This is a genomic window from Sagittula salina, assembly GCF_017813235.1.
Classification (GTDB): Bacteria; Pseudomonadota; Alphaproteobacteria; order Rhodobacterales; family Rhodobacteraceae; genus Sagittula; species Sagittula salina.
Genome location: NZ_JAGISH010000008.1, coordinates 1 through 53,644 on the forward strand (window position 1 = coordinate 1; position 53,644 = coordinate 53,644).

At 65.5% G+C, this 53,644-nt stretch carries 63 protein-coding genes (1 of these 63 cut by a window edge); 32 read left to right on the top strand and 31 right to left on the bottom strand.

Features of this window, described 5'->3' with window-relative positions; translation table 11 throughout:
• Positions 1 to 35: 35 nt before the first annotated feature.
• Positions 36 to 218: a transposase gene (locus tag J5474_RS23150; protein ID WP_342454043.1), complete on the top strand. Its 183-nt coding sequence runs from the start codon at positions 36 to 38 to the stop codon at positions 216 to 218.
• 217 nt (positions 219 to 435) lie between these two features.
• Here J5474_RS23150 and map read toward each other — a convergent pair whose 3' ends face one another.
• The gene (gene map, locus J5474_RS14350; protein WP_209361614.1) at positions 436 to 1,245 is read right to left on the bottom strand and encodes a type I methionyl aminopeptidase; all 810 of its coding nucleotides are present in this window, start codon (positions 1,243 to 1,245) and stop codon (positions 436 to 438) included.
• 155 nt (positions 1,246 to 1,400) lie between these two features.
• On the opposite strand from map, the gene J5474_RS14355 reads away from it, so the two are divergent.
• From J5474_RS14355 to J5474_RS14365, 3 genes are all read left to right on the top strand, one after another.
• Positions 1,401 to 2,090, top strand: coding sequence for a hypothetical protein (locus J5474_RS14355; RefSeq protein WP_209361615.1), 690 nt, complete (start codon positions 1,401 to 1,403; stop codon positions 2,088 to 2,090).
• A gap of 78 nt (positions 2,091 to 2,168) precedes the next feature.
• Complete coding sequence (locus tag J5474_RS14360) at positions 2,169 to 2,828, top strand: histidine phosphatase family protein (protein ID WP_209361616.1); 660 nt, start codon at positions 2,169 to 2,171, stop codon at positions 2,826 to 2,828.
• A gap of 311 nt (positions 2,829 to 3,139) precedes the next feature.
• Positions 3,140 to 3,595 (top strand): hypothetical protein, encoded by a 456-nt coding sequence (locus J5474_RS14365; RefSeq protein WP_209361617.1) that lies wholly within the window; start codon positions 3,140 to 3,142, stop codon positions 3,593 to 3,595.
• A 216-nt stretch (positions 3,596 to 3,811) separates the two neighbouring features.
• Here J5474_RS14365 and J5474_RS14370 read toward each other — a convergent pair whose 3' ends face one another.
• The gene (locus J5474_RS14370) at positions 3,812 to 5,998 is read right to left on the bottom strand and encodes a transglycosylase domain-containing protein (RefSeq protein WP_209361618.1); all 2,187 of its coding nucleotides are present in this window, start codon (positions 5,996 to 5,998) and stop codon (positions 3,812 to 3,814) included.
• Between the two features lie 286 nt (positions 5,999 to 6,284).
• Here J5474_RS14370 and J5474_RS14375 point away from each other — a divergent pair, with 286 nt between their 5' ends.
• The 4 genes from J5474_RS14375 to bfr all read left to right on the top strand — a co-directional run bounded on the left by J5474_RS14375 (position 6,285) and on the right by bfr (position 9,095).
• A complete protein-coding gene (locus tag J5474_RS14375) occupies positions 6,285 to 6,623 on the top strand; it encodes a P-II family nitrogen regulator (RefSeq protein ID WP_209361619.1) in 339 nt (112 codons plus the stop codon).
• A 23-nt stretch (positions 6,624 to 6,646) separates the two neighbouring features.
• Positions 6,647 to 7,987 carry an ammonium transporter gene (locus tag J5474_RS14380; RefSeq protein ID WP_209361620.1) on the top strand — a complete coding sequence of 447 codons (1,341 nt, stop codon included), beginning with the start codon at positions 6,647 to 6,649 and terminating at the stop codon, positions 7,985 to 7,987.
• 205 nt (positions 7,988 to 8,192) lie between these two features.
• Positions 8,193 to 8,435 (top strand): (2Fe-2S)-binding protein, encoded by a 243-nt coding sequence (locus J5474_RS14385; RefSeq protein ID WP_209361621.1) that lies wholly within the window; start codon positions 8,193 to 8,195, stop codon positions 8,433 to 8,435.
• A gap of 177 nt (positions 8,436 to 8,612) precedes the next feature.
• On the top strand, positions 8,613 to 9,095 hold the full coding sequence (bfr, locus tag J5474_RS14390) for a bacterioferritin (protein WP_209361622.1): 483 nt from the start codon (positions 8,613 to 8,615) through the stop codon (positions 9,093 to 9,095).
• A gap of 399 nt (positions 9,096 to 9,494) precedes the next feature.
• On the opposite strand, the gene J5474_RS14395 is transcribed toward bfr, so the two are convergent.
• From J5474_RS14395 to recO, 6 genes are all read right to left on the bottom strand, one after another.
• The gene (locus tag J5474_RS14395; protein ID WP_209361623.1) at positions 9,495 to 10,262 is read right to left on the bottom strand and encodes a FadR/GntR family transcriptional regulator; all 768 of its coding nucleotides are present in this window, start codon (positions 10,260 to 10,262) and stop codon (positions 9,495 to 9,497) included.
• Positions 10,263 to 10,349: 87 nt separating this feature from the next.
• On the bottom strand, positions 10,350 to 10,790 hold the full coding sequence (locus J5474_RS14400) for a molybdenum cofactor biosynthesis protein MoaE (RefSeq protein ID WP_209361624.1): 441 nt from the start codon (positions 10,788 to 10,790) through the stop codon (positions 10,350 to 10,352).
• Between the two features lie 27 nt (positions 10,791 to 10,817).
• The gene (gene moaD, locus J5474_RS14405; RefSeq protein ID WP_209361625.1) at positions 10,818 to 11,063 is read right to left on the bottom strand and encodes a molybdopterin converting factor subunit 1; all 246 of its coding nucleotides are present in this window, start codon (positions 11,061 to 11,063) and stop codon (positions 10,818 to 10,820) included.
• The gene (pgsA, locus tag J5474_RS14410) at positions 11,063 to 11,728 is read right to left on the bottom strand and encodes a CDP-diacylglycerol--glycerol-3-phosphate 3-phosphatidyltransferase (protein WP_209361626.1); all 666 of its coding nucleotides are present in this window, start codon (positions 11,726 to 11,728) and stop codon (positions 11,063 to 11,065) included. Before pgsA ends, moaD begins: the two co-directional genes overlap by 1 nt.
• A gap of 216 nt (positions 11,729 to 11,944) precedes the next feature.
• Positions 11,945 to 12,781 carry a DUF305 domain-containing protein gene (locus J5474_RS14415; protein ID WP_209361627.1) on the bottom strand — a complete coding sequence of 279 codons (837 nt, stop codon included), beginning with the start codon at positions 12,779 to 12,781 and terminating at the stop codon, positions 11,945 to 11,947.
• Positions 12,782 to 12,836: 55 nt separating this feature from the next.
• Entirely contained in the window at positions 12,837 to 13,577 is a 741-nt protein-coding gene (recO, locus tag J5474_RS14420) for a DNA repair protein RecO (RefSeq protein ID WP_209361628.1), read from the bottom strand.
• Between the two features lie 474 nt (positions 13,578 to 14,051).
• Between recO and J5474_RS23295 the strand changes: the two genes are divergently transcribed.
• The gene (locus J5474_RS23295) at positions 14,052 to 14,552 is read left to right on the top strand and encodes a hypothetical protein (RefSeq protein WP_425342891.1); all 501 of its coding nucleotides are present in this window, start codon (positions 14,052 to 14,054) and stop codon (positions 14,550 to 14,552) included.
• 53 nt (positions 14,553 to 14,605) lie between these two features.
• Here J5474_RS23295 and J5474_RS14430 read toward each other — a convergent pair whose 3' ends face one another.
• The 14 genes from J5474_RS14430 to folK all read right to left on the bottom strand — a co-directional run bounded on the left by J5474_RS14430 (position 14,606) and on the right by folK (position 26,610).
• A complete protein-coding gene (locus J5474_RS14430) occupies positions 14,606 to 14,938 on the bottom strand; it encodes a DUF1491 family protein (protein WP_209361839.1) in 333 nt (110 codons plus the stop codon).
• A gap of 175 nt (positions 14,939 to 15,113) precedes the next feature.
• Entirely contained in the window at positions 15,114 to 16,022 is a 909-nt protein-coding gene (era, locus tag J5474_RS14435; protein WP_209361630.1) for a GTPase Era, read from the bottom strand.
• A gap of 298 nt (positions 16,023 to 16,320) precedes the next feature.
• Entirely contained in the window at positions 16,321 to 17,214 is an 894-nt protein-coding gene (locus tag J5474_RS14440) for a DMT family transporter (protein ID WP_209361631.1), read from the bottom strand.
• Positions 17,215 to 17,419: 205 nt separating this feature from the next.
• Positions 17,420 to 18,097, bottom strand: a complete 678-nt coding sequence (gene rnc, locus J5474_RS14445) for a ribonuclease III (RefSeq protein WP_209361632.1) — start codon at positions 18,095 to 18,097, stop codon at positions 17,420 to 17,422.
• On the bottom strand, positions 18,094 to 19,056 hold the full coding sequence (lepB, locus tag J5474_RS14450) for a signal peptidase I (protein WP_209361633.1): 963 nt from the start codon (positions 19,054 to 19,056) through the stop codon (positions 18,094 to 18,096). Before lepB (J5474_RS14450) ends, rnc begins: the two co-directional genes overlap by 4 nt.
• A gap of 4 nt (positions 19,057 to 19,060) precedes the next feature.
• Positions 19,061 to 19,894, bottom strand: a complete 834-nt coding sequence (lepB, locus tag J5474_RS14455; RefSeq protein ID WP_209361634.1) for a signal peptidase I — start codon at positions 19,892 to 19,894, stop codon at positions 19,061 to 19,063.
• Positions 19,895 to 20,041: 147 nt separating this feature from the next.
• Entirely contained in the window at positions 20,042 to 20,446 is a 405-nt protein-coding gene (gene acpS / locus J5474_RS14460) for a holo-ACP synthase (RefSeq protein ID WP_209361635.1), read from the bottom strand.
• 43 nt (positions 20,447 to 20,489) lie between these two features.
• Entirely contained in the window at positions 20,490 to 20,945 is a 456-nt protein-coding gene (locus J5474_RS14465; RefSeq protein WP_209361636.1) for a hypothetical protein, read from the bottom strand.
• Positions 20,946 to 20,979: 34 nt separating this feature from the next.
• Positions 20,980 to 21,450 (bottom strand): nucleoside deaminase, encoded by a 471-nt coding sequence (locus tag J5474_RS14470; RefSeq protein WP_209361637.1) that lies wholly within the window; start codon positions 21,448 to 21,450, stop codon positions 20,980 to 20,982.
• Between the two features lie 204 nt (positions 21,451 to 21,654).
• On the bottom strand, positions 21,655 to 22,407 hold the full coding sequence (locus J5474_RS14475; RefSeq protein WP_209361638.1) for a pyridoxine 5'-phosphate synthase: 753 nt from the start codon (positions 22,405 to 22,407) through the stop codon (positions 21,655 to 21,657).
• Between the two features lie 232 nt (positions 22,408 to 22,639).
• Positions 22,640 to 23,296, bottom strand: coding sequence for a DUF2062 domain-containing protein (locus J5474_RS14480; protein ID WP_209361639.1), 657 nt, complete (start codon positions 23,294 to 23,296; stop codon positions 22,640 to 22,642).
• Positions 23,297 to 23,323: 27 nt separating this feature from the next.
• A complete protein-coding gene (locus J5474_RS14485) occupies positions 23,324 to 25,459 on the bottom strand; it encodes a RelA/SpoT family protein (protein WP_209361640.1) in 2,136 nt (711 codons plus the stop codon).
• Between the two features lie 31 nt (positions 25,460 to 25,490).
• Positions 25,491 to 25,844 carry a DNA-directed RNA polymerase subunit omega gene (gene rpoZ, locus J5474_RS14490; protein WP_209361641.1) on the bottom strand — a complete coding sequence of 118 codons (354 nt, stop codon included), beginning with the start codon at positions 25,842 to 25,844 and terminating at the stop codon, positions 25,491 to 25,493.
• An 82-nt stretch (positions 25,845 to 25,926) separates the two neighbouring features.
• Positions 25,927 to 26,610 carry a 2-amino-4-hydroxy-6-hydroxymethyldihydropteridine diphosphokinase gene (gene folK / locus J5474_RS14495; protein WP_342454045.1) on the bottom strand — a complete coding sequence of 228 codons (684 nt, stop codon included), beginning with the start codon at positions 26,608 to 26,610 and terminating at the stop codon, positions 25,927 to 25,929.
• 39 nt (positions 26,611 to 26,649) lie between these two features.
• Between folK and J5474_RS14500 the strand changes: the two genes are divergently transcribed.
• Positions 26,650 to 27,222, top strand: a complete 573-nt coding sequence (locus tag J5474_RS14500; RefSeq protein WP_209361642.1) for a LabA-like NYN domain-containing protein — start codon at positions 26,650 to 26,652, stop codon at positions 27,220 to 27,222.
• Between the two features lie 69 nt (positions 27,223 to 27,291).
• Entirely contained in the window at positions 27,292 to 27,738 is a 447-nt protein-coding gene (locus tag J5474_RS14505) for a YqaA family protein (protein ID WP_209361643.1), read from the top strand.
• Between the two features lie 93 nt (positions 27,739 to 27,831).
• On the opposite strand, the gene J5474_RS14510 is transcribed toward J5474_RS14505, so the two are convergent.
• Positions 27,832 to 29,526, bottom strand: a complete 1,695-nt coding sequence (locus J5474_RS14510; protein ID WP_209361644.1) for an O-linked N-acetylglucosamine transferase, SPINDLY family protein — start codon at positions 29,524 to 29,526, stop codon at positions 27,832 to 27,834.
• 141 nt (positions 29,527 to 29,667) lie between these two features.
• Between J5474_RS14510 and ispH the strand changes: the two genes are divergently transcribed.
• The 8 genes from ispH (at position 29,668) to J5474_RS14550 (ending at position 34,456) form a co-directional block, all read left to right on the top strand.
• Positions 29,668 to 30,639, top strand: coding sequence for a 4-hydroxy-3-methylbut-2-enyl diphosphate reductase (ispH, locus tag J5474_RS14515; RefSeq protein WP_209361645.1), 972 nt, complete (start codon positions 29,668 to 29,670; stop codon positions 30,637 to 30,639).
• On the top strand, positions 30,639 to 31,109 hold the full coding sequence (locus J5474_RS14520) for a pyridoxamine 5'-phosphate oxidase family protein (protein ID WP_209361646.1): 471 nt from the start codon (positions 30,639 to 30,641) through the stop codon (positions 31,107 to 31,109). Before ispH ends, J5474_RS14520 begins: the two co-directional genes overlap by 1 nt.
• Before the next feature lie 217 nt (positions 31,110 to 31,326).
• The gene (locus J5474_RS14525) at positions 31,327 to 31,767 is read left to right on the top strand and encodes a c-type cytochrome (protein WP_209361647.1); all 441 of its coding nucleotides are present in this window, start codon (positions 31,327 to 31,329) and stop codon (positions 31,765 to 31,767) included.
• A gap of 7 nt (positions 31,768 to 31,774) precedes the next feature.
• Complete coding sequence (locus tag J5474_RS14530; protein ID WP_342454046.1) at positions 31,775 to 32,227, top strand: c-type cytochrome; 453 nt, start codon at positions 31,775 to 31,777, stop codon at positions 32,225 to 32,227.
• Positions 32,228 to 32,351: 124 nt separating this feature from the next.
• Positions 32,352 to 32,615, top strand: coding sequence for a hypothetical protein (locus J5474_RS14535; protein ID WP_209361648.1), 264 nt, complete (start codon positions 32,352 to 32,354; stop codon positions 32,613 to 32,615).
• The gene (locus tag J5474_RS14540; protein ID WP_209361649.1) at positions 32,612 to 33,211 is read left to right on the top strand and encodes a class I SAM-dependent methyltransferase; all 600 of its coding nucleotides are present in this window, start codon (positions 32,612 to 32,614) and stop codon (positions 33,209 to 33,211) included. The genes J5474_RS14535 and J5474_RS14540 overlap by 4 nt, the downstream gene beginning before the upstream one ends.
• Before the next feature lie 46 nt (positions 33,212 to 33,257).
• Positions 33,258 to 33,707, top strand: a complete 450-nt coding sequence (gene rnhA, locus J5474_RS14545) for a ribonuclease HI (protein WP_209361650.1) — start codon at positions 33,258 to 33,260, stop codon at positions 33,705 to 33,707.
• A 125-nt stretch (positions 33,708 to 33,832) separates the two neighbouring features.
• Complete coding sequence (locus tag J5474_RS14550) at positions 33,833 to 34,456, top strand: trimeric intracellular cation channel family protein (protein WP_209361651.1); 624 nt, start codon at positions 33,833 to 33,835, stop codon at positions 34,454 to 34,456.
• A 16-nt stretch (positions 34,457 to 34,472) separates the two neighbouring features.
• On the opposite strand, the gene J5474_RS14555 is transcribed toward J5474_RS14550, so the two are convergent.
• Together J5474_RS14555 and J5474_RS14560 are read right to left on the bottom strand one after the other, a co-directional pair.
• Positions 34,473 to 34,724, bottom strand: coding sequence for a hypothetical protein (locus J5474_RS14555; protein WP_209361652.1), 252 nt, complete (start codon positions 34,722 to 34,724; stop codon positions 34,473 to 34,475).
• Positions 34,721 to 35,905, bottom strand: coding sequence for a MalY/PatB family protein (locus J5474_RS14560; protein WP_209361653.1), 1,185 nt, complete (start codon positions 35,903 to 35,905; stop codon positions 34,721 to 34,723). The genes J5474_RS14555 and J5474_RS14560 overlap by 4 nt, the downstream gene beginning before the upstream one ends.
• 132 nt (positions 35,906 to 36,037) lie before the next feature.
• Between J5474_RS14560 and def (J5474_RS14565) the strand changes: the two genes are divergently transcribed.
• The 7 genes from def (J5474_RS14565) to J5474_RS14595 all read left to right on the top strand — a co-directional run bounded on the left by def (J5474_RS14565) (position 36,038) and on the right by J5474_RS14595 (position 40,491).
• A complete protein-coding gene (def, locus tag J5474_RS14565; protein WP_209361654.1) occupies positions 36,038 to 36,565 on the top strand; it encodes a peptide deformylase in 528 nt (175 codons plus the stop codon).
• Positions 36,562 to 37,059, top strand: a complete 498-nt coding sequence (def, locus tag J5474_RS14570; protein ID WP_342454047.1) for a peptide deformylase — start codon at positions 36,562 to 36,564, stop codon at positions 37,057 to 37,059. Before def (J5474_RS14565) ends, def (J5474_RS14570) begins: the two co-directional genes overlap by 4 nt.
• Positions 37,056 to 37,547 carry a peptide deformylase gene (def, locus tag J5474_RS14575; protein WP_209361655.1) on the top strand — a complete coding sequence of 164 codons (492 nt, stop codon included), beginning with the start codon at positions 37,056 to 37,058 and terminating at the stop codon, positions 37,545 to 37,547. Before def (J5474_RS14570) ends, def (J5474_RS14575) begins: the two co-directional genes overlap by 4 nt.
• 269 nt (positions 37,548 to 37,816) lie before the next feature.
• Positions 37,817 to 38,725, top strand: a complete 909-nt coding sequence (gene fmt / locus J5474_RS14580; RefSeq protein ID WP_209361656.1) for a methionyl-tRNA formyltransferase — start codon at positions 37,817 to 37,819, stop codon at positions 38,723 to 38,725.
• 79 nt (positions 38,726 to 38,804) lie between these two features.
• Positions 38,805 to 39,074 carry a hypothetical protein gene (locus tag J5474_RS14585; RefSeq protein ID WP_209361657.1) on the top strand — a complete coding sequence of 90 codons (270 nt, stop codon included), beginning with the start codon at positions 38,805 to 38,807 and terminating at the stop codon, positions 39,072 to 39,074.
• A 4-nt stretch (positions 39,075 to 39,078) separates the two neighbouring features.
• A complete protein-coding gene (locus J5474_RS14590) occupies positions 39,079 to 39,315 on the top strand; it encodes a GlsB/YeaQ/YmgE family stress response membrane protein (RefSeq protein WP_209361658.1) in 237 nt (78 codons plus the stop codon).
• Positions 39,316 to 39,510: 195 nt separating this feature from the next.
• Positions 39,511 to 40,491, top strand: coding sequence for a glutathione S-transferase family protein (locus J5474_RS14595; protein ID WP_209361659.1), 981 nt, complete (start codon positions 39,511 to 39,513; stop codon positions 40,489 to 40,491).
• A 4-nt stretch (positions 40,492 to 40,495) separates the two neighbouring features.
• Here the strand turns inward: J5474_RS14595 and J5474_RS14600 are convergent, their stop codons facing one another.
• Positions 40,496 to 40,864 (bottom strand): response regulator, encoded by a 369-nt coding sequence (locus J5474_RS14600; RefSeq protein WP_209361660.1) that lies wholly within the window; start codon positions 40,862 to 40,864, stop codon positions 40,496 to 40,498.
• Between the two features lie 252 nt (positions 40,865 to 41,116).
• Here J5474_RS14600 and J5474_RS14605 point away from each other — a divergent pair, with 252 nt between their 5' ends.
• The 3 genes from J5474_RS14605 to J5474_RS14615 all read left to right on the top strand — a co-directional run bounded on the left by J5474_RS14605 (position 41,117) and on the right by J5474_RS14615 (position 43,451).
• The gene (locus tag J5474_RS14605) at positions 41,117 to 42,364 is read left to right on the top strand and encodes a lytic murein transglycosylase (RefSeq protein WP_209361661.1); all 1,248 of its coding nucleotides are present in this window, start codon (positions 41,117 to 41,119) and stop codon (positions 42,362 to 42,364) included.
• A 51-nt stretch (positions 42,365 to 42,415) separates the two neighbouring features.
• Positions 42,416 to 42,808, top strand: coding sequence for a hypothetical protein (locus tag J5474_RS14610; protein WP_245216486.1), 393 nt, complete (start codon positions 42,416 to 42,418; stop codon positions 42,806 to 42,808).
• Positions 42,809 to 42,941: 133 nt separating this feature from the next.
• Entirely contained in the window at positions 42,942 to 43,451 is a 510-nt protein-coding gene (locus J5474_RS14615) for a cupin domain-containing protein (RefSeq protein ID WP_342454048.1), read from the top strand.
• 4 nt (positions 43,452 to 43,455) lie between these two features.
• Here the strand turns inward: J5474_RS14615 and ade are convergent, their stop codons facing one another.
• From ade to J5474_RS14630, 3 genes are all read right to left on the bottom strand, one after another.
• Complete coding sequence (ade, locus tag J5474_RS14620) at positions 43,456 to 45,150, bottom strand: adenine deaminase (protein WP_209361662.1); 1,695 nt, start codon at positions 45,148 to 45,150, stop codon at positions 43,456 to 43,458.
• 300 nt (positions 45,151 to 45,450) lie between these two features.
• Positions 45,451 to 46,053 carry an enoyl-CoA hydratase/isomerase family protein gene (locus J5474_RS14625; RefSeq protein WP_209361663.1) on the bottom strand — a complete coding sequence of 201 codons (603 nt, stop codon included), beginning with the start codon at positions 46,051 to 46,053 and terminating at the stop codon, positions 45,451 to 45,453.
• Positions 46,050 to 46,811, bottom strand: coding sequence for an SDR family oxidoreductase (locus J5474_RS14630; protein ID WP_209361664.1), 762 nt, complete (start codon positions 46,809 to 46,811; stop codon positions 46,050 to 46,052). The genes J5474_RS14625 and J5474_RS14630 overlap by 4 nt, the downstream gene beginning before the upstream one ends.
• A 129-nt stretch (positions 46,812 to 46,940) precedes the next feature.
• Here J5474_RS14630 and J5474_RS14635 point away from each other — a divergent pair, with 129 nt between their 5' ends.
• Positions 46,941 to 48,467, top strand: a complete 1,527-nt coding sequence (locus J5474_RS14635) for a DUF2125 domain-containing protein (protein WP_209361665.1) — start codon at positions 46,941 to 46,943, stop codon at positions 48,465 to 48,467.
• Positions 48,468 to 48,767: 300 nt separating this feature from the next.
• Here the strand turns inward: J5474_RS14635 and J5474_RS14640 are convergent, their stop codons facing one another.
• Positions 48,768 to 49,526, bottom strand: coding sequence for an SDR family NAD(P)-dependent oxidoreductase (locus tag J5474_RS14640; protein WP_209361666.1), 759 nt, complete (start codon positions 49,524 to 49,526; stop codon positions 48,768 to 48,770).
• Positions 49,527 to 49,740: 214 nt separating this feature from the next.
• Complete coding sequence (locus J5474_RS14645) at positions 49,741 to 50,988, bottom strand: UbiH/UbiF/VisC/COQ6 family ubiquinone biosynthesis hydroxylase (RefSeq protein WP_209361667.1); 1,248 nt, start codon at positions 50,986 to 50,988, stop codon at positions 49,741 to 49,743.
• A gap of 51 nt (positions 50,989 to 51,039) precedes the next feature.
• Between J5474_RS14645 and J5474_RS14650 the strand changes: the two genes are divergently transcribed.
• Positions 51,040 to 52,371 carry an amidase gene (locus J5474_RS14650; protein WP_209361668.1) on the top strand — a complete coding sequence of 444 codons (1,332 nt, stop codon included), beginning with the start codon at positions 51,040 to 51,042 and terminating at the stop codon, positions 52,369 to 52,371.
• A 188-nt stretch (positions 52,372 to 52,559) separates the two neighbouring features.
• Positions 52,560 to 53,644: the 5' portion of an aminotransferase class I/II-fold pyridoxal phosphate-dependent enzyme gene (locus tag J5474_RS14655; protein ID WP_209361669.1), read on the top strand. It continues 94 nt past the right edge of the window; the window shows 1,085 of its 1,179 coding nt (coding positions 1–1,085); its start codon is at positions 52,560 to 52,562; its stop codon lies beyond the right edge, outside the window.

Consider the following 53,644-nt stretch of genomic DNA (forward strand, 5'->3'; position numbering starts at 1 on the left):
CGGCGCAACCGCCGCTTTCGTGACATTGCTGCGCAATGCACTGCCGGGCAGTGATCGAGATCATGTTCGGCAGGCTCAAGGATTGGCGGCGCGTGGCCACCCGATACGACCGCTGTCCCACGGTCTTCCTCTCAGCCATCGCTCTCGCGGCCATCGTCGTTTATTGGGTTATGAGTCCAGACCCCAGGGCAGTCCCTGGGCAGGCCCAAGGCGATTGAATTTCTCTTCATTGCCGAGGACGCTTTACTCGCAAGCCCTTAACCTTGCGTAATTAATTACACGAACCGGAACGGCTAGGGGCCAGTCACCGGACCCCCGGAGTATTCGGACCACGAAGAAGCAGGGGCGTCCACCGAAGCGGGGCGCCTCTTCGCTGTTTCTCTGCTTTGACAAATATTCCCGCCGGAGGCTCCCGCAGGTGCGGCCGGCGCGGCGTCAGTAGGTGGGGTGGAACCGGCCAGCGGGCGAGAGGGTGAATATCTCGGAGCCGTCCGCTGTCACGCCGATGGAGTGCTCGAACTGCGCCGACAGCGATTTGTCCCGCGTCACCGCCGTCCAGTCGTCGCCAAGCACCTTCGTCTCCGGGCGGCCGAGGTTCACCATGGGTTCGATGGTGAAGAACATGCCTTCCTCCAGGATCGGCCCGGTGCCGGGGCGGCCATAGTGCAGCACGTTCGGCGGTGCATGAAAGACGCGACCCAGCCCGTGACCGCAGAAGTCGCGCACCACGGACATCCGGTGGCCTTCGACGTAGGCCTGAATGGCGGCGCCAATATCGCCGAAGGTATTGCCGGGGCGCACCGCCTCGATGCCCTTCATCAGGCTGTCGTGGGTGACCTGAATCAATCGCTCAGCCTTGCGCGACAGTTTTCCAGCCACGTACATTCGCGAGCTGTCGCCGTACCAGCCGTCGTTGATCACAGTCACATCGATGTTCAGGATGTCGCCGTCCTTCAGCACCTTGTCGCCGGGAATGCCGTGGCAGACGACATGGTTCACGCTGATGCAGGACGCGTGCTGGTAACCCTTGTAACCAATGGTGGCGGAGACCGTGCCAAGCTCCGTCACGCGCCGGGTGATGAAGTCGTCCAGTTCGCCGGTGGTCCGGCCCACGTCCACCAGAGCCGCCACTTCGTCGAGAATCTGCGCCGCCATCTTGCCGGCGGCGTGCATGCCTGCGAAATCCGCCGCTTCGTGAATGCGGATGCCTTCCCGGGTGATGCGTCCTGCGTGGTCCTGGTTCAAGGGCTCGGTCCTTCGGATCGTGGTCGGTACGTGGGTGCCCCCGTCATCTAGGGGGTTTTATCGCCGGATGCCAGAGCGGGGCGCTTGGCAGATGGAGCAGGGCGTGCAACTCTGGCTGGTGTGACGCAACGGAAAGCTGGCGGGAGGTGAGCGGGATGCGGCGGACTTCGGGAACTGCGGCCTTTGATGCGGGTGTGAGGGCGGCGCTGACGATGATCCCGGTGACGATTCTGACGGCGGTCCTTCCGGGTGCGGCTATGGCGGAGGACTGCCGCGACCGGATCGCGGCACTGTTTGAAGATGGCGGCGCGCTCGACCCCTTTTCGCGGCCGCCGCACAGCTATGTGGCCACCACCTATGACGCCGGTGGAGCGGTGAAGTGGATCTACCAGGCCCGGTACGAGACCGCGCTGAGGATGATCGGCGGTACGGAGGGTGGTAATCGCATCCTGATGATCGGGCCGGACACATGGACCGGGCCGAGTCCGGAGGGGCCATGGACCGCCGCGCCGAACCAGAACCCGCCGGACATGGAGGCCTTCTTTCGCGCGCATATGGCGGCGAGCGTGAAGAACCTCGACCGAACGGATTGCGCGGGCGTCGTTGAAATCGACGGGTTGCGTCTGGTGAAATTTACCTATGTCACACGGACCGACCCGGCACCGGAGGCGGGCGGCGCCTGGTTCGGTGCGCTCTATACTGCCTATATCGACCCCGATACCGGGCGCCTGATGCGGCAGGACACGGCGGAAAGTGTGGCGCATTATGCCTCCGAGCCTTCCACCGACCTTCAGGTCACCCTTTATACCTACGACCCCACAATCACGATCCCTACGCCCGAGTGACGCCGCGCGGGGCCTTCCCCTCGGGCACGGGGCGGCGTAAGTCGCGACCGACGCCCCGGAAAGAAGGACCTCAGCCCCATGTCGCACGTCACCCTCGTCCGCCACGGTCAGGCCAACACGCAGGCGCGTGACGAAATCGCGTACGACCGGCTCAGCGATATGGGGTGGCAGCAGGCGCGCTGGCTGGGCGAGCATTTGCGCGCCACCGGCGAACGCTTTGCCCGCGTCTACAGTGGCACCCTGCGCCGCCATGTCGAGACCGCAGAGGCTATCGCCGCCGACTGCGCCGCGGCCCCTGTACGCGACGCGCGGCTGAATGAAATGGCCTATTTTGACCTCGCCAAGCTGGTCGAGGCGCAGCATGGGTTGACCGTGCCGGACGACCGCGAAGGTTTCGTCGCACATCTGCCGAAGGTTTTCGATCTCTGGCAGACTGGCCGGGTGGAGGCGCCGCCCGAACCGTTCGAGACATTCGAGGCCCGCACCCGCGCCGCTTTGCAGGAGATCGCGGAGGGCGAGGGCCGCGCGCTGGTCGTCACATCCGGTGGGGTGATCGGAATGGTGCTGCGGCACGTCCTGCGGCTCGACCTGCGGGCAACCGCGCATGCCTGTCTCGCGATCGAGAATACATCCCTTCATCGAGTGCAGCCGCTGAAGGACGGGCTGTTGATGACGCAGTTCAACGCCCTGCCGCATCTGGAGGCCCCGGAGCGCCAGTTCGCGCGCTCACACCTCTGATCATCGCTTCGGCGCCCCCGCGCGCCACATCATGCCCCGTTTTCCCACTACGCGCTCGTCCACGGCGCGCCCTTCGGCATCGCTTCCGCTTTGCGCCAGAGATGCGCACGCTCGCGCGCCCGCGCGGCCGATCCCCCTGCGGCGTACGCGCTGATTTCCGACTGCTGGGGCAAGCCGGACTTTGACTGACGCCACGCCCAGGCCTTCCGCCGGAGGCCGGACCGGTATGTTGCCGGACCGGGGCGACTCACAGGGGTTGCAGAGTTCCGCATGGCGGTGGATCACCTGTCGCAAAACGGAGGAAGTTACCTATGACACAGGCTATGGCACGCTATCTGGCCCTGATCTTGCTGGCGCTGCCCGGCACGGTTCGGGCAGGGGACGTCTGCCGCGAGATCGACGCCACACAGGGATGGCAGCGGGCAGATTACCCGGCAGGCATGGTCGGGGACGTACAGGTGACGGGCACATGGACAGCCTCGGACGGCACGCATGCGCCCGTCGGCGCCCCAGGCCATCTGGAGGCGGAGGCCGATCGCATCGAAGACTCCGCCGCCCTCGGCGCGCTGCTGTTTGAAATCACGCTGGGCGAGGCGTCCCACCGTGGCAGCTGGGCGTTGTTCAAGACCATGCTGGACGAGGCTGGCGCCTTCCGGATGGACAGCTCGGAGTCGGGTGCCCGCCTGCGATTCCGCATCAATGAATCCGATGACGGTCTGTCGGACAACGCGGGCGCGCTTACTGTCTGCATGCACTACCTCGACTGAGGTCGGGCCGGGGCGGTCGCTTTCGGTCGCGTCCCTTGGAAACGTCCCACGCCGCGCCACGCCACGCCAGCGTCGCGGCCCCCATGTGCTTGTGCCGCAATAACTGCTGCCGGGGTGCGCGTCTCATGCGCGCGCCGAGCCGGAAAGCAAAACGGCGCGAGGGGCTGACCCTCGCGCCCTCGCGCCGCTTCTTTTCCGTCAAAGGCAGTCTGCTTCTCAGTTGCCGCCAAAGATGCTGCGCAGCACGTCGTCCAGCGTGGAGTTGCCCACCCGCGGCTGCTGGCTGGGCGCGGGTTGCGGCGCCGGTTGAGCCTGCATCTGCGGTTCCGGTTCCGGCGGCGGTAGCGGCGCGGCGGGCCCGACCATCGGCAAGGGGCGTGGCGTCAGCCCTTCTTGTACATGCGTCATGACCTCGGCCCAGATCTCTGCCGGGAGGCCGCCGCCCGTCACGCCCTTCAGCGGCGTGTTGTCGTCATAGCCCATCCAGACGCCGGTGACGTAATCGGCGGTGAAGCCTACGAACCACGCGTCGCGCGCCTCCTGACTGGTGCCCGTCTTGCCCGCCACCTGCCAACCATCCAGCCGCGCCCGCGTGCCGGTGCCCTCTGCGACGACCTTTTCCATCATCCAGACCAGTTGCTGCGCGGCTTCCTCCTGGATCACCCGGTCGCCCATGCCGCCGCCCGATCCCATTAGTGGCTCGCTCTCGCCTCTCAGCCGCAGCTCCCGCAGGCCGTATGGCGTCACCGAAGAGCCGCCGTTCAGGATGCCCGCGTAGGCGCCGGTCATCTCCAGCAACGTTGCCTCCGACGTGCCGAGCGCCATGGCGGGGGTATCGTGCAGGTCGCGGTAGATGCCGAAGTCGCGCGCCACCTTGATCACGAGGTCGCGGCCCACCGATTCGGAAACCTTGATCGCGGGGATGTTCAGAGACCGCTTCAACGCCTCGGTCAGGGTCACGCGGCCCGCGTAGTTGTGGGTGTAGTTCTCCGGGCACCACTCGCCGGAGCCGGGGATATTCATGCAGTAGGGTTCGTCCGTGACCGTGTCGTAGGGCGAATAACCCAGTTCCAGCGCGGTGGCGTAGATGAAGGGTTTGAACGCCGATCCAGTTTGCCGCACGGCCTGAGAAGCGCGGTTGAACAGGCCGGTTGCGTCCACGTCGCGCCCGCCCACCATGCCGCGCACCGCGCCGTCGGCGGACATGACGACCACGGCGACCTCCGCTTTCGACCCCTCCTTGACCTTTTCATTGAAGATTTTCAGCACCGCGTCCGAAGTCGCCTTCTGGATGCGCGGGTCCAGCGTGGTCGAGATGATGACGTCGTCGGAGGCGTCGGAGGTGAACATCTCCGGTCCCGATTGCATCACCCAATCGGCAAAGTAGCCGCCGCCCAGCGATTCGGCCCCGTCCGAAAGGGTCGCGGGGTTGTCCTGGTAGTGCTGCGCCTCTCCGGCGGAGAGGTATCCCTGCTCCTCCATCAGCCGCAGGACCGTGGCCGCGCGGGCCTGGCTGCGCTTGAGGTTCGAGGTGGGGGCGAGTGTGGAGGGGGCCGTCAGCAGCCCCGCCATCATCGCGGCCTCTGCCGGATTCAGATCGGCGGCATGCTTGCCGAAATAGCGCTGGGCCGCCGCCTCCGCCCCGTAGGCGCCGCCGCCCATGTAGGCACGGTTGAGGTAGATCGAAAGGATGTCGTCCTTCGAATATTTCACCTCCATCGCCATGGCAAAGATCGCTTCCTTCGCCTTCCGCTCGAGCGAGGACTGGCGACAGTCGTCGACAAAGGCCGCCTCGTTCTTCCATTCCTTCGGGTCGTAGGTCCGGCCAAGGCACAAAAGCTTCGCCGTCTGCTGCGTGATGGTCGAGCCGCCGTGCCCGGACAACGGGCCGCGGCCCTCGCTCAGGTTGATGCGGATGGCCGAGGCGATGCCGCGCGGGCTGAGGCCGAAGTGCTTGAAGAACCGCTTGTCCTCCGTAGCGATCACTGCGTTCCTCAGGTGGGGGCTGATCGTGTCGGCGTGCACCACACCGCCGAACTGGTCGCCGCGCAGGGCAAACACCCGATCGTCGCGGTCCAGCAGTGTCACTGATCCGCGCGCGCGCCCGTCCATGAAGGCGCTCACCTCGGGCAGCGTCGATTCGACGTACAGCACCCAGGATCCGATCCCCAGCGCCACCAGAACGGCAATCGTCACCGCGACTTTCATCACCGTCCGGACGATCCAGCCAAACAGACCGAGAATCAGCCCGACGGGCCCCCGCCGTCTGCGCGGGGCAGGGGGGCGGCGTTTCTTCGGGCTCTTCTTGCCGGGAGTGGGTTTCGGCGTAGATTTCGGCGTGGCCGTCCGGGAGCCGTAGCGGCGATCCGCTACCAGCTTGCCGGGCTTGCGCGTGGAACTCATGTGGGCCTGCTCTGCTTCTGTACCGGGCGCGGCGCGCGCGGGCGTGGCTGTCTTGCGCGCGACTCTACCCCGCCCGGCGGGGAATGTTGACCACCTCCGATGGCTGACTCACGTTTTTGTTTTGCTTAAATACTATGCGATACTGGAATGAAGCGCAAAAATTGTGCGACGCGGCTTCTAAAAATGCCCGCAAATTCGCCAAAGCCTTCATTTTCGAAGGGTCTCGCCCCTTTGCTTCAAGGGCCAACAGCGGGGCCCGCCCCCGCCAAGACCGAAGGGGAACAAGGTGAAACTGATCATTGCAACGATCAAGCCGTTCAAGCTCGAGGAAGTGCGCGAAGCGCTGACGGGCATCGGCGTGCGCGGCATGATGGTGACGGAAATCAAGGGCTTCGGCTCTCAGTCCGGCCATACCGAAATCTACCGCGGCGCGGAATACGCCGTGAACTTCGTGCCGAAGATCAAACTGGAGATCGTCGTCTCCGCCGCCATGGCGGATCAGGTGGTGGAAACCATCAAGACGACCGCGCAGACCGGCAAGATCGGCGATGGCAAGATCTTCGTTCTCGACGTGCAGCAGGCGGTCCGCGTGCGCACCGGCGAAATCGACGCAGACGCGCTCTGAGACAGCTCAAGGGGAAAACTGGAATGAAACTCTTCAACACGGTTGCCGCGGCTGCGGTGCTGGTGGCCCTGCCCACCCTGGGGCTGGCCCAGGAAGACGCGGCAGAGGTTCTGCCGCTCTCGGGCGAGATCGGCTATATTTTCACCACCTTCATGTTCCTCGTCACCGGTTTCCTGGTGATGTGGATGGCCGCGGGCTTCTCGATGCTCGAATGCGGCCTTGTGCGGTCGAAGAACGTCACGATGCAGGCGCTGAAGAACGTCTCGCTCTTCGCCATCGCCGCGCTGATGTACTACCTTGTCGGCTATAACCTGATGTACCCCGGCGACGCGTGGACCATGTCGGGCGTAATCGGCGCCTTCACCCCGGCGGTGATGGAAGCGGTCGGCGGTTCGCCGGAAACCGATCTGACCTACGCTTCGGTCGGTTCGGATTTCTTCTTCCAGCTGATGTTCTGCGCCACCACCGCGTCCATCGTGTCGGGAACCCTGGCGGAGCGTATCAAGCTTTGGCCGTTCCTGATCTTCACCGTTGTCCTGACGGGCCTGATCTATCCGATCCAGGCGTCCTGGAAGTGGGGCGGCGGTTTCCTCGCGCCGGGTGACGGCAGCGTGACCGACTTCCTCGATTTCGCGGGCTCGACCGTGGTGCACTCCGTTGGTGGCTGGGCGGCCCTGACCGGCGCGCTGATCCTCGGCCCGCGTATCGGCAAGTACAAGGACGGCCGCACGGTTCCGATGCCGGGTTCCAACCTGACGCTGGCCACGCTGGGTACGTTCATCCTGTGGCTTGGCTGGTTCGGTTTCAATGGCGGTTCGCAGCTCTACATGAACACTGCAGGCAACGTGGCCGACATCTCCCGCATCTTCGCCAATACCAATGCAGCAGCAGCCGGTGGCGCGATCGCGGCACTGATCCTGACGCAGATCCTCTACAAGAAGCCGGACCTCACCATGGTGCTGAACGGCGCGCTGGCCGGTCTTGTGTCGATCACCGCAGAGCCGCTGACCCCCGGCCTTGGTTCGGCGACCCTGATTGGTGGCTTCGGCGGGGTGCTTTGCGTGCTTGCGGTTCCGATGCTGGACAAGCTGAAGATCGACGACGTCGTCGGCGCCATCCCGGTGCACCTGATCTGTGGCATCTACGGCACCATCGCGGTGGTCTTCACCAACGGTGACGCCTCGCTTGCCACGCAGCTCTACTCCATCCTCGTGGTCGGTATCTTCGTGGTCGTGACCTCGGGCGTGGTGTGGTTCGTGCTGAAGATGGTCATGGGAATCCGCGTCGCCGAAGAAGACGAGATCAACGGCCTTGATATGGCTGAACTGGGCATGGAAGCATACCCGGAATTCTCCAAGGGTTGAGGCCCGGAGCATCCGAACGATGACCGGGGCAGGATCTCCTCCCTCTGCCTCCGGTCTCTGGTCCCACCCCGGGCGCAGTGATGCGCCCGGGGTCTTGTATTCGCGGCTGCGGTGTTCGGGGGGGGGGCGTGAATAAAGCGAAACAGTCGGGCTTGATAATTCTGACTATTTCAGTCATGAAAAGGCAGTCACAGGAGAGTCTCTCATGATGGTCTGCCACTGCCACGCGATTTCCGACCGCGACATCCATGCCGCCATGGACTGGATGCGCGCCGCCGACCCGGACACGATCATCACTCCGGGCAAGCTCTACCGTGCGCTGGGCAAGAAGGCCGATTGCGGCGGCTGCCTGCCGCTGTTTCTTGAAACCATGGCGCAGAACGACAGTCTCGGCGTGCCGGTGCTCACCCCCGCCGCCGCGCGCCGCCTGCAGAAGCGCGCACGCTGACTGCTCCGGGGCTTATGACCGCTCCAGCCCCGTTCCGGCCTTTTGGTCCTGTGCGCGACGCCTCTGGCCTTTTCACCGTCCTCGCGTCATTCTGGCAGGACCGAACCCAGCCAGGGGCTGCGGCCGGATGGCCGCGTGGCCTCAGCCAGGTCCCCGTACACCACCAGAGAGGGCACCATGAGGGGCGACGAAAAGGTCATCGACTATCTTAACTCGGCACTGCGCAGCGAACTGACGGCTGTCAGCCAATACTGGCTGCACTATCGGTTGCAGGAAGACTGGGGCTTTGGCCGCGTCGCCGCGAAATCGCGCGAAGAAAGCATCGAGGAAATGAACCACGCCGATCGTCTGATCGAGCGGATCATCTTTCTTGGTGGGCACCCGAACCTGCAAAAGCTTGATTCGCTGCGTATCGGCGAGACGCTGCGCGAGACGCTCGAATCCGATCTGGCCGCCGAACACGACGCGCGCACCCTGTATATCGAGGCGCGCCAGCACTGCGAGGCCGTGGGGGATTACGTGACGAAGAACCTCTTCGAAGAGCTGATCGCCGATGAGGAAGGCCACATCGACTTCCTCGAAACCCAGCTGGAGCTGGAGGCTACGATCGGCGCCTCCGCTTACGGCCAGCTGCAGGCGAAGCCGACAGACGAGGCCTGACGATCCCGGACCCGGTTTTGCGGCCATGTCTGGTTCTGGGTGTTCCGCTGACTGTATCAGCCTCCCGCGCGCGCCTTTGGCGCGCGCGATGGGGGGTCCGCCCGGCCGCGCCCCCGGAGGTATTTGGACCAATGAGAAGGAGGACCGAGCATTTCTCCGAGGCATCACGAGGGGCGCGGCGAGAGGTCGGTGCGATGCGGCTGACTTGCCGTTGACAAGGGTTGCGGCGGGTTGACGACTGGCAGGTATGAGTCACTCGACCGGTGAGGATATACCTTGAACACGATCGCGATCATGTGAATGGGGCGCGTCCAGAGTTGCCAGCTCGGAGGGCCGCCTGCCGGGACCGGGGTTGGAAGCCCATGGTCCGGAAACCCGGGCTTAACCCGACAGCCGCAGTCAGCGGGCCGCTTCGCGTTCGAGCCGCTGACGAGCGATGGCCTCGTTTCGGGCAGCCTTGCGGTCGGCGGACAGGGCGGCCTCGACGTAGCCCAGATGCGCCTCCACCGCCGCGCGTGCGCCTGCCGAATCGCGAGCCTGAAGGGCAGCATTGATCGCGCGGTGCTGTTCCAGGAGTTGCTCCCGCGTGGCGCGCTGTTTGAACATGATTTGCCGGTTGTAAAACACGCCTTCGCGCAGAAGCTGGTACATCGACCGCATCATGTGCAGCATGATGACGTTGTGGCTGGCCTCGATGATGGCGAGGTGGAAGTCCGCGTCGAGTTGGCTCTCCTCTGCCGGGTTGCGCTTGCCATGCGCGGCTTCCATCTTGGCCATCAGTTCGTCGATGACCTTAAGATCGGTTTCCGTGCCGTGGCGGGCGGCGCGTTCTGCGGCCAGTCCCTCCATGTCGCGGCGGAAGGACAGGTAGTCGAAAACCGCCTCGTCATGGTTGGCAAACAGCCCGATCAGCGCCGTGGAAAAGGCCGAACCCAGCACGTCGGTGACGAAAATCCCTGCGCCAGCACGGGTTTCCAGCAGTCCGCGTGTCTGAAGTTCTGCTACCGCCTCACGCAGGCTGGGCCGCGAAACACCGAGCTTGTCGGACAACTCGCGTTCCGAGGGCAGGCGTTCGCCGGGGCGCAGGATGCCCCGCAGGATGAGCTTTTCGATCTGGCGCACGACGGCGGCCGACAGCTTCTCCGGGTGCACTTTCTCGAACGGCATGGCGGGCTCCTGTGGTCCGGTTCTTTTACCAAAACCAGCAGGGCTCTGGCTAGTCCGTGCTGCGCGGCCGGTCGGAGCACGTGGATCCTACCAGCGGTCCAGCGCGGCCTCGTCCTCGTCCTTTGCCGCGACCCAGCCAGCGCCATCGCGCAGGTGCTCCTTCTTCCAGAAGGGCGCGCGGCTCTTGAGGTAGTCCATCAGGAATTCGGCCGCCTCGAAGGCGTCCTTGCGGTGCGGCGCGGCGGTGGCGACCATCATGATCTGCTCGCCCTTCTCCAGCCGCCCGTAACGGTGAATCACCAGCACATCGCCCAGTGACCAGCGCTGCATCGCCTCAGTGGCGATCTGCTCCAACGCGCGCTGGGTCATGCCGGGGTAATGCTCGATCTCCATCGCGTCGAGCCCGCCGTCCACGTCACGCACCACTCCTGTAAAGGTGACAACCGCGCCCATATCATGCCGCCCCTGCGCGAAGGCCGTAGCCTCTGCCCCGAAGTCGAAGGGCGCCTCCTGCACCGCGATCTTCATGTTTGCGCCCCCCATCGATCCGACATTTCAGCCCCCCGTCATTGGCGGGAAGAACGCGACCTCGCGCACCCCCGCGAGCGGCGTGTCGAAATCCGCGAGGTCCTGATCCACCGCGACCCGCAGGGCCGACAGGTCCTCGAAGGCGGCGGCGTAGCGTTCCTCGCGCGCACGCAGTTCCTCGACCAGCGCCATCACCGTGGTGGCCTGCGTGTCGACAATTTCCTTTGCCAGCCCGATCCGTTCCCGCACCCAAGCGAAGTAGAGAACCTGCATCACTTTTCCTCCTTCAGATGCGGCAAGGCCTTCAGCAGGTAATCCGCGCCGGTCACCAGCGTCAGGGCCGCCGCGATCCACAACAGGATGAGCCCGATCCGTGCCGCCCAGACCATGCCGTGATACTTCCAGAGAAGGCCCTGCGTGTCAGCCATCGTGCCATCCAGCACGCCGTCGATGATCGCGTCGTCCATCCCTATGGAGGATACCACGAGGTAATGTTCGAATACGCCCTGACTGAACAGCACCGCGATGGCGACCATCTGGAAGGTGGTCTTCCATTTCGCCAGCTTGGTCACCCTCAGCGTGCCCGCCGTGGCGCCGAGAAACTCGCGCAGGCCGGAGACAAAGACCTCCCTGAAGAGGATCATCGTCGCGGGCAGCACAAGCCACGGGCTGTAGGAGGAGTAGCCGACGATTACCATGAGCGCGATCACCACCATCGCCTTGTCCGCGATGGGGTCGAGCATGGCCCCGAGCTTCGTTTCCTGTTTCCAGGCGCGGGCGAGGTGACCGTCAAAGAAATCGGTGATCGCCGCCATCATAAAGAGCAGCAGCGCCAGCCAGTCCGCCAGCGGACGGGCGAAATAAAGGAACATGACGCCAACGCCGGGGGCGGCGAGCAGGCGAAGAACCGTCAGGATATTGGGCAGAGTCCATTTCATCGCCGTATGCTTAGCGGTTTCATCGGGCGGCGGAAAGAGGGCCGGTTTGCCGCGCCCCGGCGGCGTTCCGCGTGCGGTATGTTGCCAGCCGGTTTGCGGGTCGGAGGGATGAGTCATCGGAGACCTTTTTCGGCTGGCTTTGCTGTGCGGGTATAGCGGGTAAACATTGCGGCCCCGTGTCGGAGCGCGCCCGGACTCTTCATCCCCCCGACAGGATCAGCAGTGCCAGAAGCCGAGAAATGCAGCCTCGGGTCCGGAGGAGAGTCGGAAGGTCAACCGGGCATTGGCGCGCAGGCCTGCACCGGGAAGCTCTTCGACGAACATACCGAGGCCCTCCGCGCTCCACAGACCGGGAGAGGTCGCGTCCAGCGGGACCAGCACACCGTTGAGCAGCATGACGCCGGGACCCTCGGGGCTAGTAGCGTACAGAACCGGATCGCCCGCGCGGGTGTAGCGGAAGGTGCATTCGGCCTCCTGTGCGAGAACCTGCCCGGCCTCCTCACGGGTCAGCGGCTCGGGGTCGAGGGTCGACAGGAGGGTGTTCGACAGCGCGGCTTGTACGTCGCCGACCTGCGGCGCGGGATCCTCGTAGACGTCCCCGGAGGTGCGCCCGGCCTCCAGATCCGCGATCAGTGCACGCATTTCCGCGATCTCCTTGCGCTGAGCGAGGGCGATATCCCCGGCCAGCCCAGTTACGCGCGGGTCTGAGATCTCCGCCCGGGTCGATGTCATCACGGCGATGGAATGGTGCGGGATCATGGCGCGCATGTAGCTGGCATCCTGTACGGTGACCTGAGCGCGAACGAGGAACAGCGTCCCGACGAAGACAACGCCGCCGCCGATCATGATCCCGAGGTTCACCCTCCGCGAGGGATACATGCCGAACATGAAGGCCATCATCACCACCGCCATCACGCCGCCCATCAGGAGCGCCATGTAGATTCGCGTCTCGCTGAAGAAGATATGTTCGAGCGCGTAGGTGTTGAGATACATCAGGCCGAACATGACGACCGTGGAGGCAAGGATCATCGCGGCGAAACGTCCGTAGTGCATGTCATTTCCTTTGTGTGGTCCGTGGGTCAACGCAACGTGTCGCGGTTTGGTTGCCCTAGGGGGCGGTCCGCTGCCCCCGGGCACGAATACGGTCCAGAAGGCGGGCGCGGGCCTCCGGCAGGGGCTTGTCGCCCATCTGCGGGGCCAGACGGTGTTCCATGAAGTAGCCGGTCGTATCCAGCGCCTGAGCGATCTCGCTGTCTTCCGCTTCGCCCTGTCCCAGCATGACGGGAGGGAGCGGCAGCAGGTGGTGAATCCAGTTGCCCGCGCCTTCTGCGGTGACAGCCCGCCCCGATTTCGGCGAGACGTAGACCAGCCCCTCGGTACGCGCTGTCACGGCGCATTGCCCGAGGTCGAGGGCGAAACCCATGTCCTCCAGAAGCGCCAGTTCCCAGCGCAGGTAGGCCAGCGGCCAGAGGTCGGGCTGGCCCAGCAGGTCGAGCAGGCGCTCGGAGCGCAGGTAGAGCGCGGGATGTGGCACCCGTTCGGGCAGGCAGAACCGGAGCAGCGCAACCACGGCGTTCAACCCCGAGAGCGCCAGCCGGTCGCCCATCGCCGCTGCTGCGCGGGAGCGTTGCGGTTCCACGGTGAAAGCGCCGATGTGATCCTCCAGCCGGGCGCGCCAACGCAGGTCGAGCTGCCCGCCGGGTTGCAGGTGGGGGGCCATCTTGCGCGATGTGCCGCCGCGCAGCACGCCCGCATGGCGCCCGCGCTCGGGCGTGAATACGTCGAGGATCAGCGATGTCTCGCCGTGCCTGCGCGTGCCCAGAAGGATGCCCGTGTCCCGCCATTCCATACGCGGCACTCTGGGCGGGCCTTGGGGGGAGGACAAGCCCCGACACGCAAGGGCTGGATCAGCCACGGCCCCGGGCGATTTGCATCAAATTCGACGCAATACTGACCGGGGCAAGGGGATCTCAAGGAAGCTGTGGCAGACCCTTTGGACGACGGTCCACCCCAGAAGGGAGAGAGAATGCCGCGACACCTGACTGCTGCCCTGCTATGCCTTCTTGGTGCTTTGATATTGCTGGCAAACCCGGTGCCGGCGCAAACGATTTCCTTTGAACCACGCGGCGCCCTGAGCGGGGCGGGAAGGCCGTTGCTCGCCGGGGCGGGCGGGCCGGTCGTTGTTACTCAAAGCGCGGGTCAGGCGCAGGTTCTTCAGGTCAGCGTTGATCCAACCGGAGCAGGGGCGAGCCTTTTCGCCGGGCGCGCGGCGGCCTCATTCTTTGCGCCGCATCCGCTGAGGGAGGGGCGGCGGCAGGGATTCTTGCCGATCCGTTCCGGTGATGGCGGGCCTGTCGCGCGGCTGCGCGACCTGATCGCCGCGGCCGAGGCGGGGCGCGCGCAATATGACGCGGTCCAGTACGGCGCGCGTACCCAGCCGCCGAAGCCGCCGACTCAGTTGACGATTGCCGATATCTACCAATGGATCGATGCCACACCGGGCCAGCCGCACGCCATCGGACGCTACCAGTTCATTCCCGACACGCTGCGCGGATTGGTACGCAAGGCGGGGCTGGATGTGGGGGAGCGATTTTCGCCCACGGTGCAGGACCGGCTGGCGGATATGTTGCTGGAAGAGGCGGGGCTGACGGCGATGCGGGAGGGGGTGATGACCCGCAGGGGCTTCATGAATAACCTGGCGAAGATTTGGGCGGGGTTGCCGAACTCTTCGGGGCGGTCGCATTATCACGGATACGCGGGAAACCGGGCGACGATGACATGGGCGCATTTCGACGCGCAGATGGCGCGAATCTTTCCGGGATGAATGGCGGATAGGCCGGGGTTTTCCCGGAACGGGACCGCGACCTTGGTGCGCGATCAGGCGAGCCCGGGTTCGTCCAGCAGGTGGCGTCCCTGCCGGTCCTCGACCTCGATCACCCAGAGGTCTGGATCGAATTCCCTTTGCCGGGCGATGGTTTCATCCACGTCCTGCTCCGCCCCGGCGGCCAGTTCCGTCCATTTCCGTTCGCCGGTCATCAGGTCGAAGCTGCGGGTGAAGGCGCGCGCCTGCCCGTCGAGCGTGGCGAGTTTCACCAGAACGGCACCGGCGGTGTCGTCGCCGTGGGTGGTGACGAAGGCGGGTATGTCCTGCAGGCGCAGACGGGCGAGGTAGGCGTCGATCCAGAAGCGGGCGGTAAGGCGGGCGGTCATGGTGTTCTCGTCGATGCGGGGCTCTGCCTTGTCGGACAAGGCGCGTCTGGCGGGCGGGGAGGGGGCTCTGCCCCCGCCTCCCTGCGAAAGAGACCCCCCGGAGGTATTTTAGCCGGGCAGATAAAGGGGCACTGCGCGCTTCTGCCTAGGGGCCCTGCGCGCTTCTGCCTGGGGATCAGGTGTTGCCGTCCTTGAAATTGAGGCCCATCTCGGAGTAGCGCTCGGCTTCTTCAAGCCAGTTTTCGCGGACCTTGACCTGAAGGAACAGGTGAACCTTTCGGCCAAGGAATTCAACGAGTTCCTCGCGCGCGGCCTTGGAGACCGCTTTGATCGTCTCGCCCTTGTGGCCGAGCACGATGCCCTTGTGACCGTCACGGGCCACGTAGATCACCTGATCGATGCGGGCGGAGCCGTCGTCGCGCTCCTCCCAGTTCTCCGTCTCGACCGTGAGCTGGTAGGGCAGTTCTTGATGCAGGCGGAGTGTGAGCTTTTCGCGGGTCATCTCTGCCGCGATCATGCGCATCGGCAGATCGGCGATCTGATCTTCGGGGTAAAGCCACGGCCCTTCGGGGATTTCACGCGCCAGCCATGCGCGCAGATCGTCGACGCCGTAGCCGCGCTCGGCGGAGATCATGAAGGTATTGAGAAAGGTGAAGCGTTCGTTGAGGTCCTTGGAGAGAGCGAGCAGGTCCTCTGCCTTCACGCGGTCGATCTTGTTGATGGCGAGTGCGACTTTCGCCTTCTTCGGCAACTCGGAGAGACCTTCGAGGATGCGTTCCACGCCGTCGGTCACGCCGCGGTGCGCCTCTACCAAAAGGACCACCACGTCGGCGTCCGCGGCACCACCCCACGCAGCCGCGACCATGGCGCGATCCAGCCTGCGGCGCGGCTGGAACAGTCCGGGCGTGTCGACGAAGATCAACTGGCTGTCGCCTTCCATCGCGACGCCGCGAATGCGTGTGCGGGTGGTCTGAACCTTATGCGTCACGATGGAAACCTTCGCCCCGACCATGCGGTTGGTGAGGGTGGATTTGCCTGCGTTGGGCTCTCCGATCAGGGCGATGAAACCGGCGCGTGTGGTCATGTGTCGTGTGTCTATCCGGGCTATGCCAAAGGAGGGTGAAGGCGCATCCATAGCGGGTTTCGCGCGCCTTCGCCATAGCACAAAGGGGAAGGGGTGTCTGCTTCGGGCTTCGCGCAGCGCCAGTTCGCTGGCTTTGATCGGATCTCATGATGAACCCCGGCCGGGAAGGGCGCTGAACGGGCGTTTCGGGACCCTTTGCGCGGAATGCGATGGAAGGGGCGAATCGGGAACTTCGGACTCAGTGAGGGGCATTTTTGCCCAGCGGGCGCGACCCGCGCCCTGTGCGAACGAAAGGCGATCACCTTTTGGTGATCGGCCCGTGCCTCAGCCGTCGCCCGTCGCGGATCAGCGACCACGTCCCGGAGGCCACAATCAGGGCAGCCCCGGCCAGGGTTAACGCATCGGGGCGTTCGTCGAAGAGCGTATAGGCCAGTACCAGCGCGATCAGCAGGCGGGTGTAACGGAAGGGTGCGACCACGGAGACTTCACCGGTGCGCATCGCCCATGTGATCGCTGTGTAGCCGATGACCCCGGCCACGGCGGTGCCGCAGATCAGCGCGGCGGCCTGGGGCGATGGCAGGGTGGGCGCGGCGGGTTCGAAGGCGAGGATCACCACCCCGGCAAAGCTGACCACGGCAAAGCCCAGCACGCCCAGTTGCGCGGCATGCACGTGCATCGGCGCGGTGCGGGTGGCGAGGTCGCGGCCCGCGAAGCCGATCATGCCGAGGATGGCGAGGATCGCGTTGGGCTGGAACGCATCGGGCGTCGGGCGGACGATCAGCAGCACCCCCGCGAAGCCAACCGCCATGGCGATCCAGCGTGCAGGTCCGATGCGTTCGCCAAGGATCAGCCCCGCGCCCAGCATCACGACCAGGGGGGCTGCTTGCAGGATGGCGGAGGTGGTCGACAGCGGCGTGTAGGCGAGGCTCAGGGCAAAGAACAGGCGACCGGTGATCTCGAAGGCGGTGCGGATCAGCAGGCCTTTCCTCAGGTATTCGGGCGTCCAGACGGGCACGCCCGTGTGCCGCGCGTAGAGCGCGTAAAGACCCATGGCGAGCAGGCCGAACTGCAGCGTACCCATGCCTGCGGTGATGCCGCCGGTGGCGGTGGCAGCCTTGAAGAAGGCGTCCTCGATTCCGAAGCCCAGCATGGCGAGAATCATGAAGAGGGAGCCCTTGAGGTTGTCGGTCATGGTCACGTCCAGGAAACTTTCCGGGGAGGTGTCACGGAGCGCGCGCCGGGGCAAGGGGTTGTGCAGCCCTGGAAGGTCTCTGGCCTTCTGAGGACAACTGAAGGGAGAGTGTGGTTGTGAGTGCCGGCGCAGAAGTCATCCTGAGGCAAAACCGATTTCCACCGTGGAAAATCGGCCTGAAAACCTGGGAGGTTTCCGGGCCGTATCAGCCAAGCCGGTCCAGCAGCGCCTTGGCAGCGGCCTGTTCGGCCTGACGTTTGTTGCTGGCGGTGGCCTGCGTCGTCTCGCCGGAATCGAGGCGCGCTTCGATGGTGAACAGGGGCGCGTGGTCGGGGCCGCTGCGGGCTACCTCCGTATAGGTGGGGGGCGGCATCTTTCGGGCCTGTGCCCATTCCTGCAGGGATGTCTTGGCATCCTTGGCGTCTTCGTCGACGCCTTCGATGCGGTCGCCCCAAAGCCGCAGTATCATGTCCCGCGCGACCTCGAAGCCCGCGTCGAGGTAGATGGCGGCAATTACCGCCTCCATCGCGTCGCCCAGAAGCGCCTGTTTGCGGCGGCCCCCGGACATCTGCTCGGACCGGCCCAATTTCAGCGCCTCTCCGATGCCGACTTCGCGTGCCACGTCGGCGCAGGTTTCCTTGCGCACCAGCGCGTTGTAGCGCGGCGCGAGTTGTCCTTCGGAGGCGGCGCGGTCGTGGGCAAGAAGCGCCTCGGCCATGACAAGGCCAAGCACGCGATCACCGAGGAACTCCAGCCGCTGGTTGTCCTCGCGCGTGGTGGAGGACATGGAGGAATGCGTCAGCGCGCGGCGCAGGCGGGCCTTGTCCTGAAAGGTATGCCCGAGGCGGGTTTCCAGCGCCTTTACCTCGGCGGATAGTTTCATTCGATCCTCCATGGCGCGCGTGCCGCGCCCGGCTGCCTGCGCAGGACGACCCAGCGCGCCCGCCCGATGATGCTGTCCATGGCCACAGGGCCGAGGCCCATCGTGCCGCGTGCAACGCGGCTGTCGAGCGAGTTGTCGCGGTTGTCGCCCATGACGAACATATGCCCGGCGGGGACGGTGATGAGGGCGGTGTTGTCCGAGGATTGCGGACCGATGTCCAGCACGATTTGCGCGCGACCGTCGGGAAGCTGCTCGCGGAACATCGGCTTCAGGCAGGTTTCACCCCGCACGGTGGCGCAGAGCGGGCGTTCCAGCCCCGGGGCGGGGGTCAGCGGTTCCGCGTACTCGCCCGCCGGGATCTGCGGCCAATCCCGGCCGTTTACAAAAACCACCCCGCCCTGCAGGCGGACCGTATCGCCGGGCAGGCCGATGACGCGTTTGACCAACGCCGTACCCGGTATGGGGTGCGTAAACAGCAGCACGTCGCCGGCGCGCGGCGCCCGCAGGAGTGGGGTGGCGAGGATGGTGTCGCCGGGGAGGAGGGCCGGTTTCATGCTGCCGCTGGCGATGGCATAGGGCGCCCAGATCGCGCGGGAGGCGACGAAGGCCGCCATGATCCAGACCAGTGCGCGGGCCGTGCGGGAAAAGGCGCCGGGGGTGACCTCGACCCGGGCGGGGCGGAAGAGTAGCCAGAGGCTCAGGGCCTGACCCAGCACGGGCAGGGGCATCACGGCCAGCCACCAGCCCGACAGCCCCGTGGCCCGCAAACGGCGCCTTGCGTGGCCGTAGAAAAGCGCCACGGCCAGTCCGGCGAGAAGCGTCAGAAGGATGCGGGGGCCGGAGAACTCCGGCAGGGCAAAGGCCGTGGCGGGCAGGGCGAGTGCAAATAACAGCGCCAGCCCGAAGGTGCCCCGCCCCGAAAGACCGCGCCAGTCGAGACCTGCGCGCAGCCAGCACATTAACTTACTCGATGGCCTCGAAGAAGCGATCCTTGCGCCAGGTCCAGAAGAACAGCATGGAGCGGCCCGCCGAGGAGAACATGACGCGGTCGGCGCGACCGATCAGGTTTTCAAAGGGAACCATGCCGACGCCGCCCACCATCGAAGCGATGCGGCTGTCCGCCGAATTGTCGCGATTGTCGCCCATGAAGAAGAAGTGGCCCTCGGGCACCTCGTAGACTCCGGTGTGGTCTGATGCCTGATCGCCGATGTTGAGGATGTCGTGGGTAACGCCGCCGGGCAGGGTTTCCTTCAGGCGGGTCTTGATGCAGATGCCGCCTTCGCCCACGGGGCCGTTTTCACAGCGCGGACGCAGGCCCTGCGGACCCTGGGGCTTCTGGACTTCTTCGAAGGTGCCGGCGGGCTGGATCTCCACAGGCTGGCCGTTGATGTATAGGATGCCATCGCGAACCTGGATCTTGTCGCCGGGCAGGCCGATCAGCCGCTTGATGAAATCACGCCCGGAGGTCGGGTGACGGAAGACCACCACGTCGCCGCGCTGCGGCTGGCTGCCGAACAGTCGGGTGTTGTCGCCGTCGGCCCAGCCGCAGATGTCATGTGCATCGACGTCGACGCCAAAACGCGGGATCACCACGGACGGGCAGGAGGCATAGGAATAACCGTAGGCCATCTTGTTGACGAAGAGGAAGTCGCCGATCAGCAACGTGTCCTTCATCGACCCCGACGGAATCCAGAAGGGCTGGAACAGAAAGGTGCGAAAGACGCCCGCGATAAGCAGTGCGTAGACGATGGTCTTGATCGTCTCGACGATTCCGCCCTTTTTCTCTTCGGTTGCCATGAAATGCCCCTCGTTGAATTCCCGCGTGCTTGATGGGGCGAGGCGGCAGGCGTGTCAAGGCGAGAGGCCGTGAGGTTGCGCCCTGGTCAGCGGGGGTGCCGGCGCCATGATCCAATGGCCATGCGTGGCTTCTTGGGGTCTGACGGGTCAGGTTTCGAACGGCCGCGCCTCGATCACGACAAAGGCCTGCGCCCAGGGGTGATCGTCGGTGAGGGTGACGTGCACGATGGCCTCGTGCCCCGGCGGCGTCATCTGCGACAGCCGCTCCGCGGCCCAGCCGGTCAGGTGCATCACGGGCTGCCCGGTGGATAGGTTGGACACCGCCATGTCCTTCCACGCTATACCCATGCGCAGGCCGGTGCCGAGCGCCTTGGAGCAGGCTTCCTTCGCGGCCCAGCGTTTTGCATAGGTGCCTGCGACGTCGGCGCGGCGTTCCGCCTTGCGCTGCTCGGTCTCGGTGAAGACGCGGTTGCGAAAGCGATCGCCAAAGCGGTCCAGTGTGGATTGGATTCGCGCGATGTTCGCGAGGTCTGTGCCGATGCCAAGGATCATGACGCAGGGCCTAGCGGCGCGGCGGATCCTACGCAAGAGGGCGTCAGTGCGGCACCTCGATGGCGATATCCCCGGTGAGCTGGTTCAGTGTTATGCGAATCCATTGCCACGGGTCATCGTCGGTGCCGTCCATGTACCAGCCTGCGGGCACATCGAAAATCAATCCGCGCGCGGGATCGTAGTCGGCGCTGAGCATGTCGAAGTCCAGCCGCGAGAAGCCCATGCCATTGTTGCCAACCATGCGGCACTGCCGGAAGCCCAACTCGTCGTGCGGCGGCGAGAGGATCATCAGCCAGGCCCAGCCGCCGACGGGTTCGACCGTGTCGATCAGCGCAAGCCGGGTCCGGCCATTGGCGAAGGTTCGGGTGTTGGCCTCCCAGGGTTCGGCGACGAATTGTGCGCTGGACTGCCAGTCGCAGTCCATGACGGTGGGGGCAAGGCCCTCCTGCGCGGCGGCGGGGGCCGCGATCAGGCCGATGGCGGCAAGGATTCTGAACATGACACAGTGCTCCGGCAGGGCCGTCCGTCGCCGGTCAGTCGTCTCCGGCCGCGTAGACGTGGATGATGCGATGTTCGCACAACCCGCCGATGGCGGTAAAGCCTTCCGCGTCCGCTGCGTGGAAATCGGCGAGGTCAAGACCGGGGAAGGCAAAGTACTTATCAATCTTCACCCCCGGTTTCTGCGCGGCATAGACTACGCGCCGGATACCGGCGAAACGCATGGCCGCGAGACACATCTCGCAGGGCTGGAGGGTCGACAGCAAGGTGCAGCCGGACAAGTCGGGATCGCGCGCGGCGCGGGCGGCACCCGAGAGAGCGACGATCTCCGCGTGGCGAGTGGGGTCATGGTCAAGGTGAACCTCGTTCAGGCCGCGTGCGATCAGGGTGTCGCCGCGCATGACGGCAGCGGCGATACCGGCGCGTCCGCCACTGCCCTTCTCCGCCAGCGCGCGGTCCAGAAGGTCGTTCATCACGGCGATCTCTGCCGAGGTGGGAGTGGTCATGGGCTGTCCTCCGATCAGGTCGAAAGGAGAACGCGGGCGGGGTGGGGAGGTTGCACTGCGCGGCGGTCGGGGAAGGTGGCTCCGCCTCCGGCCTCCTCCGGAGCATTTGCACAAGTGAGAAACAGGAGTACGAGCTTCTCCTTCTTTTTGGTCGTAAGACGCCGGGGGGCCGGGGGGCCGGGGGGCTGGCCCCCCGCCGCAAGCTCAGGCCCGCGCGTCTTCCATGAGGCGGCGCATCTCCGTGATGGCGGGGGCGAGGCCTCGGAAGATGGCCTCGCCGATCAGAAAGTGGCCGATGTTGAGTTCCATCACCTCGGGAAAGGCCGCAACGGGTTTCACGGTGTCGTAGGTCAGGCCGTGACCCGCGTGGACCTCGAGCCCGAGGGAATGAGCGTAGGTGGACATCTCGCGCATCTTTTCCAGTTCGGCGCGGTGGGCGTCCATGTCGCCCTCCGCATAGCTGTCGCAATAGCCACCGGTGTGCAGTTCGATCACCTGTGCGCCGATACGATGGGCGGCGTCGATCTGGCGGCGGTCGGCGGCGATGAAGATCGAAACCCGGCAGCCTGCATCGCGCAGAGGGGCGATGAAGTGGGCGAGGCGGTTCTCGTCGTTGGCGACTTCGAGCCCGCCTTCGGTGGTGCGTTCCTCGCGCTTTTCGGGGACAATGCAGACGGCATGTGGCTTGTGGCGAAGCGCGATGCGTTGCATTTCCTCCGTGGCGGCCATTTCGAAGTTCAGCGGCACGCTGAGAGCTTCCATCAGCCCGTCGATATCGCGGTCTGTGATGTGGCGGCGATCTTCGCGCAGGTGGGCGGTGATTCCGTCGGCTCCGGCGTCTTCTGCCAGTTTGGCGGCGCGGATCGGATCGGGGTAATCTCCGCCACGGGCGTTGCGAACGGTGGCGACGTGGTCGATGTTGACGCCGAGACGGAGGCGTCCTTCGTATTGGGTCATGTCCTGGCTCCCCGAGTGGCGGATTTGATCAAAACGTAAGCGGGCCGTGCGGGAATGGAAACGTCTTTTGCGTATCGGTACAGTGCACGCGTTGTCGCGCATGGTAACCGCCGCTGGCGGAGCCTGGCGAGGAAACCCTCGTCCGGGCGTGGGCCGAGTGTGGCGAAGATGCGGGCGGATCGCTCCTCGAATCGGGCGATGGCGAGCCCGTCAGCGGCGCTGCGGATGTCCCCTACGGCGAGCGACCTTCTGCCTTGGCCGCCTTCTGTTTTTTCAGTTCCGCGAGCTTTGCCTTGATCGCGCCCTTGCGGCGGTTCTGGAAGGCGGTGATGACCGGCAGCGAGATGTAGTAGCAGATCGTTCCGCAGATTATGCCGGGTATGATGCCGCCGACGAGGTAGGGGTAAAAGACCTCGTGCCAGAAGATCGACAGGTTGGTCCAGTCGACGTCATGGCCGGTAAAGATCGCCCGGAGGTTGGACCACAGGTCGTGCCCGGCCTTTAAGAACTTCGACACCAGTCCGCCGGGGTGGACGTCGTGCGGGCCGCGCTGGTTCATGCCCAGCAGCCAGTACCCCGTCTTCATGGCGGCGACGCCGATCGGGACATAGGTCAGCGGGTTGCCGAAGAAGGTGGCCAGCACCGCTGCCAGCATGTTGCCGCGCATGATGAACGCAATGGCGGCGGCGGTCACGAAATGCAGGCCGTAGAACGGCGTGAAGGTGGTGAAGACGCCGGCAAAGATGCCGCGCGCGATGCGATGGGGCGGGTCGGGCAGGCGGTTCAGGCGCAGGTTGATGTAGCGCACCGCACGAGCCCAGCCCCCTCGGGGCCAGAGCGCGTGGGCCACGATCCGGTAGATCGGCCGCCTGTCGCGTCGCTTGAACACTACCTCATGCCTCTTGTGCTACCGTCTTCACTCCGGTGCATCTGGCGCGGCCTCGAGCGCCGGATCCCGCTGCCGTTCCACCGAGGCAACGAGGCTCTCCGCCTCCAGTGCGGAGATGACGGAATGCATATGCTCGGCGTCGCGCAGGTCTATATCCATCATGATGCGGTAAAAATCGGGTTTCCGGTCGAGGAACTTCAGGTCCGAGATATTGGCCTTCCGCTCGCCGATCAACGTGCAAATACGTCCCAGCGCCCCGGCGTCGTTGCCCAGAACCATCTCGAAGGACACGGTGTAGACCGGCGGATGCGCGCCATCGGCCCAATGCAGGTCGAGCCAGCGGTCGGGCTGGTCCTCGTAGGCGGCGAGCGCCTCACAGTCGATGGCATGGACGGCGACGCCCTTGCCGCGATGGCTGAGGCCGACGATGCGTTCGCCCGGCAGCGGCTGACAGCAGCGCGCGCGCTCGAAGCCCTGCCCGCCGAGACCCACCACGGCGCGCTGCGCCTCGATGACATTTTCCTGTGCGATCACGAGGTTGGGGTAGACCGACTCGACGACTTCGCGGGTCGAAAGTTCGGCAGAGCCAAGCCGCGCCAGCAGGGTTTCGCTGTCTTCCAGCCGCAGGGTGCGGGCCGCCTTGGCCAGAACCTTGTCGGTGGCCTTCTTGCCGTGGGATTCAAAAGCGGCGCGGGCGAGTTCCAACCCGAGCTTGGCGAAGCGTTCCTTGTTGGCCTCCCGCAGGGCGCGGCGGATCGCGGTCTTCGCCTTGCCGGTGGTGGCGATGTCGAGCCATGTCGCCTGCGGCACCTGCCCCTCGGCGGTGATGATTTCGACGCTCTGCCCGTTTTTCAGGCGGGTCCACAACGGCACGCGGATCCCGTCGACCTTTGCGCCGACGCATTTCGACCCGATCCGCGTGTGGATCTGGTAGGCATAGTCGAGCGGGGTCGCGCCCTTGGGCAGCTTGACCACGTCGCCCTTCGGCGTGAAGCAAAAAACCTTGTCGGAGTACATCTCCAGCTTCACCGCCTCCATGAAGGCGTCGTGGTCCTCCTCGCTGTCAAACTGTTCGGTCATCTGCGCGATCCACTTTGCCGGATCGACGGCAAAGCGGTTTGCGGCGGGGGCGCCGTCGCGGTAGGACCAATGCGCGGCAACGCCGGTTTCGGCGACCTCGTGCATCTCGCGGGTACGGATCTGCACCTCCACCCGCTTGCCATCGCGGCCCGAAACGGAGGTATGGATCGACCGATAGCCGTTGGATTTCGGCTGGCTTATGTAGTCCTTGAAACGACCGGGGATGGATTTCCAGCGCTGGTGGATGACGCCCAGCACGGCGTAGGCGTCGGCCTCTGACCGGGTAATGACTCGGAAACCGTAGATGTCGGAGAGGCGGGAGAAGCCGATCTTCTTCTCCTGCATCTTGCGCCAGATGGAATAGGGTTTCTTGGCGCGGCCGTAGACTTGCGCGTCGATGCCCGCCTTTTCCAGTTCGTGCCGCATGTCCGATGTGATCCGGTGGATCACGTCGCCGGTTTCCTTCTGCAGCGTGATGAAGCGCCGAATGATCGAGTCGCGCCCCTGCGGGTTCAACACCCGAAAGGCGAGGTCCTCGAGTTCCTCGCGCATGGACTGCATCCCCATGCGGCCAGCGAGTGGCGCAAAGATCTCCATCGTCTCGCGTGCCTTCTGTTGCTGCTTTTCGGAGCGCATCGCCTTGATCGTGCGCATGTTGTGCAGCCGGTCGGCGAGTTTGACGAGGATCACGCGGAGATCCTTCGACATAGCCATGAAAAGCTTGCGGAAGTTTTCCGCCTGCTTGGTTTCGGAGCTGGAGAGCTGGAGGTTGGTCAGCTTCGTCACGCCATCGACAAGGTCGGCGATCTCGGTGCCGAAATGCTCTGCCACCTCGGTATAGGTGGAGCGCGTGTCCTCGATGGTGTCGTGCAGCAGCGCTGTGATGATGGTGGCATCATCGAGCTGCTGTTCGGTCAGGATGGCCGCGACGGCGACGGGGTGGCTGAAATAGGGCTCCCCCGACTTGCGCAGCTGTCCTTCGTGCATCAGGCGGCCATAGTCATAGGCCGCCTTGATGAGTGTTTCATTGGTTCGGGGATTGTAGTTGCGAACGAGGGCAACGAGGTCTTCAGCCGCGATCATATGCCCTACCGTTCACCGCCCCGGTCCCCGGTCAGCCCTGCCCCTGTGCTTCCATGAGCGCGCGCAGCAGCTTTTCTTCGGACATGTCGTCCTCCTGAGGCTTGTCCTGCTCGGCACCCATAAGAAGGGCCATGGCGTCGTCTTCGGGTTCGTCGACCTCGATCTGGGTCTGGTTCGACTCGATCAGGCGTTCGCGGAGTTCGTCCGTGGATTGCGTCTCCTCGGCGATCTCGCGCAGGGCGACGACCGGGTTCTTGTCGTTGTCGCGGTCGACCGTGATTGCCGCGCCGGACGCGATTTCGCGCGCCCTATGGGCGGCGAGCATCACCAGCTCGAACCGGTTCGGAACCTTGTCTACGCAGTCTTCAACCGTCACGCGGGCCATATGGTCGCTCCAATCCTGTCGTGGATTCTCATGAGAAAGTCTCACTTACTCCGGCGATGCCGGATTTACAAGCGCCGTCAAGTCACAAGTTGTTCGGGATTGGAACGACCTCGCGGCGAAAAGGTTCGGGAAGGGCGGCGGCAAGTTCTGCGACAGTTTGCCGCAGAGCAGGGTGCATCCAATGTGACGCAACGTCATTTAACGGCACCAGAACGAACGCGCGCTCGTGCAGCCGGGGGTGCGGCAGGATCAGCCGGTCGGGGGTTTCGCGCTTCTGATCTTCGGCGGGCAGAGCGTGCCAGCGGTCCCAGGTCTTCCGGTCGGGAAGCACTTCGTCGCCCGCTGCGAGAAGGTCCAGATCCAGTGTCCGGCTGCCCCATCGCTGGGCGCGTGCGCGGCCAAAATCTGCTTCGATTTCATGCAACTTATGCAGGAAATTAACGGTTTCTTTACCACTTGTGCAACGCACTGCGGCGCAGGCGTTGACGTAATCTGGCCCGGTGCCCGCAGGGAAACAGGGGGTGGCGAAAAAGCGGCTGACGCGGCGCAGAACGATCCCCCGAGACGGCATTGCCCGCAGTGCCGCCGCAATCGTCTGCTCCGGTCCGCCGGCGTCGGATCCGAGGTTCGACCCCAGCGCGATCAGGTATTCTTGTGCCATTGCACCGCCCGGGCTATCCTTAAAGATACGCATCATCGTCTTGCGATGCGTCCTCAAAGCATTAGTGTTGATAAATCTCAACCGCCAGACCGCAAATCCACTCACACCCATCGTCTGGACGGCTTTTGTAAGAAAGGACTTTTGATGTTCTACAAGGACGAACGGCTTGCGCTGTTCATAGATGGCTCAAACCTCTACGCGGCGGCCAAGGCACTGGGCTTTGACATCGATTACAAGCTCCTGCGCCAGGAATTTGCCCGCCGTGGTAAAATGGTGCGCGCCTTCTACTACACGGCGCTTCTGGAAAATGACGAGTATTCGCCGATCCGCCCTCTGGTGGACTGGCTTCATTACAACGGCTTCACCATGGTTACGAAGCCGGCCAAGGAGTATACCGACAGCCAGGGCCGTCGGAAGGTGAAAGGTAACATGGACATCGAATTGACAGTCGATGCCATGGAGCTTGCCCCGCGTGTCGACCACATCGTGTTGTTCTCCGGCGATGGCGACTTCCGTCCACTGGTCGAAAGCCTGCAGCGGCAGGGGGTGCGGGTTTCGGTGGTTTCGACCATCCGCAGCCAGCCGCCGATGATCGCGGACGAACTGCGTCGTCAGGCCGACAACTTCATCGAACTCGACGAGCTGCGGGAGGTCATCGGCCGTCCGCCGCGCGACGTGCAGGTGGAGCGCAACTTCGAGGTCGCTTCGTCGAAGTGATCTTGTGAGCCTGTCATGCGGTCACCCGAACAGGGTGCGCCGCATGACGGGAAGGGGAGTGGACACGCCATGGATTGGGCCGCCGACGCCGCCGCGTTGGGCGGCCTTTTTCTTGCTGCCTTCGGGGCGGCGACGGTGCTGCCGTTCCAGTCGGAGCTGGTTTTTGCCGGGTTGCAGGCGGCGGGAAAATGGCCGCTCTGGCAGCTGGTCGTGGTGGCGAGCATCGGCAACACGCTGGGATCGGTGGTCAACTACGGCATGGGCGTGGCGCTGGAGCGGTTCCGCCACCGCCGCTGGTTCCCGGCCTCCGAGGCGCAGCTCGACCGGGCGCAGCGCTGGTACGCGCGCTGGGGCGTCTGGAGCCTGCTGCTGTCCTGGGCGCCGCTGGGCGATGCGATCACGCTGGCGGCGGGAATCATGCGTACGCCTTTATTGCTGTTCGTAGTGCTGGTGGGGTTCGCCAAGACGGTGCGCTACGTGGTCTTTGCGTGGGTGGCCGCCGGGGTGATCGGCTGAGCCGTCTCACGCCCGTTTCTTTGGGGCGGCCCGCAGGATGATTATGGGGGCGGAGACCATCGACGCGGCAAGGGCGTGGCTCTGGGTGATGTGCTAGAGGGCGCAGAGGCGGCGACAGAGGTCTTCGACCGCGCGCGCCATAGCCTTGCCATCGCAGACCGGCGCCTGCGTCAGCATGGATCGCATGCCGTGGCGCAGTGCCTTCAGCCGTTGCGGTGTTTCGGGGGCGGTGGCGAGGTCGATGGCCTTGGCGATCATCGCCGCCCGCGAGGGGGCGACGAATTCCCGCAGGTGCGTGTGCATCACGAGGCTGGCGGATGTCCGGCCTGCCCAACGGTCTCCGTCGAAGGTCAGGAGCGGCACGCCCTGCCACAAAGCCTCGACCGTGGTGGTGCCACCATTGTAGGGAAAGGCATCGAGCGCGAGGTCCATGCGATCGTAGTTCCCGAGATAGTCGTAATGCTTGGCGCCGCCCTCCAGCGTCAGGCGGTCCCGCGCGATACCCCGGTCGGCGAAGCATTGCGCCAGCCAATCGCGGTTCTCGCCGCTTTCCAGCGTCCGGTTGGCCAGCAGCAGGCGGCTGCCCGGCACACAGCGCAGGATCTCGGCCCAGGTATCGACGACTTGCGGCGTGATCTTGTACATCACGCAGAGGCTGCCAAAGGTAATATGCCCCGCGCGCAGGCACGGCGGGTCCGCCACCGGGGGCGCGCGATGGGACACGGTGAAGGTCAGGTAGGACAGCGGCAGGCGGTGGACGGTCTCCGTATAGCCGGTCTCTTCGCCGGGTTTCACGGCGACGACATCACCGATGATTCCATGAAACCCCTGCAGGCCGGAGGGGCCGAAGTGGTTCTGCCAGGCGAGGCAGACCGGAGCGGGCGCGCGGGTGAACATGCCAAGGCGTTCGGGGGTGGAATAGGCATTGATGTCTATGAGTACGTCGAGATCCGCCGCACTGATCGCTTCGGCCAGTGCGGTGTTGTCCAGATCGGCGGTGTGGTGCAGCGCGTCGCCCGGGTGGGGGGCGTAGCCGGGCATGGCCGCCCCCTGCTTTGCGTCCGAGAAGAGGTGCACCTCCACGGCGGAGCGGTCGTGGTTGTTCACCAGCGCCCATGTCGGACGCATGTAGTTGGGTTTTTCGAGCCAAGACGACACGTAGCCGATCCGCAGCCGGTCGCGGGCGGCGCGGGGGCGGGGTGTGCAGGTCATCCGGTTCGCCATGGGCGAGGCCGCAAGCTTGTCCGCGAAGGTCGTTCGCGCGGTCAGGATGTCCTGCGGTGTGGCAGAGGGTGCGCCGGGGATGATCGTCGCCACGGCGAGCCAGGCGGCAAGGTTGTCGCTGGCTTCGGCGGCCGCCCGGTGGCAGGCCAGTGCCTCGTCCACGCGACCGAGCTTGAAGAGGCAACGGCCCATGCGGTGGCGCACCTCGGGGTTCTCCTCCAGCGCCAGGCTCTGTTCGAGGCAGCGCAGCGCCTGCACGTATTCTTCCTGACGCTCCATCGCGGCGCCGATTCTGGCCCAGACGGGGGCGGAGACACCCCCCAGCGCTATACGGCGGTTCCACGTCCCGAAGGCGTTCATGACCTGACCAGCGGCGAACTGTGCGTTGGCAAGGGCCTCCAGTGCGGTCGGATCGTCGCGCGCGGTGCGCGCCTGCCGTTCAAGTGCGGCAAGGCCGACAGCGGGGCGCGAGCCGGTTTTCGGGTTCGCGGCGGGACCGCCGAGACCCGGCAACAGGCCGAGCCGCAAACCGGCCGTGAAATCGGCTGGGTCGAAATCGCTCATCAAAGGTCTCTATGCAAAGGTATTGAATGACCTAGCGTCATTTTGCGGGCGGCGGGCAGTGCGATCAAGCCCGGAATTCCCGCCCCGACTGGACGTCGCCCGCGTGACTGACTAGGTGGAGCGGCAAAGGAGACCCACGCCATGGCCCCAGCTCTCGATCTGTACCTTGCCGCGCCGCGCGGCTTCTGTGCCGGTGTGGACCGGGCGATCAAGATCGTGGAACTTGCGCTGGAGAAATGGGGGGCGCCGGTCTACGTGCGCCACGAGATCGTGCACAACAAATACGTCGTGGACGACCTGCGTGCGAAGGGAGCGGTCTTTGTCGAAGAGCTGGACGAATGCCCCGACGACCGGCCGGTGATCTTTTCCGCCCATGGCGTGCCGAAAGCGGTGCCCGCGCAGGCGGCGAAGCGCGAGATGATCTACGTCGATGCTACCTGTCCGCTGGTGTCGAAAGTGCACATCGAGGCCGCGCGCCACGCCGAGAACGGCTTGCAGATGATCATGATCGGCCACGCAGGGCACCCCGAAACCGTTGGAACCATGGGCCAGCTTCCCCCCGGCGAGGTGCTGCTGGTGGAGACTCCCGAGGACGTGGCGCGGGTCGATGTGCGCGACCCGGGGCGACTGGCCTTTGTCACGCAGACGACACTCTCGGTGGACGACACGGCAGAGATCGTGGCAGCGCTGCAGGCGCGCTTTCCGGCCATCGTCGGCCCCCACAAGGAAGACATCTGCTACGCCACCACCAACCGCCAGGAGGCGGTGAAGGCCATCGCGCCAAAGATTGACGCCCTTCTGGTCGTGGGCGCACCGAACTCCTCCAACTCGCGCCGCCTGGTCGAGGTCGGGAGGAAGGCGGGCTGCTCCTATGCGCAGCTGGTTCAGCGGGCGGATGACATCGACTGGCGGGCGCTGGACGGTATCCGCGCGGTGGGGATCACGGCCGGGGCCTCCGCACCGGAAGTGCTGATCGAAGAAGTCACGCAGGCCTTCCGCGACCGTTTTGACGTGACCGAGCAGGTGGTGGAAACCGCGCAGGAGAACGTCGAGTTCAAGGTGCCGCGCGTGCTGCGAGAGCCGCGCGTACCCGCCGTGGGGGAGGACGTCTGATGCCCCATCCCTTTGATGCAAGTGACGTTCTGGACCTGCCACTCATGGCATTTCTCGGCACCACCGAAGCCGATGGCGCGCCGCGCACCGCACCAGTCTGGTATCTCTGGGAGGATGGCGCGCTCTGGATGCCCGGTTCGGCGGGCGGCAGTTCCGTCCTCCGCATCGGGCGCGATCCGCGCGTGTCGGTCGAGATCGTGGACTACGACAACGCGGGCGGCATCCTCAAACATCTGGGCCTGCGCGGGCGCGCCTCGGTCGGGCCGATGCAGGCGGACCGCTTCCGCCGCCTGCTTGCGCGCTACCTGGGGCCGGAGGATGACTGGAACCCCTGGTTCATCGGAGAGATTGCCCGCATCGATGACCCCGACGGCAGGCTGATCCGGCTGGAGCCGGACAGCCTGTTCACCAACAACGTGAGCTACTTCCGCACCGGCCCGGTTCTGGCGACGCATACCAGTCCGGCGTAATTGCGCCCGCCGCCGCTCGGAATTGTGGCAAATATTGGGCGCGCTCCGCGAATTTTTCGTAACTTGTCCGCCGTGCACGTTTTTCCGCCGACCAGGGTCGGGGCCAACGGCAATTTTTCGTCATTGCAGGTCAGCCCCACAGGGATGTGACTATGCGGCTGACGCGGCATCGGGTTAGGCTGGGCGCAAAGCAGTCAAAAAGGGAAAACGCCCGCCCATGCCACTCAAGCGCCTTGTTCCCCTCATCCTGGTGGTCGGAGCCTCCATCGCCGCCGTCGCGGCGTTGGCGCATTCCGGCGTGTCAAATCCCGCCGTCCTGCCTCGGATGGAGGCGATGAAGCGCATGGGTGACCAGATGAAGGTGCTGGGGACAATGGCAAAGGGGCAGGCGCCGTTCGATGCGGGCTCCGCACAGGATGCGGTCGACCGTATCCGCAAGCGCGCCGCCGAGGTTCCCGAACTGTTCCGCGCGCAGGAAATGGACCCGAAATCGGAGGCCCTGCCGACCATCTGGGAAAGCTACGGCGATTTCACTGTCAAGGCAGAGGAACTCCAGGGGGTTGCCGACGTGCGGATCGCCGCGAAGGAGGACCTTGGTCAGGCCGTCGCGGAACTCGGCGCGGCCTGCAAGGCGTGCCATGCGCACTACCGCGATTGAGGCCGTCGTGATCCGACCCATGCGCGCCGTGTGCCTCCTTGCGGTGGCAGCGCTGGCAGTCCCGGCAACCGCAGCGCTGGCCGGGCACGAACTCGACGGCGGCGACATCGCGCACGGGCAGGCGCTTTATGCGGAGAATTGCGCGGACTGCCACGGCACGGCGCTGCAGGGCCAGCCCGATTGGCAGTCGCCAAATGCGGGCGGCGCATACCCCGCGCCACCGCATGACGAGACCGGGCACACCTGGCACCATTCGAACCAGCAGAATTTCGACTACGTGAAATTCGGCGGCGCAGAGATAACGCGCCGCCTCGGGATTAAGACCTTCACCTCCGGGATGCCCCCCTTCGGAGACGCGCTCTCGGACGACGACATCCGCGACATCCTTGCCTATATCCGCAGCACATGGCCGAAGGAAATCCGCGACCTGCAGGCGATGCGCAACCCGCCGCACGAGTGATCACGACTGGACGGGGCGCTTCGCCAGGCTATTGTCGCGGAACGCCCCCAGTTTCTTGGTAAAAATACTCTCGGGGCGCGGGGGCTGGCCCCCGCTGATCCACCGCTGCCACGGAGGTGCCCGCATGGTCCAGTCCACCCGCGTCCCGCAAGCCCCGCTGTTGCTTGGGCTCGCCGGGGTGGTGCCCTTCGCCTGGGGCGCATTGACGTTGCTGATGTCGGGGCTGGCAGATTGGGCTGCGACCCGGCTGACCGCCGGCTTTGCCGGGCTGCCCGGGCTTAATGCGCTGTTTGCCCGCTGGAGGCTGGCACCGCCGTGGGGGCTGGCGCAGCGGCTGATCCTGACGGCGCCGATGCTTTCGTGCTTCATTCTGACGGTCATGGCATGAGCGCGGATCGGGAAACGATGGCGGTCTACGAAGCCCGCGCGCAGGACTATGCGCAGGCCTTCGGCAAGGATCACAAGGCCAACCCCGCGCTGATCGCTTTCGTGGCCGCTCTGCCCAGGGACTCGCTGGTTCTGGATCTCGGGTGTGGGCCTGGGGCATGGGCGCGGGCGATGCTGGACATGGGGCTTCGGGTGGAGGCGGTGGACGCGTCCGCCGCCATGGTCGCCGAAGCGGCACGGGTGCCGGGGCTGGTGGTGCGTCAGGCCACCTTCGACGAGATCGGCGCAGAGGCGCGCTACGACGGCATCTGGGCCAACTTCAGCCTCCTGCACGCACCGCGGGCAGCCATGCCCGCCCACCTTGCCGCGCTGTGCCGGGCGCTGAAGCCCGGTGGTCTGCTGCACATCGGTTTGAAGGCCGGGCAGGGGGAGGCACGCGATGCATTGGGTCGGTTCTACACTTACTGGGAGGTCGCGGATCTTGCGGCGCTGCTGGAGAGCCTCGACATGACGTGGGGCCATCTGCGGCAGGGTGCGGACAAGGGGCTTGACGGCGCGGTCGCGCCTTGGTTCACCCTGACCGCCCGCAAGACCTGAAGGCCGCAAGGCCCCGACCCCACGATCCGACCCCCAGGAGGCCGCCATGACCAACCTTTACGCCTATACGGACGGCGCTTGTTCCGGCAATCCCGGCCCTGGCGGCTGGGGCGTTCTCTTGCGCGCCAAGGAGGGCGACAGGGTGGTGAAGGAAAAGACACTCAACGGTGGCGAGAAGGTCACGACCAACAACAAGATGGAGTTGATGGCGGCGATCTCGGCACTGGAATCGCTCAGCCGTCCGTCGCAGATCACCGTGGTGACGGACTCGCAATACGTGAAGAACGGCGTGACCGGCTGGATCTTTGGCTGGAAGAAGAACGGTTGGAAGACGGCGGCCAAGAAGCCGGTGAAGAACGTCGAACTCTGGCAGCGCCTCGACGCTGCGCAGGCGCAGCATGACGTGACATGGGAGTGGGTAAAGGGTCACGCCGGCCACCCCGAGAACGAGAAGGCCGACGAACTTGCCCGCGAGGGCATGGCGCCCTTCAAATAGACGCAGGCTTTTCGTTGAAAGTCCGCGCGCAGGGCGTCTGGATCGTTTCGTCGAAACGACTTCGTAGCCCGACGCGGGAGAAAACCGCGGGCGGAAAACGCGGGTGAGAGGCGGGGAGGGGCTGCATGACGGCACTGGTGCTGCTCGATTACACCTCGGTGGCCATCTTCGCGCTGACCGGCGCGCTGGTGGCCAGCCGGGCGCAGCTGGACATCGTGGGCTTTGCCTTTCTCGCCTGCCTGACGGGGCTGGGTGGCGGCACGCTGCGCGACCTGCTGCTGAACCGCGCGCCGATCTGGATCGCCGATCCCACCTACCTCGGTTTCGGATGCGCCGCGGCGGTGCTGGTGTTCTTTTCCGCCCACCTGATCGAGAGCCGCTACACCGCGATTCTCTGGCTCGATGCGCTGGCCCTGCCGGTGGCGGTGGCGGCGGGCGCTGGCGTGGCGGCGAGCCTCGGCTTTGGCTGGCCAATGATCGTGGTCATGGGGATCGTCACCGGCTGTGGCGGCGGGTTGATGCGCGACGTTGTGGCCAACGAGGTGCCACTGGTGCTGAAACAGGGCGAACTATACGTTACCTGCGCGCTGGCGGGATCGGGTGCGCTGGCTTGCGCGCTCTGGCTGGGACTGCCCGCGCCCATCCCTGCGCTGGCCTGCGCGGCGGTGACTTTCCTGCTGCGGGCGGGGAGCCTCGGCTTTGGCTGGCGGTTGCCAGTCTACAAGGCTCGCCCGCCCCGCAACAAGTGACGCGCCTGGGTGGCGTTCAGTTCGGGCGACCGTCCGCCAGCCCCCTCTTGCAAAGCTCTGGCCCTTCGGCATTGGTGGAAAACGCGGTGACGCCGCAAGCGGCGCAGCGAAACTCGCGCAGGCGGCCGCGCGGCTCGCCCATGGGCTGCCAGTCGCAGGCCTTGCGCGCCTTGGGCTGCCCGCCCGCGGCCCCCATGCCGCCGCCGCGGGTGCGCCACGACCAGAAGGCCAGCGCGGCGATGACGAGTATCGCGAGAAGGACGGTCATTGCAGATCCCCGAAGGCCTCCTGCAGCCGCGCCACGGCCTGCTCCACCCGGGCGCGCGGCGTGGCAAAGTTGAACCGCAGAAAGCTCTCGCCGCCGGTGCCGAAGGTCGGCCCGTGGTTGGCGGCGATCTTTGCGCCCTGTTCGACGCGCGCAGTGAATTCCTCGCGCGTCATGCCCGTGCCGGAGAAGTCGACCCAGGCGAGATAGGTGGCCTGCATGTCCATGCTGGCAAGGCCGGGGATGGCGTTCACGCCCGCATCGAACAGGCGTCGGTTGCCGTCAAGGTAGTCAACCAGCGCATCGACCCATTGCGCACCTTCGGGGGAATAGGCGGCTTCGGCCATGAACAGTCCAAGCGAGTTGGGCGAGATACCAAGCGCCGCCATCTTGGCCGCGAACTGTCCCCGCAACGCGTCGTCGGCGATGATGACGTTGCCGGAGTGACACCCGGCGATGTTGAAGGTCTTGGTGGTGGCGGTCATCATCACCAGCCGGTCCGCCACATTGTCGATCAGGGCCATGGGCGTGTGGCTGTGGCCGGGCATCACGAGGTCATGGTGGATCTCGTCGGAGACGAGGATCAGGTCGTGGCGCTTGGCAAAGGCCGCGACCCCCTCCAGTTCTTCGCGGGTCCAGACGCGGCCCCCGGGATTGTGCGGCGAACACAGGATGAGCATCCGTTCCGCCCCGGTCATCTGCGCGTCCCATGCGTCGAAGTCCATGCGGTACTGGCCGTCCCTCAGTGCGAGCGGACATTCCACCACGTCGCGCCCGGCGGCTTTGATCACGCGGGCAAAGGCGTGGTAGACGGGCGTCATCAACACCACGCCGTCGCCGGGGCGGGTAAAGGCCTCCACGCACATGGCGGTGCCGTTCACCAGCCCGTGGGTGGTGAAGATCCAGTCCCGCTCCACGGCCCAGCCATGACGTTCCTGCATCCACCAGCGGATCGCGTCGCGGTAGGCGGTATCGTCGCCATAGTAACCGTAGACCCCGTGGTCGGCCATCTTCTGTACGGCGGCCTGCACGCAGGCGGGCGGACGGAAATCCATGTCAGCGACCCACATCGCGAGCCCCTCGGAGGGCGGCACACCGTAAAGCGCCTCCATCTTGTCCCATTTCACCGAGTGTGTGCCGATACGGTCGATGTCCTCGTCGAAGTCGGGGGTGGGGTGGGTCATGCGGGCCTCCTGTCGCGATGTTCAAAGGCTTCCCGCGATGCGGGCCGGGGTGCAAGGTGAAATCGCGTGGCTGCCTGCGGCGCGTCCGCACGCGATATTGCGATTCCCGCGACAGCCGCCTAAATCGGGCGCATGAAGCGAAACATCCTCATCCACCCCGACCCGCGCCTGAAGAAAGTCTGTGACCCCGTGCCCGACCTTTCGGACGAGTTGCGGGTTCTGGCGGACGACATGCTGGAAACCATGTACGACGCGCCGGGCATCGGGCTGGCTGCGCCGCAGATCGGCGTTCTGTCGCGCCTGATCGTGCTCGACTGCGCAAAGTCCGACAACGACGAAGAGGCGCGACCGCTGGTGATGTTCAACCCGCAGGTGGTGGCGTCCTCGGACGAACGCAACGTCTACGAGGAAGGCTGCCTGTCGATCCCCGAGCAATACGCCGAGGTGGAGCGCCCGAAGGTCGTCGATGTCGAATGGCTGGACACGGACGGGGTGCTGCAAAAGGAGACCTTTGACGGGCTCTGGGCGACCTGCGTGCAGCACGAGATCGACCACCTCGACGGCAAACTTTTCATCGACTACCTCAAGCCGCTGCGCCGCCAGATGATCACCCGCAAGATGGTCAAGCTGAAAAAGGAACGCGCGCGGGAGGGATCGTGACCGTGGAGGTCATGCCGATCCTGCGCTGGCCGGACCCGCGGCTGGCCACGCCCTGTACGCCGGTGGAGGATACCAAAGCGGTGGCCGAGCTGGTCGAGCGGATGTTTGCCACGATGTACGATGCGCCGGGGCGCGGGCTGGCCGCGCCGCAGGTCGGTGTGACGCAACGGCTGTTCGTCATGGACGCTGGCTGGAAGACCGGGCCGAAGACGCCCGTGGTCTGCATCAACCCCGTGGCCGAGCCGTTGGGCGCGGTCGATGAGGGCGTCGAGGCCTGCCTCTCTATGCCCGGCGTGGAGGTGACAGTGCCCCGCCCGTCGCGCGTGCGGCTGCGCTATACCGACCTGACCGGCGAGGAGCAGGTGGTGGCGCTGGAGGGCGCCGAGGCGCGCATCGCCCAGCACGAGACCGACCACCTCGACGGCCGGATGCACTTCGACAATGTCGCGCCGGAAACCCGCGCCGCGATCCTCGCCGCCTGGGAGACCGCATGACCATCCGCCCCTTCGTTCCCTTTCCCGACAAGCGCCTGCGCAGCGTGGCCGAACCCGTCGCGGAGGTCACCGACGAGATCCGCGCGATCTGGGGCGACATGATCGACACGATGGAGGCCATGCCGGGCGTCGGACTCGCCGCGCCGCAGATCGGCGTGATGCTGCGCCTCGCAGTGGTCGATGCCTCCGACAGTCGGGGGCAGGCGATCCGCATGGCGAACCCGGAGGTACTGCACGTGTCGGTGCATCTGCGTGAGCACGAGGAAGGCAGTCCCAACCTGCCGGGCGTCTGGGCAACGCTGAAGCGCCCGCGCGCGGTGACCGTGGCCTACCTCGACGAGACGGGCACCCGGGTGGAGAAGGATCTGATCGGAGTCTGGGCGACCTCGGTGCAGCACCAGATCGACCACCTGAATGGCAGGATGTATTTCGATCACCTTTCCAAGACGAAGCGCGACATGCTGATCCGGAAGGCGCGCAAGCGGTAAGGTGTTTCGCCTCGCGTGCCGCGAGGCGATCCGCGCGCCTTTGGCGCGCATGGGGGCGCTGCCCCCATGCCCCCGAGGTATTTTTGAACCGAAAAAGCAAGTACTGGTCCCCCGTTTCTTCGGTTTGACATTCCTTCGGGGGAATCCCGCAGGGACGGGGCAGAGCCCCCTTTGCGATCCGCTTGCCCTTGCACGTCGCATGGGCCAATCAGGCGCCAAACATGTTGGGTGGGGATGCCCCCGCCCCCCCTGCCAGCAAGGAGTGAGAGATGCGGCTGATCTTTATGGGAACGCCCGAGTTTTCCGTCCCGGTGCTGGAGGCGCTGGTCGAGGCCGGGCACGAGATCGCCGCCGTCTACTGCCAGCCGCCGCGCCCGGCGGGGCGGGGCAAGAAGGCGCGTCCGACGCCGGTGCATGCCCGTGCACAGGAGATGGGGCTGGAGGTGCGCCATCCGGTTTCTCTGAAATCCAGCCATGAGCAGGCGGCCTTTGCCGCGCTGGGGGCCGACGCGGCTGTCGTGGTGGCGTACGGGCTGATCCTGCCGCAGGCGATCCTCGATGCTCCGAGGCACGGCTGCCTGAATATTCACGCCTCACTGTTGCCGCGTTGGCGCGGGGCGGCGCCGATCCATCGCGCCATCATGGCTGGCGACGACATGACCGGCGTCTGCATCATGCAGATGGATGCGGGGCTGGATACCGGGCCTGTGTTGCTGCGGCAGGCGACCCCCATCGCGCCGGGCGAGACCACCGGCGACCTGCACGGTCGTCTGAGCCAGATCGGTGCCGCGGCCATCGTTCAGGCGCTGGACAGGTTGCCTTCGCTGACGGCGGTTCCGCAGACGGAAGTGGGCGTCACCTACGCGGCCAAGATCGACAAGGCGGAGGCGGCCATCGACTGGACCCGCCCGGCGGCAGAGATCGTACGGCAGATCAACGGCCTGTCGCCGGTCCCGGGAGCGTGGACCCATGTGGAGGGAGAGCGGGTGAAACTGCTCGCCGCCGCGCTCGCCGAAGGGCAGGGCGCGCCGGGAGAGGTGCTGGACGACGCCTTTACCCTGGCTTGCGGCGAGGGTGCGCTGCAGGTGCGGCGGGCGCAGCGGGCGGGCAAGGCCGCGCAGGACGCGGTGACCTTTCTGCGCGGGCAGCCGCTGGCTGCGGGCACGCGGCTGGGCTGAGGTCTCTCTTGGCAGCGGCGTCGGAGCGCCGCATAGTGCAGTCCAACCCGGCCCGCGCCAGTTCAGGGAAGGACCCGCCATGCCTGCCCTTTTTGGCACTGTCGTTATCGCCGGAATTGTCGGAATTGTCGGCTACGCCTCCGAGCGCAGTGGCTTTGCCCTCAACGGTGTGCTGTCTTCGATCCTCATCTGCGTCGGCGGTGCCTTCCATTTCTATTTTGTGCAGGTCCTGTTTCATGTCGGGTTTCGCAGTCCGGGGATGAACGTCACTGTCGCCTCCATCGGGGCGTTGGCCATCGTGCCGACGCGCTACCGGGGTTCGGCCCGTCGCGACCGGCAGGAGCTTTAGGCCCATGTCTTTAGTCTTTCTCGTCATTATCGGCGCGGCGGCGGGGTTCATCGCCACGCGATTGCTGGGGATCGAGGCGGGGCTGCTGCCCACAATCGGCATCGGCGTGCTGGGGGCGCTGCTGGGCGGGCTGGTGTTGCGGTTTCTGCTGGTGCTGACCGGCATGGCCGCGGGCCTTGTCGGTGCGGTACTGGGGGCGATGCTGTTGATCTGGCTCTGGCATCTGGGGACGCGGCGTTAAGCGGGCGCCGGATTTTCCGGCCCTGAAATCGAAGCGTTGGCTTCGCAGGTGCAGTCCGGTCATCCCAACAGAAACTGCACGCAACACCCCTCTGCACGGGGCTTCGTGCGTATTCGCACAAAACACCTGCAATCGCCGTGGTTTTCCCACGGCCCGCACGGCCCTAACTTGCCTCTCAGGACAAGGAGGACGGCAATGGGTGAATTGGTTGACGGTGAATGGCACAAGGGCTGGTACGACACCAGCAAGACGGGCGGCGAATTCAGACGGACCACCACCACGTGGCGCAACTGGATCACCGCCGATGGCAGCGCTGGACCTTCGGGCAAGGGCGGTTTCAAGGCCGAGCCGGGGCGCTACCACCTGTATGTCGCCTATGCCTGCCCGTGGGCGCATCGCACGCTGATCTTTCGCAAGCTCAAGGGGCTGGAGCGTCTCGTCTCCGTCGATGTGGTTCATCCGGACATGTTGGAGGAGGGCTGGACCCTCGAAACCGGCTTTGCCGGGAGCACGGGTGACAGCCTCTTTGGCAAGCGCTACCTGCGCGAGATTTACACCGAGGCTGATCCGAAGGCCTCCGGAAAGGTCACGGTGCCGGTTCTGTGGGACAAGCAGCGCGGCACCATCGTGTCGAACGAAAGTGCCGAGATCATCCGCATGTTCAATTCCGCCTTTGACGGGCTGACCGGCAACACGGACGACCACTGGCCCGAGGATCTGCGCGAGGCGATCGAGCCGGTGAACGCGCGGATCTATGACACGGTGAACAATGGCGTGTACAAGGCTGGATTTGCCACTACGCAGGCGGCCTACGACGCGGCGGTGGAGCCGCTTTTTGCCACGCTCGACTGGCTCGAAGCGCGGCTGTCGGAGAACCGCTATCTGATGGGCGACCGGGTAACGGAGGCCGATTGGCGGCTCTTTACCACGCTTGTCCGGTTCGACACGGTTTACCACGGGCATTTCAAATGCAACCGCGCGCGGCTCGTCGATTATCCGAACCTCTGGGCTTACACACGGGAGTTGTACCAGTGGCCGGGCGTTGCATCGACGGTGCACATGGACCACATCGCGCGGCACTACCACTACAGCCATGAGACGGTGAACCCGCACCGCATCGTGCCTGCCGGGCCGCGACTGGATTTCTCGGCCCCGCACGGGCGACACCACCTGTAGGGCGTCAGGCAGCGGGGGCGGCGGCGTAGTGCTGCGCCACGGCAGCGAGGTCGTCGGGGGCGGTGGCCCGGTGCATGCAGGCGCAGGTATTGCGACAAAGCGCAAAGATCGACCCGTCGGAAAAGAAGTCGCGCGCGGTGATGAAGATCACTCGCACGCGCGGCTGTCGGTATTGCGCGAGATCGGAGACGGTGAAGGCATCGCCGCCGTCAAGCTCAACGTCAAGGATGATGAGGTCAAAGAAGTCCTCTCTCAGTGCGGTGATGGCCTCCGCCTGCGTGGTGGCCAACTGCACCCGCATGCCACCGCGCCGAATATGTGCGGCCCAGAGGCGAGCCAGCGGTTTTCGGCTCTCGACAATCAGTACCTGCAAGTGCTCCTCCGTTTTCCTTTAGCATTCATCCTCGGGGATCGGCCCCGGGGGACGGATACGTGTTTGCGAAACCTGGAACGGTGCCAGAGTGCATTCACCTGACTTAATAACAGGTTAATTATTCACTCACGTTTGTGCGCACCGCAGCGCTTGTGAGGTGCCCCGGAGGGTGACGAGCGGCCGCTTGTACCCCGGGGGCGCTCTGTTACTGTGCCGACAAAACGACACGGAACGACACGACCGGGAGGGGCCATGCGCTTGTCTTTCATCCTCGCGGGGGGCTGGTTTGCCGCCCTCACAGCGACCGCGGCCCTTGCCCAGGAAGCAGTTGTCCAGAAACCAGTTGCCGGGGATTCAACGGCGCAGGAAGTCGAACCCGCAGAGGTGCCCTGCGGCGGGTCCTTTGCCAGCTTCGTGCAGGGCATGAAGGATGAGGCCGTCGGCATGGGGCACGATCCGGATACGGTGCAGCGCTTCTTTGCCGGAATCAGCCAGAGCCAGTCGGTGCTGAAAGCCGACCGGCGGCAGGGTATCTTTCAGGACCCGTTCATTACCTTTTCCCGCAAGCTGATCTCGCAGGACCGGCTGAATAGAGGGCTGGCGCTGGGCCGCGAGTGGGCGCCAATCTTCCAGCGCATTCAGGATGAATACGGTATCGCGCCTGGAGTGCTTCTGGCCTTCTGGGCTTTCGAGACGGACTACGGGTCCTTCCAGGGCGATTTCAACACCGCAAATGCGCTGGTGACGCTGTCGCATGACTGCCGCCGTCCCGAGTTGTTCCGCCCGCAGGTATTCTCGGCGCTGACACTTTATGAGCACGGCGATTTCGATCCGGCCACCACCACCGGCGCCTGGGCGGGGGAGATCGGGCAGGTGCAGATGCTGCCGAAGGACATCATAGAGAACGGCGTCGACGGAGACGGCGACGGTCACGTGATGCTGAAGACTTCGGCCGCCGATGCGCTGATGTCGGGTGCGAAGATGCTGCACCACCTCGGTTGGCGTCCGAACGAACCGTGGCTGCAGGAAATCGACCTGCCGGGCGACCTCGACTGGTACGACACCGGTCTGCAGACGACAAAGACCGTGGCGGAGTGGGAACATCTTGGCGTGCGCGGCGCGAACGGACCGTTGGACGACGGGCGGCTCGAGGCCTCGGTTCTGCTGCCGCAGGGCCGCAAAGGACCGGCCTTCCTCGCCTATCCCAACTTCCGTGTCTATTTCGAGTGGAACCAGAGCTACACTTACGTGCTGACGGCGGCCTATTTCGGAACCCGCCTGATGGGGGCGCCCGCCTACGATCCGGGCAACCCGGAACCGGGCCTGTCGGGCGAGGAAATGAAGCTGCTGCAAAGGAAACTCGCGGCGCGTGGCTTCGACGTGGGCGAGGTCGATGGCATCCTAGGGTCCGGCACCCGCAACGCGGTGCGCGACGTACAGCGCGAACTGGGCCTGCCAGCTGACGCATGGCCGACCCGGGTGCTGCTCGATCGCCTCTAAGTCCTTTTGCCTTCAGGGGAACCGGGCACTGCACCGGAGCGTTTGCCCGGCATGAAACCGACGATCCTCTTGCCCCTTTTCGGCCCCGTGGCGCTGGCCTTTCTGGCTGGCTGCCTGCCGCCCGAGGCGGAAACCGAGATTCCCGACGCTCTGCAGGGACGCTGGGGGCTCACGCTGGCCGACTGCCAGGCGGGCCGATCCGACGCCAAAGGCTTGATGGTTGTCGGGCCGGACGGGCTCGACTTCTACGAAAGCCGTGCGGTGCTCGGCCGTCTCTCCGCCCGCGGCGAAGACCGTGTGCAGGGCAGTTTCGCCTTTACCGGCGAGGGCCAGAGCTGGACCCGGCAGGAGTCGATGTCGCTGAACCCCGATGGAACGCTGACGCGGCGCGAAACGGCGGACGACATGCCGCCGTTTTCGCTGACCTATCAGCCCTGCCCGTAAAAACCGACCTGCCCGACAAAGAAGTACGTTCCATGCTGACCTTCATCCTCGCCGCCCTGTTCGGTGCAGCATTGGCCGAACCTGCCCGTCCGGGTCGTACTGAACCGGGCCGCACCGAACAGCGGGGCGCGCGGTGACCCGGTTCGGCACTTTGCGATTTGGGCCCTCGGGGGACATTCCGAACAATCCAGACCTGCCGGTGGTGATCATGGCGGGCGCCTTCGCCCCGCGCGGACCCGACGCAATCTGTTCCATGCTGGAGGAGAACGGCTGGGGTGGCACTTGGGTCTGGACGGTCTTCGGCGACCATCACTTTCACCCCGATGCCCACGAAGCGCTGGCAGTGGCAAGCGGCCATGCGGCGCTGATGCTGGGTGGCCCCGACGGCCGGGCCGTGCGGGTCAGCGCGGGCGACGCGCTTGTGCTCCCGGCGGGCACTGGTCACCGTTTGATGACACAGTCGCCCGACTTCCGCGTTTGCGGCGCCTACCCGCCGGGGCAGGCGGGCTACAGCACCCGCCGCGCCGCGACGGCAGAGGACGCCCGACGCATCGCCGCTGTTCCTCTGCCCGACACGGACCCGGTGCACGGGGCGGACGGTCCCGTGATGCGCGCATGGCGCAGGGAGCGCGCGGCGCGCTGAAGCGTCACGAGATGATTTCGAACTTCGTGACGTCGACCATGCCGCGGTCGGTGATCTTCAGCGCGGGAATTACCGGCAGCGCGAGGAATGCCAGTTGCAGGAAGGGTTCCTCCAGCGTGACGCCCAGCGTCTTTGCCGCCGCGCGCAAATGCTTCAATCGGTCGCGTACCGCCTCGAAAGGATCGAGCGACATCAAGCCCGCCACCGGCAAGGCCAGTTCCGCCAGCACTTCGCCGTCCTTCACAACGACGAAACCACCCTCGATCTCGCCCAGCCTGTTTGCCGCCACGGCCATGTCGTCATAAGAGGCGCCGACGCAGGCGATGTTGTGGTGGTCGTGGCAGACAGTGGAGGCGATGGCCCCTGCCTTCAGCCCGAATCCCTTCACGAATCCGGTGGCGATATTGCCGTTCTTCCCGTGCCGCTCCACCACTGCGATGCGGATCAGGTCGCGGCCTGTGTCTGGCGATTTGTCACCATTCTCGATGGGGATTTCCTCGTGCAGGTGATCGGTGAGGATTTGCCCCTCGCGAATGCCGATGACGTCGGTCTCCACCTTGTTGCCGCGGTGGCGAAAGTCCTGCGCCGTGACGCGTGGCGCCTTGACGGAGTGCCGCCCCACCGGGTCGATGACCGCGCGCCTGGCAAAGGCCGCGTCGTCCACCACGACGCCGCCCGCCATGACCATCCGCGCATCGCAGGCGTCTAGCGACCCCAGCGCCACGATATCGGCGCGCTGGCCCGGCGCGATCTGGCCCCGGTCCTTCAACCCGAAAGCTTCCGCCGCCGACAGCGACGCGGCGCGGTAGGCGGCCAGCGGCGGCGTGCCGAGGCGGATCAACTCGCGGATCATGTAGTCGAGGTGGCCGTGTTCGCCGATATCCAGCGGGTTGCGATCGTCTGTGCACAGGCACATGTAGGATGCCGTGCGTTCGGTCAGCAGCGGCTGCAAGGCGTGCAGATCCTTGGAGACGGAGCCTTCACGGATCAGCACCCGCATGCCCTTGCGCAGCTTCTCCAGCGCTTCGTCGGCGGAGGTCGCCTCGTGCTCCGTCCGGATCCCCGCGCTGACATAGGCGTTCAGGTCCTTCCCCGACAGCAATGGACAGTGACCATCGATGTGCCGGCCTTCGAAAAGCCTCAGCTTCTGCATGGCCTGGGGGTCGCGGAAGATCACGCCGGGGTAATTCATGAATTCCGCCAGCCCGAGGCCGGAGGGGTGCCCCATCAGAGCCGCGATCTCGGGTGCGTTCAGCGCCGCCCCGGCCGTCTCCATGTGGGTAGAGGGCACGCAGGAGGACAACTGCACCTTGATATCCATCAGCGTGTGCCGGCTCGCCTCCTGAAAGTAGCGGATGCCGTCGCTGCCGATCACGTTGGCGATCTCATGCGGGTCGCAGATCGCTGTGGTGACGCCGCGCGGCGTCACGCAGCGATCGAATTCAAAGGGCGTGACGAGGGAGGATTCGATGTGCAGGTGCGTGTCGATGAAGCCCGGCACCAGCACCAGCCCTGAGACGTCGATCACCTCGTGCCCCTCGTAATGCGCCATGATGCCAACGATGGTGTCACCACAGATCGCCACGTCGCCTTCCAGCAACTCGCCGGTGATCAGGTCAAAGATCCGCCCGCCCCGGAGGACGATATCCGCGGTCGAGTCGCCCTTGCCTTGCGCAATGCGTGTTTCGAGATCGCTCATAGCCGCGTGCCTCTTGTCCTCGTTTTCGCAAGAGTCGCACGTGATGGCCGCGAGGGGAAGAGGGGGCCATGTCCGGCCGTCAAATGCAAAACCGGGAACAGGGCGCCGAGGGAGGATGGACACCCGGCGGACTCAAGCCGGTGGACGGAAGAAATTCCGTTACTGCCGTTTGATGCCACCTTCATTTGGGCCTGACCAACCGCGCGGCCCATTTTCGTGCGGAAATGCAGGAGGGGTGAGAGGGCCCTGCTCCCGCCGCCCTTTGCGCGGGTCGCCTCGCGGAACGCGAGGGGAAACCTCTCAGGGAACCAAGGCCTTGATCCCCGCGGCATGCGCGGCTGTCGCTGCAAGGGTGTCGGTGGCCAGGTCCCGGGCACTGGCGAGCGGGTCGTCGCAGATGCGGTCGATCAAGCCCCAGGTGAGCGCTTCTTCCACCGCGATCTTCGCACCCGCCATGAAGATCATCTTTGCCCGGCTCGGTCCCGCGAGAGCGGCAAGGCGCCGGGGGTCGGAGGGTTGCGGCAGATAGCCCAGCTTCATCACCGGGTAGAAGAGCTTGGCTCCCGGTACCGATATGCGCAGGTCGCAGGCCAGTGCCATGCCCATCGCGCCGCCCGCCACTGTGCCGTTCAACGCGCAGATCGTCAGGCCAGGGTGCCGCACTATGGCCCCGGAGAGCCATTCCCAGAGCGGCGACGTCGCCAGTCCCGCCTTCGCCGCGTCGAGGTCGGCGCCGGCTGAAAAGACCTTTCCCGCGCCGGTCAGCACAAGCACGCGGGCCGCGCGGGCGTCCTCGGCGATTTCGCAGAGTTGCCCAAGCATCTCCGGCGTGAGGGAGTTGGCCTTTTCCGGGCGGTCGATGGTGGCGATCCAGAGATCGCCATCCCGCTCCAGCCGGATCACGCGAGGCCGACCTGTCGGCGGATGCCGGGGTCGCGCAGCGAGATTTCGTCGCCAAGGAAGCCCGCCGCCTCCGCGCCACACATCCAGACCAGCGTGCGGGCGACCCACTCGGGCGGGATGTGGTCCGACCAGTCGAGCCGACTGACCGGGTTGATCCCCGAAGCCTTGATTTCCCTCTGCATCTGCGTGGCCACAGTGCCCGGCGAAAGCGAGATGGCCCGGATGCCGCGCTCGCCATATTCCTCGTGGGCCATCCTGGTCAGCATCAGCGCCCCAGCCTTGGAGGCGCAGTAGTGCGACCAGGCTTCTACCGGGGCGTGCGCCGCACCAGAGCCGATGGTCAGCACCGTGCCGTGGCCCTGTGCCAGCATCACCGGCAGCGCTGCCCGCATGCCATGGAACACGCCCTTTAGGTTGATGTCGATAACCTGTCCCCAGGCGTCCGGGTCGGCCTCTGCCATATGGGCGACGGGTTCGATCACGCCAGCGTTGTTCACCAGGACGTCGAGTCCGCCGTGTGCCTGCTGGCATGCGGCCACGGCCTGTTCGACCTCCCAATAACGCGATATGTCGCAGGGGATTGCCACCGCCTGCGGGCCGATCTCTCCGGCGAGATCGGCGATGGCCTCGGCGCCACGCGCCACCAGTGCCACCTTTGCTCCGGCGGCGGCAAAGGCGCGCGCGGCCTCTGCCCCGATACCCCGGCTGGCTCCGGTGATCAGAACCACCTTGCCCGCCATGTCCGCGCTGTTCGTCATGCGAAATTCCCCTCCTGAGGTCTCGCCACGGTGGTAAAGCGAACATAGTATGGAATCCAGCCCCTTGACCCGCTGCACAGGCCTGCAACACTTCGCCTGATTGCCCAGCACACTTCAGAAAGGTTCATTATGACCCGCATTTCCTCCGTCTCCGTGCTCGCCCTTGCCGCAATGGCGGGGCCGGGCTTTGCCGATATCACGCCCCAGCAGGCCTGGGACAGCATGGAGGCGTACCTGACTGGTTTCGGCTATACGATCGACGCGCGGGAAGAGGCGTCCGGCGACGTTCTGACGCTGCGCGACCTCACGCTGACCATGCCGGTGCCTGAGGAGGACGGCGAGGCTGTCGTGACCATTCCGGATATGACCTACACGGCAAAGGGCGACGGGTCGGTCGACATCACCATGCCGGAGAACGGTCTGGTTGGGATCGCTTTTGGCCCGGCAGGCGGGGTGCCGGAGGGCAGGGTGAACCTGTCGCTCAGCCACTCGGGCCTGTTAATGAATGTAGCGGGCAGCGAAGGCGACATGACGTATACCTACAGCGCCGAACGCATGACGATGGCGCTGGACAGCATCACCGACGGGGGCGAAGCGCTGCCCGAGGACATCATGCGCGTCACCATGAGCGCGGGACCGATTTCCGGTACATCAAGGGTGACGACGCAGGACGGGCTGCAGTCCGTGATGCAGGATGCACGCTATGGCGACATCAGCTACGATTTCGCTTTCAACAATCCCGATGATCCCGAAAGCAAGGGCATGTTCAAGGGCACGCTGAAGGGGCTGACCGGCACGGGCACCACGTCGATTCCCGATAATGCCGATTTCGAGGACCCGGCAGCGATCTTTGCCGCTGGCATGGCAGTGGATGCCACGGTCACGCACCAGGGCGGACAGACGGAGTTCAATTTCCAGGACGGATTGGATGTGGTGACGGGCCAGATGGCGTCTCAGGGCGGTACGGTCAGGGTCGATATGTCGAGCGCGGGGATGGCCTACGACGTTTCGGCGCGGGGGCAGACGGTGTCGATGATGGTGCCGGATGTGCCCTTCCCGATCGAGGCGCAGTTCACGGAGGCCGGTTTCTCCTTCGACCTGCCGCTGGCGAAGTCCGACACGCCCGTACCCGCGCGTCTGTCGATCCGGCTGGGCGATTTCACGATGGCGGACATGCTGTGGAACATCTTCGATCCCAACCAGGTGCTGCCGCGCGACCCGGCCACCATTGGCGCGACGCTAGAGGCGCAGGTGACGCCCATGGTCGATTTCATGGATCCCGAAGCGATGGCCGCGGTGGAAGATGGCGAGGTCATGCCGGGCGAACTGAACAGCGTCACGCTGAAGGATCTCATAATCAGCGCCGTGGGGGCGAAGATCACCGGGGCGGGGGATTTCACCTTTGACAACAGCGATTTCGAGACGTTTGACGGCTTTCCGGCCCCGGAGGGCGCGCTGACCCTGCAGATCGCGGGTGTCAACGGCGTGATCGACAAGCTGATCCAGATGGGCCTCGTGCAGGAGCAAGACGCCATGGGCGCGCGGATGATGCTGGGCATGTTCACCGTACCGGGGGCGGATCCGGACACCGCGAGCTCGAAGATCGAGGTCAACGGCGAGGGCCACGTTCTGGCGAATGGTCAACGGATCAAGTGACGGTCCGCCGGTCGGGGACCAGGAGATACTGGGCGGGGGAAACCCCGCCCTTTTCCGTATGCGCCGGTCGGTTTGGTCGGTGAACCGGTCGGGCTTTTGCGTCACAGGGTCGCGGCTGGCGCCGCGGCAGGGATAGCCGCGCCTTGTGGCGCGGCGTTGAGGGGTTCTGTCCCCTGACGCGTCATACGCCCCGACAGCCTGGGGAAGGGGGCTCTGCCCCCGTCGCTCCTGCGGCGCGACTCCCCCGAGGTATTTCGGAACCGAAGAATTTGGCGCGTTTCCGCCTCTCGGTGGGGGGTGTCAGGTCCTCAGCGCGGGAAGGCCGACACCAGTGGATTCGAAACCACCGTCCACCGCGAGGACCTGCCCCGTGACGTAGGATGCCTTTTCGGAGCAGAGGAAACAGATCACCTCTGCCAGTTCGCGTTCGGAGCCATAGCGGTTGAGGGGAATGGAGTCGTGGTAGGCCTTGATGATCTCGGGACTGTGCACGGCGACGGAGAGTTTCGTCTTTACCGGGCCGGGAGCGACGCAGTTCACGCGGATGCCGTATTCGCCCAGTTCCGCCGCGTACTGCTTGGTCAGCTGGATGACTGCGGCCTTCGAGGTGCCATAGGCGACGCGCAGGGTGGAGGCACGCAGGCCGGAGATCGAGGCGATGTTGACGATCGCGCCCTTTGCCTGTCTCAGCGCGGGGGTGCAGGCCTGCGAGCAGAGAAAGACACCGTCGAGATTGGTTTCCATCACGCGGCGCCAGATGTCGAAGCTGCAGTCCTCGACCGGGCCGAATTCTGCCACGCCCGCGTTGTTCACCAGCGCGTCGATGGAGGGGGCCCAGCCGGTCGCTTCGCGCACCATGGCGCCGACGTCCTGCGGATTGGAAACGTCACGGCAGACAGCCAGCACATTGTCGCGGTCGCCTGCCACCTTTTCCAACTCTGAACCATCGCGGTCGACCATGGCAACCTGCCAGCCCATCTCGCGGAAGAGGTCGGTGGTGGCGAGGCCGATTCCCCGAGCGGCACCGGTGACAATGGCTGTCTTAGGTCTTGAATTCATTTGGTATACCCTCCCTGTTGGCCGCACCTTGCCACGGGCGGCGCGCGCGGGAAAGAGGCGTTCCCGCCTCTCGAAATCGAGGCTGGCCCTTTGGCGTGGCAGAGGGCTGATTCCCGCCCTCCGGCTCGAACCGATGGTGCCGAAATGGTGCCGAAATGCAATTGCGCGGAGTATTTCAGAAGCAGAGAAGCCGGAGTGCGGGAAGCCTTGGCGTTCAGTCGCGCATGAGGTCGGGCAGGTCACCGGTGAGGCCCGCCGCTTCGCGGATGAAGCCGCGGCGCAGGGAGGGGAGAGCGCCCACCGCTGCCATGCCGAGATCGCGCGCGGCCCGCAACACCGGGTTGTCGTTGGAAAATAGCCGGTTGAACAGGTCGGTCGAGGCCGCCAGCGTCGCCGTGTCCCAGCGCCGCCACGACTGGTAGCGCGCGAGGGTGTTGCTGGCGGCGATGTCCTCTCCGACCCGGTGGGCGTGATCCAGAACGTGGGCAAGGGCCGCAACGTCGCGCAGCCCCGCGTTCAGACCCTGTCCCGCGATAGGGTGCATGCCGTGTGCCGCATCGCCCACCAGCGCGAGACGCTCGGCCACGAAGCTGTTGGCCAGCGTCAGTCCCAGCGGATAGGTAAAGCGTTTGCCGGCGAGCGAGATTTCCCCGAGGAAGTCGCCAAAACGGGGCCGGAGAACGGCGAGGTAGTCCTCGTCCGGCAGTGCGTTGATGGCGCGGGCGCGGTCGTCGCGTTCGCTCCAGACGATGGAGGAGCGGTTGCCCGGCAGCGGCAGGATCGCCAGCGGCCCGGGGGGCAGGAAAAGCTGGTGTGCCGTGCCCTCGTGCGGTTTCTCGTGGGCGATGGCGCAGACCAGCGCGGTCTGTCCGTAACCCCAGCCGGTGCGGCGGATGCCCGCGCGGCTCGCTGTGCCGGAGGCACGCCCGTCGGCGCCGACGATGAGACGCCCGGCGATGGTCTCGCCGCTGTCGAGCGTGACGGTGGCTCCCGTGGCGGATGTCACCTGGGCGGTGACGCGCGCGCCGTCGCGGGTTTCGATCAGCGGGGATGCCTCTGCCGCCGCCTTCAGGGCGCGCCGCAGGTAGCGGTCTTCCAGCATGTAGCCCATCGGGCCTTCTTCGATCTCGGCGGAGTCGAAGTGCAGCCCGAGGAAAACCTGCGCGTCGCCGGTGCGGCCGTCGGAAACCTTGATGTGATGCATTGGCTGGGCGTTATCCACCAGCCCGTCCCACAAACCGAGATTCACCAGCATCCGCTGCGAGGACAGCGCCATCGCGTAACCGCGTCCGTCAAAGCCATCCTGCTGCCGGATCTCGCCGGGCAGCGCGTCGAGGACGATGGACGAGAGCCCGGAGCGGGCGGCGGCGAGCGCGAGCGCGGGGCCGTTCAGGCCACCGCCGACGATGATCAGATCGTGTTCCATGGGGCGGAATATGGCCGCGTCTTCGGGATTGTCCATGCGATTTCGCAACGCTACCGTCTGCGCGTACGCGCAAGGGGGAGAGACCGCATGACCGACTGGACCAAAGCCACCGCCGCCGAACTGGGCCGCGCCGTGGAGCAGGGTGCCGTGGACCCCGTTGCGTTGACGGAAAGCTTCCTCGACGCGATCCGGGGCCACGCGATGCGGGACCGCATCTACGCGCGCCTCACCGAAGACCGCGCGCTGGCAGAGGCGAAGGCAGCTTCGAACCGGGCAAAGGCGGGGCTGAGGCGGCACCCGCTCGACGGGGTGCCGATTTCGTGGAAGGACCTTTACGACACGGCCGGTGTCGTGACAGAGGCCGGGTCCGCCCTGCTGAAGGGCCGCGTGCCGGAGCGTGATGCGGAGGTGCTGCGCCGCGCCATGCTGAACGGTCTGATCTGCCTTGGCAAGACGCATATGTCGGAGCTGGCCTTCTCCGGTCTCGGACTGAACCCGGTGACCGCGACAGCGCCTTGTGTGAACGATCCCGATGCGGTGGCGGGCGGGTCTTCGTCGGGGGCTGCGGCCTCCGTGGCCTTCGGGCTGGCGGCGGCGGGGATCGGGTCGGACACCGGCGGATCGGTGCGGCTGCCCGCCTGCTGGAACGATCTTGTCGGGCTGAAGACCACCTCGGGTCGTCTGCCGCTGACCGGGGTGGTCCCGCTGATCGAGAGCTTTGACACGGTGGGGCCGCTTTGCCGATCGGTGGAGGATGCGGCGCTTCTGCTGTCTGCCATGGAGGGCGCGCCCGCGCCGGACCTCGGGGGGGCCTCTGTGAAGGGGCGCAGGATCGCGGCGTTGCGCACAATCGTGCTGGACGATCTGGATGCGGGGCCGGCGGAGGCTTACGAGGACGCGCTGGCCCGGCTGGCGGGGGCCGGGGCGGAGATCGTGCCGCTGGACTTCCCCGCTATCGAGCGTCCGCACCGCGACAGCGCCATGCTATACACCGTGGAAGCCTGGGCCACATGGGGGGACGCCATCGAGGCCAATCCGGACGCCATGTTCGCACCGATCCGCGAGCGTTTCGAATCGGGCAAGACGCATTCGGGCGCGGCCTTCCGCGCCGCGTGGCTGCACCTGGAGGCGGTCCGGGCCGACTGGGCGCGGGCCACGGCCGGATTCGACGCGGTGATCTGTCCCACCGCGCCCAACATGCCGGCACGGCAGGCAAAACTGATGGAGCAGGGCGACTACTACGTGACGGAGAACCTGCGCACCCTGCGCAACACCCGCATCGGCAATCTGCTGGGCGGCGCCATCGTGACATTACCGACGCGAACGCCCTCCTGCGGCGTCTCTCTCATGGCGGCGCCCATGGCAGAGCACCGACTGTTGCGCATGGCCCACGCGGCAGAGGCGGTGCTGCGCGCATGACGCCGGGCGGGCGCGGGTCAAGCCGCGCCGCCCATGACACGTCAAACCCACAGCACCATTGTCACTTTCCGGCCACAGGCAGTCACTGGCCCGTCAAGATGATGGACAGCCCACCCCCAAATTCCGTATCCTGTCGCCAATCGCGGGGCGGCAAACGACCCCGCATCCAGAGGCAGCAGAGCTAATCCATGTTCCCCGAGCGGTTCTCGAACCTACCGGCCTATGCATTCCCGCGCCTGCGCGCGCTGCTCGACGTGCACACGCCGGGCGGTGCGGTGCGGCATATGTCCATTGGCGAGCCGAAGCACGCTTTTCCGCAGTGGATCACGGACACGATCGCCACGCACGCGCATGAATTCGGCAAGTACCCTCCGAACGAGGGCACACCGGAACTGCGGGCCGCGATCCGCGACTGGGTTTACCGGCGCTACGACGTGATGCTGGACCCGGAACGTCAGGTGATGGCGCTGAACGGGTCGCGCGAAGGCCTGTACAACGCAGGCATGGCGCTGATGCCGGAACAGAAGAACGGCAAACGGCCCGTGGTGCTGATGCCGAACCCTTTTTATCAGGTCTACATGATCGCCGCGATCTCGGTCGGGGCGGAGCCGCGTTTCGTGCCCGCCACCGCAGAGACCGGCCACCTGCCGGATTTCACCGCCGTCGACCCGCAGGTGCTGAACCGAACGGTGGCGGTCTATATCTGTTCGCCCGCGAATCCTCAGGGCGCCATGGCGGACGCTGGCTACTGGCGGGCGCTGATTGCGCTCGCCGAGCAATACGATTTCCAGATCCTTGCCGACGAATGCTACGCCGAAATCTACCGCGATGCAGCGCCCACCGGGGCGCTGGAGGTGGCAAAGACGATGGGCGCGAACCCGGAACGCGTCGTGTCCTTCCATTCGCTGTCGAAGCGGTCGAACCTGCCGGGGCTGCGGTCGGGCTTTGTCGCGGGCGGGCCGGAAAGCATCGCCCGCATGAAGCAGTTGCGCGCCTACTCGGGTGCGCCCCTGCCCCTGCCAATCCAGCGCGCATCCGAAAAACTCTGGGCCGAGGAGACCCATGTCTTGGCCAATCGCGCCCTGTATTGCGAGAAATACGCGCTGGCGGATGAGCTTCTGGGACAGGTGCCGGGCTATCTGAGCCCGCAGGCGGGGATGTTCCTCTGGCTGCCGGTCGAGGATGGCGAGGCGGCGGCGCTGAAACTCTGGCAGGAGACCGGCGTGCGCGTGCTGCCGGGCGCTTACCTGTCCCGGGACGTGGACGGCGCCAA

What these genes read in the sequence shown, in the direction of transcription:
- J5474_RS23150 (WP_342454043.1), top strand. Translation starts at nt 36, where the DNA reads ATGCACTGCCGGGCAGTGATCGAGATCATGTTCGGCAGGCTCAAGGAT.
- J5474_RS14355 (WP_209361615.1), top strand. Translation starts at nt 1,401, where the DNA reads ATGCGGCGGACTTCGGGAACTGCGGCCTTTGATGCGGGTGTGAGGGCG.
- J5474_RS14360 (WP_209361616.1), top strand. Translation starts at nt 2,169, where the DNA reads ATGTCGCACGTCACCCTCGTCCGCCACGGTCAGGCCAACACGCAGGCG.
- J5474_RS14365 (WP_209361617.1), top strand. Translation starts at nt 3,140, where the DNA reads ATGACACAGGCTATGGCACGCTATCTGGCCCTGATCTTGCTGGCGCTG.
- J5474_RS14370 (WP_209361618.1), bottom strand. Translation starts at nt 5,998, where the DNA reads ATGAGTTCCACGCGCAAGCCCGGCAAGCTGGTAGCGGATCGCCGCTAC.
- J5474_RS14380 (WP_209361620.1), top strand. Translation starts at nt 6,647, where the DNA reads ATGAAACTCTTCAACACGGTTGCCGCGGCTGCGGTGCTGGTGGCCCTG.
- J5474_RS14385 (WP_209361621.1), top strand. Translation starts at nt 8,193, where the DNA reads ATGATGGTCTGCCACTGCCACGCGATTTCCGACCGCGACATCCATGCC.
- bfr (WP_209361622.1), top strand. Translation starts at nt 8,613, where the DNA reads ATGAGGGGCGACGAAAAGGTCATCGACTATCTTAACTCGGCACTGCGC.
- J5474_RS14395 (WP_209361623.1), bottom strand. Translation starts at nt 10,262, where the DNA reads ATGCCGTTCGAGAAAGTGCACCCGGAGAAGCTGTCGGCCGCCGTCGTG.
- J5474_RS14400 (WP_209361624.1), bottom strand. Translation starts at nt 10,790, where the DNA reads ATGAAGATCGCGGTGCAGGAGGCGCCCTTCGACTTCGGGGCAGAGGCT.
- moaD (WP_209361625.1), bottom strand. Translation starts at nt 11,063, where the DNA reads ATGCAGGTTCTCTACTTCGCTTGGGTGCGGGAACGGATCGGGCTGGCA.
- pgsA (WP_209361626.1), bottom strand. Translation starts at nt 11,728, where the DNA reads ATGAAATGGACTCTGCCCAATATCCTGACGGTTCTTCGCCTGCTCGCC.
- J5474_RS14415 (WP_209361627.1), bottom strand. Translation starts at nt 12,781, where the DNA reads ATGCACTACGGACGTTTCGCCGCGATGATCCTTGCCTCCACGGTCGTC.
- recO (WP_209361628.1), bottom strand. Translation starts at nt 13,577, where the DNA reads ATGGAATGGCGGGACACGGGCATCCTTCTGGGCACGCGCAGGCACGGC.
- J5474_RS14430 (WP_209361839.1), bottom strand. Translation starts at nt 14,938, where the DNA reads ATGACCGCCCGCCTTACCGCCCGCTTCTGGATCGACGCCTACCTCGCC.
- era (WP_209361630.1), bottom strand. Translation starts at nt 16,022, where the DNA reads ATGACCACACGCGCCGGTTTCATCGCCCTGATCGGAGAGCCCAACGCA.
- J5474_RS14440 (WP_209361631.1), bottom strand. Translation starts at nt 17,214, where the DNA reads ATGACCGACAACCTCAAGGGCTCCCTCTTCATGATTCTCGCCATGCTG.
- rnc (WP_209361632.1), bottom strand. Translation starts at nt 18,097, where the DNA reads ATGAAACTATCCGCCGAGGTAAAGGCGCTGGAAACCCGCCTCGGGCAT.
- lepB (WP_209361633.1), bottom strand. Translation starts at nt 19,056, where the DNA reads ATGTGCTGGCTGCGCGCAGGTCTCGACTGGCGCGGTCTTTCGGGGCGG.
- lepB (WP_209361634.1), bottom strand. Translation starts at nt 19,894, where the DNA reads ATGGCAACCGAAGAGAAAAAGGGCGGAATCGTCGAGACGATCAAGACC.
- acpS (WP_209361635.1), bottom strand. Translation starts at nt 20,446, where the DNA reads ATGATCCTTGGCATCGGCACAGACCTCGCGAACATCGCGCGAATCCAA.
- J5474_RS14465 (WP_209361636.1), bottom strand. Translation starts at nt 20,945, where the DNA reads ATGTTCAGAATCCTTGCCGCCATCGGCCTGATCGCGGCCCCCGCCGCC.
- J5474_RS14470 (WP_209361637.1), bottom strand. Translation starts at nt 21,450, where the DNA reads ATGACCACTCCCACCTCGGCAGAGATCGCCGTGATGAACGACCTTCTG.
- J5474_RS14475 (WP_209361638.1), bottom strand. Translation starts at nt 22,407, where the DNA reads ATGACCCAATACGAAGGACGCCTCCGTCTCGGCGTCAACATCGACCAC.
- J5474_RS14485 (WP_209361640.1), bottom strand. Translation starts at nt 25,459, where the DNA reads ATGATCGCGGCTGAAGACCTCGTTGCCCTCGTTCGCAACTACAATCCC.
- rpoZ (WP_209361641.1), bottom strand. Translation starts at nt 25,844, where the DNA reads ATGGCCCGCGTGACGGTTGAAGACTGCGTAGACAAGGTTCCGAACCGG.
- J5474_RS14500 (WP_209361642.1), top strand. Translation starts at nt 26,650, where the DNA reads ATGTTCTACAAGGACGAACGGCTTGCGCTGTTCATAGATGGCTCAAAC.
- J5474_RS14505 (WP_209361643.1), top strand. Translation starts at nt 27,292, where the DNA reads ATGGATTGGGCCGCCGACGCCGCCGCGTTGGGCGGCCTTTTTCTTGCT.
- J5474_RS14510 (WP_209361644.1), bottom strand. Translation starts at nt 29,526, where the DNA reads ATGAGCGATTTCGACCCAGCCGATTTCACGGCCGGTTTGCGGCTCGGC.
- ispH (WP_209361645.1), top strand. Translation starts at nt 29,668, where the DNA reads ATGGCCCCAGCTCTCGATCTGTACCTTGCCGCGCCGCGCGGCTTCTGT.
- J5474_RS14520 (WP_209361646.1), top strand. Translation starts at nt 30,639, where the DNA reads ATGCCCCATCCCTTTGATGCAAGTGACGTTCTGGACCTGCCACTCATG.
- J5474_RS14525 (WP_209361647.1), top strand. Translation starts at nt 31,327, where the DNA reads ATGCCACTCAAGCGCCTTGTTCCCCTCATCCTGGTGGTCGGAGCCTCC.
- J5474_RS14535 (WP_209361648.1), top strand. Translation starts at nt 32,352, where the DNA reads ATGGTCCAGTCCACCCGCGTCCCGCAAGCCCCGCTGTTGCTTGGGCTC.
- J5474_RS14540 (WP_209361649.1), top strand. Translation starts at nt 32,612, where the DNA reads ATGAGCGCGGATCGGGAAACGATGGCGGTCTACGAAGCCCGCGCGCAG.
- rnhA (WP_209361650.1), top strand. Translation starts at nt 33,258, where the DNA reads ATGACCAACCTTTACGCCTATACGGACGGCGCTTGTTCCGGCAATCCC.
- J5474_RS14550 (WP_209361651.1), top strand. Translation starts at nt 33,833, where the DNA reads ATGACGGCACTGGTGCTGCTCGATTACACCTCGGTGGCCATCTTCGCG.
- J5474_RS14555 (WP_209361652.1), bottom strand. Translation starts at nt 34,724, where the DNA reads ATGACCGTCCTTCTCGCGATACTCGTCATCGCCGCGCTGGCCTTCTGG.
- J5474_RS14560 (WP_209361653.1), bottom strand. Translation starts at nt 35,905, where the DNA reads ATGACCCACCCCACCCCCGACTTCGACGAGGACATCGACCGTATCGGC.
- def (WP_209361654.1), top strand. Translation starts at nt 36,038, where the DNA reads ATGAAGCGAAACATCCTCATCCACCCCGACCCGCGCCTGAAGAAAGTC.
- def (WP_209361655.1), top strand. Translation starts at nt 37,056, where the DNA reads ATGACCATCCGCCCCTTCGTTCCCTTTCCCGACAAGCGCCTGCGCAGC.
- fmt (WP_209361656.1), top strand. Translation starts at nt 37,817, where the DNA reads ATGCGGCTGATCTTTATGGGAACGCCCGAGTTTTCCGTCCCGGTGCTG.
- J5474_RS14585 (WP_209361657.1), top strand. Translation starts at nt 38,805, where the DNA reads ATGCCTGCCCTTTTTGGCACTGTCGTTATCGCCGGAATTGTCGGAATT.
- J5474_RS14590 (WP_209361658.1), top strand. Translation starts at nt 39,079, where the DNA reads ATGTCTTTAGTCTTTCTCGTCATTATCGGCGCGGCGGCGGGGTTCATC.
- J5474_RS14595 (WP_209361659.1), top strand. Translation starts at nt 39,511, where the DNA reads ATGGGTGAATTGGTTGACGGTGAATGGCACAAGGGCTGGTACGACACC.
- J5474_RS14605 (WP_209361661.1), top strand. Translation starts at nt 41,117, where the DNA reads ATGCGCTTGTCTTTCATCCTCGCGGGGGGCTGGTTTGCCGCCCTCACA.
- J5474_RS14610 (WP_245216486.1), top strand. Translation starts at nt 42,416, where the DNA reads ATGAAACCGACGATCCTCTTGCCCCTTTTCGGCCCCGTGGCGCTGGCC.
- ade (WP_209361662.1), bottom strand. Translation starts at nt 45,150, where the DNA reads ATGAGCGATCTCGAAACACGCATTGCGCAAGGCAAGGGCGACTCGACC.
- J5474_RS14630 (WP_209361664.1), bottom strand. Translation starts at nt 46,811, where the DNA reads ATGACGAACAGCGCGGACATGGCGGGCAAGGTGGTTCTGATCACCGGA.
- J5474_RS14635 (WP_209361665.1), top strand. Translation starts at nt 46,941, where the DNA reads ATGACCCGCATTTCCTCCGTCTCCGTGCTCGCCCTTGCCGCAATGGCG.
- J5474_RS14640 (WP_209361666.1), bottom strand. Translation starts at nt 49,526, where the DNA reads ATGAATTCAAGACCTAAGACAGCCATTGTCACCGGTGCCGCTCGGGGA.
- J5474_RS14645 (WP_209361667.1), bottom strand. Translation starts at nt 50,988, where the DNA reads ATGGACAATCCCGAAGACGCGGCCATATTCCGCCCCATGGAACACGAT.
- J5474_RS14650 (WP_209361668.1), top strand. Translation starts at nt 51,040, where the DNA reads ATGACCGACTGGACCAAAGCCACCGCCGCCGAACTGGGCCGCGCCGTG.